The sequence below is a fragment of the Pseudomonas sp. SIMBA_068 genome (genome assembly GCF_046534705.1).
Classification (GTDB): domain Bacteria; phylum Pseudomonadota; class Gammaproteobacteria; order Pseudomonadales; family Pseudomonadaceae; genus Aquipseudomonas; species Aquipseudomonas putida.
On record NZ_JAWRYI010000001.1, the window covers coordinates 286,302 to 343,680 of the forward strand.

The 57,379-nt window shown below is 62.8% G+C and carries 46 protein-coding genes and 1 pseudogene (2 of these 47 only partly in view); 13 read left to right on the top strand and 34 right to left on the bottom strand.

Annotated elements, in window-relative coordinates; all coding sequences use genetic code 11:
* The 10 genes from SB756_RS01270 to gloB form a co-directional block, all read right to left on the bottom strand.
* Window positions 1–54, bottom strand: partial view of a hypothetical protein gene (locus tag SB756_RS01270; protein WP_410910017.1) — the 5' end (the start) only. Its footprint begins 906 nt before the window's first position; only the first 54 of its 960 coding nucleotides appear in the window; it begins with the start codon at window positions 52–54; its stop codon lies beyond the left edge, outside the window.
* 130 nt (window positions 55–184) lie between these two features.
* Window positions 185–1,075, bottom strand: a complete 891-nt coding sequence (locus SB756_RS01275) for a LysR family transcriptional regulator (protein ID WP_410910018.1) — start codon at window positions 1,073–1,075, stop codon at window positions 185–187.
* 169 nt (window positions 1,076–1,244) lie between these two features.
* Complete coding sequence (locus tag SB756_RS01280; RefSeq protein WP_410910019.1) at window positions 1,245–4,175, bottom strand: aminotransferase; 2,931 nt, start codon at window positions 4,173–4,175, stop codon at window positions 1,245–1,247.
* A 390-nt stretch (window positions 4,176–4,565) separates the two neighbouring features.
* A complete protein-coding gene (locus SB756_RS01285; RefSeq protein WP_410910020.1) occupies window positions 4,566–6,176 on the bottom strand; it encodes an ABC transporter ATP-binding protein in 1,611 nt (536 codons plus the stop codon).
* 1 nt (window position 6,177) lies between these two features.
* A complete protein-coding gene (locus SB756_RS01290; RefSeq protein ID WP_016488246.1) occupies window positions 6,178–7,197 on the bottom strand; it encodes an ABC transporter permease in 1,020 nt (339 codons plus the stop codon).
* A 1-nt stretch (window position 7,198) separates the two neighbouring features.
* Window positions 7,199–8,272 carry a microcin C ABC transporter permease YejB gene (locus SB756_RS01295; RefSeq protein WP_016498730.1) on the bottom strand — a complete coding sequence of 358 codons (1,074 nt, stop codon included), beginning with the start codon at window positions 8,270–8,272 and terminating at the stop codon, window positions 7,199–7,201.
* A gap of 1 nt (window position 8,273) precedes the next feature.
* A complete protein-coding gene (locus SB756_RS01300) occupies window positions 8,274–10,109 on the bottom strand; it encodes an extracellular solute-binding protein (RefSeq protein WP_410910021.1) in 1,836 nt (611 codons plus the stop codon).
* Window positions 10,106–11,935: an extracellular solute-binding protein gene (locus SB756_RS01305; protein ID WP_341796310.1), complete on the bottom strand. Its 1,830-nt coding sequence runs from the start codon at window positions 11,933–11,935 to the stop codon at window positions 10,106–10,108. Before SB756_RS01305 ends, SB756_RS01300 begins: the two co-directional genes overlap by 4 nt.
* 218 nt (window positions 11,936–12,153) lie before the next feature.
* The gene (locus SB756_RS01310; protein ID WP_063424467.1) at window positions 12,154–13,584 is read right to left on the bottom strand and encodes a lytic transglycosylase domain-containing protein; all 1,431 of its coding nucleotides are present in this window, start codon (window positions 13,582–13,584) and stop codon (window positions 12,154–12,156) included.
* A gap of 100 nt (window positions 13,585–13,684) precedes the next feature.
* Entirely contained in the window at window positions 13,685–14,464 is a 780-nt protein-coding gene (gloB, locus tag SB756_RS01315) for a hydroxyacylglutathione hydrolase (RefSeq protein ID WP_410910022.1), read from the bottom strand.
* Between the two features lie 85 nt (window positions 14,465–14,549).
* Here gloB and SB756_RS01320 point away from each other — a divergent pair, with 85 nt between their 5' ends.
* The 4 genes from SB756_RS01320 (at window position 14,550) to SB756_RS01335 (ending at window position 18,957) form a co-directional block, all read left to right on the top strand.
* Window positions 14,550–15,323: a class I SAM-dependent methyltransferase gene (locus SB756_RS01320; protein WP_016498735.1), complete on the top strand. Its 774-nt coding sequence runs from the start codon at window positions 14,550–14,552 to the stop codon at window positions 15,321–15,323.
* 15 nt (window positions 15,324–15,338) lie between these two features.
* On the top strand, window positions 15,339–15,785 hold the full coding sequence (gene rnhA / locus SB756_RS01325; protein ID WP_016498736.1) for a ribonuclease HI: 447 nt from the start codon (window positions 15,339–15,341) through the stop codon (window positions 15,783–15,785).
* Window positions 15,786–15,836: 51 nt separating this feature from the next.
* Entirely contained in the window at window positions 15,837–16,595 is a 759-nt protein-coding gene (gene dnaQ, locus SB756_RS01330) for a DNA polymerase III subunit epsilon (protein WP_341796308.1), read from the top strand.
* A gap of 112 nt (window positions 16,596–16,707) precedes the next feature.
* Window positions 16,708–18,957 carry an Orn/Lys/Arg decarboxylase N-terminal domain-containing protein gene (locus SB756_RS01335; RefSeq protein WP_341798912.1) on the top strand — a complete coding sequence of 750 codons (2,250 nt, stop codon included), beginning with the start codon at window positions 16,708–16,710 and terminating at the stop codon, window positions 18,955–18,957.
* On the opposite strand, the gene SB756_RS01340 is transcribed toward SB756_RS01335, so the two are convergent.
* Window positions 18,941–19,159 (bottom strand): hypothetical protein, encoded by a 219-nt coding sequence (locus SB756_RS01340; protein ID WP_016488235.1) that lies wholly within the window; start codon window positions 19,157–19,159, stop codon window positions 18,941–18,943. The genes SB756_RS01335 and SB756_RS01340 overlap by 17 nt on opposite strands.
* Before the next feature lie 157 nt (window positions 19,160–19,316).
* On the opposite strand from SB756_RS01340, the gene chrR reads away from it, so the two are divergent.
* Window positions 19,317–19,877 (top strand): class I chromate reductase ChrR, encoded by a 561-nt coding sequence (gene chrR, locus SB756_RS01345; protein ID WP_174370026.1) that lies wholly within the window; start codon window positions 19,317–19,319, stop codon window positions 19,875–19,877.
* 123 nt (window positions 19,878–20,000) lie between these two features.
* Here the strand turns inward: chrR and SB756_RS01350 are convergent, their stop codons facing one another.
* Entirely contained in the window at window positions 20,001–22,073 is a 2,073-nt protein-coding gene (locus SB756_RS01350) for a TonB-dependent receptor family protein (RefSeq protein WP_410910023.1), read from the bottom strand.
* Window positions 22,074–22,293: 220 nt separating this feature from the next.
* On the opposite strand from SB756_RS01350, the gene SB756_RS01355 reads away from it, so the two are divergent.
* Window positions 22,294–22,581: a hypothetical protein gene (locus tag SB756_RS01355; RefSeq protein ID WP_410910024.1), complete on the top strand. Its 288-nt coding sequence runs from the start codon at window positions 22,294–22,296 to the stop codon at window positions 22,579–22,581.
* Between the two features lie 81 nt (window positions 22,582–22,662).
* On the opposite strand, the gene nuoN is transcribed toward SB756_RS01355, so the two are convergent.
* The 17 genes and pseudogenes from nuoN to SB756_RS01440 all read right to left on the bottom strand — a co-directional run bounded on the left by nuoN (window position 22,663) and on the right by SB756_RS01440 (window position 42,714).
* Window positions 22,663–24,132: an NADH-quinone oxidoreductase subunit NuoN gene (nuoN, locus tag SB756_RS01360; RefSeq protein ID WP_019470482.1), complete on the bottom strand. Its 1,470-nt coding sequence runs from the start codon at window positions 24,130–24,132 to the stop codon at window positions 22,663–22,665.
* Between the two features lie 7 nt (window positions 24,133–24,139).
* Window positions 24,140–25,672, bottom strand: coding sequence for an NADH-quinone oxidoreductase subunit M (gene nuoM / locus SB756_RS01365; protein ID WP_258653377.1), 1,533 nt, complete (start codon window positions 25,670–25,672; stop codon window positions 24,140–24,142).
* Between the two features lie 40 nt (window positions 25,673–25,712).
* On the bottom strand, window positions 25,713–27,566 hold the full coding sequence (gene nuoL / locus SB756_RS01370; RefSeq protein ID WP_016498749.1) for an NADH-quinone oxidoreductase subunit L: 1,854 nt from the start codon (window positions 27,564–27,566) through the stop codon (window positions 25,713–25,715).
* Entirely contained in the window at window positions 27,563–27,871 is a 309-nt protein-coding gene (gene nuoK / locus SB756_RS01375) for an NADH-quinone oxidoreductase subunit NuoK (protein ID WP_003251446.1), read from the bottom strand. Before nuoK ends, nuoL begins: the two co-directional genes overlap by 4 nt.
* A gap of 3 nt (window positions 27,872–27,874) precedes the next feature.
* The gene (gene nuoJ, locus SB756_RS01380; protein WP_016488224.1) at window positions 27,875–28,375 is read right to left on the bottom strand and encodes an NADH-quinone oxidoreductase subunit J; all 501 of its coding nucleotides are present in this window, start codon (window positions 28,373–28,375) and stop codon (window positions 27,875–27,877) included.
* 10 nt (window positions 28,376–28,385) lie between these two features.
* Entirely contained in the window at window positions 28,386–28,934 is a 549-nt protein-coding gene (gene nuoI / locus SB756_RS01385) for an NADH-quinone oxidoreductase subunit NuoI (protein ID WP_003251442.1), read from the bottom strand.
* Between the two features lie 11 nt (window positions 28,935–28,945).
* The gene (gene nuoH / locus SB756_RS01390; RefSeq protein WP_012273297.1) at window positions 28,946–29,953 is read right to left on the bottom strand and encodes an NADH-quinone oxidoreductase subunit NuoH; all 1,008 of its coding nucleotides are present in this window, start codon (window positions 29,951–29,953) and stop codon (window positions 28,946–28,948) included.
* Window positions 29,950–32,664, bottom strand: a complete 2,715-nt coding sequence (gene nuoG, locus SB756_RS01395) for an NADH-quinone oxidoreductase subunit NuoG (RefSeq protein ID WP_049276690.1) — start codon at window positions 32,662–32,664, stop codon at window positions 29,950–29,952. Before nuoG ends, nuoH begins: the two co-directional genes overlap by 4 nt.
* Window positions 32,665–32,797: 133 nt before the next feature.
* Window positions 32,798–34,177: an NADH-quinone oxidoreductase subunit NuoF gene (gene nuoF, locus SB756_RS01400; RefSeq protein WP_410910025.1), complete on the bottom strand. Its 1,380-nt coding sequence runs from the start codon at window positions 34,175–34,177 to the stop codon at window positions 32,798–32,800.
* On the bottom strand, window positions 34,174–34,671 hold the full coding sequence (gene nuoE / locus SB756_RS01405; RefSeq protein ID WP_012273294.1) for an NADH-quinone oxidoreductase subunit NuoE: 498 nt from the start codon (window positions 34,669–34,671) through the stop codon (window positions 34,174–34,176). Before nuoE ends, nuoF begins: the two co-directional genes overlap by 4 nt.
* Window positions 34,672–34,673: 2 nt before the next feature.
* Window positions 34,674–36,455 (bottom strand): NADH-quinone oxidoreductase subunit C/D, encoded by a 1,782-nt coding sequence (nuoC, locus tag SB756_RS01410; protein ID WP_019470487.1) that lies wholly within the window; start codon window positions 36,453–36,455, stop codon window positions 34,674–34,676.
* A 79-nt stretch (window positions 36,456–36,534) separates the two neighbouring features.
* Window positions 36,535–37,212 carry a NuoB/complex I 20 kDa subunit family protein gene (locus SB756_RS01415; protein ID WP_012313769.1) on the bottom strand — a complete coding sequence of 226 codons (678 nt, stop codon included), beginning with the start codon at window positions 37,210–37,212 and terminating at the stop codon, window positions 36,535–36,537.
* Between the two features lie 10 nt (window positions 37,213–37,222).
* Window positions 37,223–37,636, bottom strand: coding sequence for an NADH-quinone oxidoreductase subunit A (locus tag SB756_RS01420; protein ID WP_003251427.1), 414 nt, complete (start codon window positions 37,634–37,636; stop codon window positions 37,223–37,225).
* Window positions 37,637–38,018: 382 nt separating this feature from the next.
* Window positions 38,019–38,276, bottom strand: a pseudogene (locus SB756_RS01425) (lysoplasmalogenase family protein); the annotation flags it as partial.
* 342 nt (window positions 38,277–38,618) lie between these two features.
* Window positions 38,619–39,890, bottom strand: a complete 1,272-nt coding sequence (locus SB756_RS01430; RefSeq protein ID WP_410910026.1) for a delta-60 repeat domain-containing protein — start codon at window positions 39,888–39,890, stop codon at window positions 38,619–38,621.
* A 240-nt stretch (window positions 39,891–40,130) separates the two neighbouring features.
* On the bottom strand, window positions 40,131–41,456 hold the full coding sequence (gene aceA, locus SB756_RS01435) for an isocitrate lyase (protein ID WP_012273289.1): 1,326 nt from the start codon (window positions 41,454–41,456) through the stop codon (window positions 40,131–40,133).
* A gap of 493 nt (window positions 41,457–41,949) precedes the next feature.
* On the bottom strand, window positions 41,950–42,714 hold the full coding sequence (locus SB756_RS01440) for a secretin N-terminal domain-containing protein (RefSeq protein WP_410910027.1): 765 nt from the start codon (window positions 42,712–42,714) through the stop codon (window positions 41,950–41,952).
* A 124-nt stretch (window positions 42,715–42,838) separates the two neighbouring features.
* Between SB756_RS01440 and SB756_RS01445 the strand changes: the two genes are divergently transcribed.
* The 3 genes from SB756_RS01445 (at window position 42,839) to SB756_RS01455 (ending at window position 47,303) form a co-directional block, all read left to right on the top strand.
* Window positions 42,839–44,014: a hypothetical protein gene (locus SB756_RS01445; RefSeq protein WP_341796300.1), complete on the top strand. Its 1,176-nt coding sequence runs from the start codon at window positions 42,839–42,841 to the stop codon at window positions 44,012–44,014.
* 53 nt (window positions 44,015–44,067) lie between these two features.
* On the top strand, window positions 44,068–45,777 hold the full coding sequence (locus SB756_RS01450) for a S8/S53 family peptidase (protein WP_341796299.1): 1,710 nt from the start codon (window positions 44,068–44,070) through the stop codon (window positions 45,775–45,777).
* A gap of 83 nt (window positions 45,778–45,860) precedes the next feature.
* Entirely contained in the window at window positions 45,861–47,303 is a 1,443-nt protein-coding gene (locus tag SB756_RS01455) for a SulP family inorganic anion transporter (RefSeq protein WP_341796298.1), read from the top strand.
* Between the two features lie 130 nt (window positions 47,304–47,433).
* Here the strand turns inward: SB756_RS01455 and fusA are convergent, their stop codons facing one another.
* On the bottom strand, window positions 47,434–49,545 hold the full coding sequence (fusA, locus tag SB756_RS01460) for an elongation factor G (RefSeq protein WP_341796296.1): 2,112 nt from the start codon (window positions 49,543–49,545) through the stop codon (window positions 47,434–47,436).
* Between the two features lie 73 nt (window positions 49,546–49,618).
* Entirely contained in the window at window positions 49,619–50,044 is a 426-nt protein-coding gene (locus tag SB756_RS01465; protein WP_341796295.1) for a hypothetical protein, read from the bottom strand.
* A gap of 140 nt (window positions 50,045–50,184) precedes the next feature.
* Here SB756_RS01465 and SB756_RS01470 point away from each other — a divergent pair, with 140 nt between their 5' ends.
* Window positions 50,185–50,487, top strand: a complete 303-nt coding sequence (locus SB756_RS01470) for a hypothetical protein (RefSeq protein ID WP_266032199.1) — start codon at window positions 50,185–50,187, stop codon at window positions 50,485–50,487.
* A 3-nt stretch (window positions 50,488–50,490) separates the two neighbouring features.
* On the opposite strand, the gene SB756_RS01475 is transcribed toward SB756_RS01470, so the two are convergent.
* Both SB756_RS01475 and gcvA read right to left on the bottom strand, forming a co-directional pair.
* Entirely contained in the window at window positions 50,491–51,741 is a 1,251-nt protein-coding gene (locus tag SB756_RS01475) for an aspartate aminotransferase family protein (protein WP_341796294.1), read from the bottom strand.
* 121 nt (window positions 51,742–51,862) lie between these two features.
* On the bottom strand, window positions 51,863–52,759 hold the full coding sequence (gene gcvA / locus SB756_RS01480) for a transcriptional regulator GcvA (protein ID WP_341796293.1): 897 nt from the start codon (window positions 52,757–52,759) through the stop codon (window positions 51,863–51,865).
* Between the two features lie 255 nt (window positions 52,760–53,014).
* On the opposite strand from gcvA, the gene SB756_RS01485 reads away from it, so the two are divergent.
* The 3 genes from SB756_RS01485 (at window position 53,015) to SB756_RS01495 (ending at window position 55,735) form a co-directional block, all read left to right on the top strand.
* Window positions 53,015–54,397 carry an amino acid permease gene (locus SB756_RS01485; RefSeq protein ID WP_016498761.1) on the top strand — a complete coding sequence of 461 codons (1,383 nt, stop codon included), beginning with the start codon at window positions 53,015–53,017 and terminating at the stop codon, window positions 54,395–54,397.
* A gap of 57 nt (window positions 54,398–54,454) precedes the next feature.
* Complete coding sequence (locus SB756_RS01490; protein ID WP_341796292.1) at window positions 54,455–54,952, top strand: PaaI family thioesterase; 498 nt, start codon at window positions 54,455–54,457, stop codon at window positions 54,950–54,952.
* An 87-nt stretch (window positions 54,953–55,039) separates the two neighbouring features.
* Window positions 55,040–55,735, top strand: coding sequence for a glutathione S-transferase N-terminal domain-containing protein (locus SB756_RS01495; RefSeq protein ID WP_341796291.1), 696 nt, complete (start codon window positions 55,040–55,042; stop codon window positions 55,733–55,735).
* Window positions 55,736–55,898: 163 nt separating this feature from the next.
* Here SB756_RS01495 and SB756_RS01500 read toward each other — a convergent pair whose 3' ends face one another.
* Window positions 55,899–57,379, bottom strand: the 3' portion of a protein-coding gene (locus tag SB756_RS01500) for an inorganic phosphate transporter (protein ID WP_341796290.1). It continues 136 nt past the right edge of the window; only the last 1,481 of its 1,617 coding nucleotides appear in the window; its start codon lies off the right edge, out of view; it ends in the stop codon at window positions 55,899–55,901.

Consider the following 57,379-nt stretch of genomic DNA (forward strand, 5'->3'; position numbering starts at 1 on the left):
GGTCGCGAAGCGATCGACCCACTGCAGGTAGCCCTGCGCGGACTGGCTCGACATGAGAAGTTCCTTTGTCTTCTTGATGGCGAGCAAAAATCTAACGAGGAATCAATTCTGTAGGGAGTTATCGGCTTCCTAACGTGCTGTAGGACTTTTCGTTTTCGGATGGGGCGGCTCAGGACCTTGGGGATTATGTTTCAAAGCATTGGCGCATGACGTCCAGGTAACGTCTGGCGCCCAGGCCCAACGGGCGCGACTTGATCCAGATGATGTCCACCCACAGGCGCAGGCGGCTGGCCATGTTGTCAAAGCGCACCTCGGCCAGTGCACCGGATGCAATCAGCGGTTCAACCAGCGGCTGCGGCAGGTAGGCCCAGCCCAGCCCGGACTGCACCAGGTCCAGCGTGGCCAGGTAGCTGTCGGTCAGCCAGATGCGCCGCGACAGCACCATGCGTGGGTCCGACCCGGTGGCCTTGCCCGAGGCCACGATGATCTGCCGTTGTTCGGCAAAGGCCTCTTCAGGCAATGGCGTGCCGCTGTTCTGCCCGGCCGGATGGCGCGGCGAAGCGACGGCCACCAGCAATTGGCTGCCGGCTTCGAGGAATGACTCGCGCTCGTCGATGCCGGGCCGTTCGAACACCAGTGCCAGTTGCACACTGCCGTCATGCAGCAGGCGAATGGCTTCGGTCTGGGTGGCGGAGCGCACCTCGATTTCCAGGCTGGGAAACTCCTGGGCGAGGATCTCCAGTGGCTGGCTCCAGCGGCCGGTCTGCAATTCGGGCGCCATGGCGATGGTCAGGCGTTTTTCCAGACCCTTGTGCAGTTGCAGGGCCTGGGCATCCAGCAGGTTGAGCTGGCAGATCACCTGCCTGGCCTGGGGCTCAAGCGCCAGGGCGGCGCTGGTGGGCAAGGCTTTGCGTGTGGCCCGGTCGAACAGCGGCAGGTCCAGCTCCGCTTCCAGTTGGGCGATTGCCATGCTTACGGCCGAAGGCACGCGGCCCAGCTTGCGCGCGGCAGCGGAGAACGAGCCGGCATCCAGCACCGCGAGGAAAATTGCCAGGGAGTCGCTGGAGAAGGCCATGGTCGGTGAACCTGATGTTGGGGCGCTGTGAGCGAATAGTAATGGATGGAATTGACAAGGGTAGGGCTTGAAGTATTCGGTGTTTGTGAGATCGAGCGCCGCGCGGGCGGCGCTCGATCTGACAGGCGACGAACATCCAAGGGCGAACGCTCCAGCCTCCCCCAGATCCCTACAGCCCTTCGCCCAGCACCCGGTCAATGCAGTCGACAAAGTAGTCCACGCTCGCCCGGGTGGTGCACATCGGTGGCTTGATCTTTAGGATGTTCAGGTAATCGCCGGTCGGCTGCATGAAGATGCCCAGGTCACGCAGGCGATTGCACAGCGTCATGGTTTCTTCGGTGGCCGGCTCCAGGGTTGTGCGGTCGCGCACCAGTTCCAGTCCCAGGTAGAAGCCCGAACCATGTGCCGCGCCCGCCAGCGGGTGCTTGTCGACCAGCGCTTGCAGGCGGGCCTTGAAGTAGCGCCCGGTGTCGCGGGCGTTGTCCCACAGGCCTTCTTCCTGCATTACGTCCAGCACCGCCATGCCGATGCGGCAGCTGACCGGGCTGCCACCGGCCGAGGAGAAGAAGTAACCCTCGGCCTCCAGCGCCTCGGCGATCTCGCGGCGGGTGATGACCACGCCTAGCGGCTGGCCGTTGCCCATGCCCTTGGCCATGGTGATGATGTCGGGCACCACACCCTGCTCCTCGAAACCCCAGAAGTATTCGCCCAGGCGGCCATAACCCACCTGCACTTCGTCGGCGATGCATACCCCGCCACGGGCGCGGACCTTGGCATAGGCATCGCTCAGGTAGCCGGCTGGCAACGAGATGCCGCCAGCATTACCGTACACCGGCTCGCAGATGATGCCCGCCAGCTGGCGGCCACGGGCATCCAGGTCAGCCAGTTTGGCGTCGACGTCCTGCAGGTAGTCGGCGGCGCTGTCAGCACCGCGGAAACGACCGCGGAAGGTGTTCGGTGCTTCGACCGGGTGTACCCAGTCCGGGCGGGTTTCCAGGGCTTGCGGGTTGTCGGCGATGGACGTGGAGATGGCGTCGGTAGCCACCGACCAGCCGTGGTAGGCCTCCAGCACGCTGAGCAGGTCACGCCCGCCGCTGTAGGCCCAGGCCAGGCGAATCGCCAGGTCGTTGGCTTCGGTGCCGCTGTTGACCATGAACACCCGGTCGAAACCTTCGGGTGCCAGCGCCAGCAGGCGCTCGGAGAACTCGGTGATGGCGGCGTAGTGGAAGCGCGAGTTGGTGTTCAGCAGCGACCACTGCCGCGCCGACTCGGCGACCATGCGCGGGTGGCCATGCCCTAGCACCGCGACGTTGTTGAGCATGTCCAGGTACGAACGGCCCTGCATGTCGATCAGGTAGTTGCGCCAGCCGCGTTCGATGTGTGGCGGCTGCGCGTAGTAGTGCTTCTGCGAACGGGCGAAGCTGGCGTCGCGGCGGGCCAGCAGGGCTTGCGGATCGGGTAGCGGCTCGGCTTCGCAATCGAAGCCCAGCAGCGCGGCTGGCGACGGGCACAGGGCCAGCCAGGCGGCAGCGTGTGACGGGGTGGCGAAGAATGGCGGCTGCATGCCGCTGTCCAGGCACAACTGCACGCTGAGGAAACCACAGCTGCTGCCCAGGGGCTGGCCTTTTTCCATGGCCTGGCCGTCTGCTGGTGCGTTTTCCAGGCCCTGCAGCCACAAAGCCCAGTGTGCGGTGCGCAGGCAGCCACGGCCGTCGCCATGGCGCTGCCAGGTGCCGGGTGCTGGCGCTTGCACGAGGGTACCGTTGGGCAGGTGCAGCTCAACGCCGAGGGCGCAGGTGGCGGGCTCTTCGGGGCGGTCGATGTGGGTTTGCGACAGGCGATATTGCCCGTGCAGGCTGCAGGCCGGAGCGCTTTGCGAAGTCAGCAGCCGCTGGTCGAAACCGGGTTGCTCCCAGTTCCCGGCCTCGCAGTGTGTGCTGAGTACCCCCAGGTCCAACCGTGTTACAGCCTGCCCGGCCAGTTCGGGGAGCAGGGGGGCGTAACTGTTGAAATCCGGCGCCTTGGGTTGCAGGCCGGCAGCATGCAGGATGGCCGCCTCCATCAGGGCGATGGGCACGGCGGTGGCAGTGTCGAAAATTTCCCATTCGTGGGCAATGTTGTCGCGGGTGTACTGGTTGCCCGGGTCGACGGCGAGCTGCTTTTCACTGCTCAGCACCAGTACGGCAGCGCGGTTCAGCACCAATGGCCACAGCGCGCGCAGTTCGGCCTCGGTCAACGGGTTGAGCGCCTGGTAGGCCCGCACGGCTGGCAGGATGCGCAGTGGGTCGCCCTCGGCGTGGTGCAACAGCGCAGCGCAGGTTACCGACAGGTCGGCGATGCGCCAGCTGCGCAGCAGGTCGCCGAAATCGATCACGCCTTGCAGTTGCCACTGGCGCTGGGCATCACGGGCCCACACGGTGTTGTCGTCGGTGATGTCCAGGTGCACGGCCTGACTCGGCAAGTGATCAACCAACGGCATCAGGCGCTCTCGGGCCTGGCGGGTGGCGTGTTCGATGCGGGCGCGCTGCCCGCTGTCCTGCAGTACCGGCAGCAGATGATCGATCAACGCCTGGGCATGCTGCGGGTCCCATTGCAGGGTGCGCGCAAGGCCTGGGTGGTCGAAATCGGCCAGGGCCTTGTCCAGCTTCGCACAGAGCCCGCCCAGCTCAGCCATCAGGTGTGGCTCCATGTGCTTGAGACGGGTCAGCGGCTGGCCTTCGATGTAATCGAGCAGCCGCAGGCGCAGTGGTTGTTCGTCGATGTCCAGTTCCAGCAACCCCATGCCGTTGTGGGCCAAGCGTACGGCGGGTACCGGCAAACCCTGCTCGCGCAGGAAGGCCAAGGCGGCGTGCTGCGCTTCAAGTTCCAGTTGGGCATAGCTGCCGTGGCAGGCCTTCAGCACATAGCCACCCTGGGGCGTGGTCACGCGAAAGTTCAGGTCTTGCTGGCTGCCCAGTACCGAAAGGTTGCCGGCAACGCCGTAGTGGGCCTGAAGCACGGCGTGGGCCTGGATTTCGCTCAGCGTTGGGCTGGGCCGGCCGGAGCGCTGTATCAGCGTGGCCAGGGCAGGGGAAGCGGGCGGGTGTTGTGGGCTGGACATGGCTCTACCGTTGGTACTTGGGGTTGACGGTGAAGAATTTATGCCCGAATCGATTGATGATGGAAGACGATTGTTGTCAGAAAAAATGATAACTAGGCTGAGTTATAGAAAATCAATGGGGGCCGCTTTGCGGCCCTATCGCGACAAAAGGCCGCTCCCACAAAGACCGCGCAGCAGTCTCAGTGCTTCCTGTGGGAGCGGGCGCGCCCGCGAAGGGGCCGGCCTTTGCAGCACGTTGATCAGCCTTAGGGCGAAGTTCTGGGCTCAGCGGGCATCTGTACCTTGATCAATGCCGACTCAAGCAAAACCCGCAGCGCCTCCAGCTCATGCATCGAGGTCATCATCAGGATCGAAGGCGGGGATTTTGGCCGAAGCAGCAGCCCCCCAAAGCTAACTAACGGCATTCACCTCTAAAAACGCCGCCTCCAGCAACTGCCGGGTATACGGATGCTGCGGCGCATGGAAGATCGCCTGCGCATCCCCTTGCTCCACCACTTGGCCATGCTTGATCACCATCAACTGGTGACTCAGCGCCTTGACCACCGCCAGGTCATGGCTGATGAACAGGTATGTCAGGTTGTACTTCTGCTGCAGGTTACGCAGCAATTCCACCACTTGCCGCTGGACAGTGCGGTCCAACGCGGACGTGGGTTCGTCCAGCAGAATCAGTGCGGGCTTCAGCACCAGCGCCCGGGCAATGGCGATGCGCTGGCGTTGCCCGCCGGAAAACTCATGGGGGTAGCGATGGCGCGTGCGCGGGTCCAGGCCTACTTCCTCCAGGGCCGCAATAATCGCCGCTTCCTGTTCCTGCGCGGTGCCAATGCCGTGAATGCGCAACCCTTCACCCACAATGTCCGCCACGCACATGCGCGGGCTCAGGCTGCCAAACGGGTCCTGGAACACCACCTGCATTTCCCGCCGCAGCGGCCGTACGGCCTTCTGGTTCAGCCCTTGCAGGTTCTGCCCATGGAAGCGGATGCCGCCCTGGCTGGAAATCAGCCGCAGGATCGCCAGGCCGAGCGTCGACTTGCCCGACCCGGATTCCCCGACAATCCCCAGCGTCTGCCCTTGCGGCAAGCTGAAGTTGACCCCGTCCACGGCCTTTACATGGTCAACCGTGCGCCGCAGCAGCCCCTTCTTGATCGGGAACCACACCTTGAGGTCATCCACTTCCAGTAGCGGCGCGCCCACCGGGTTGTGCGCCGGCAGCCCGCTGGGCTCGGCATTTATGAGCATTTGGGTGTAGTGGTGCTGTGGCGAGCTGAACAGCGTGGCGCAATCGGCTTGCTCTACAATTTGCCCGCGCTGCATCACGCACACGCGGTGGGCGATGCGACGCACCAGGTTCAGGTCATGGCTGATCAGCAGCAGCGCCATGCCCAAGCGCGCCTGCAGTTCCTTGAGCAGGTCGAGAATCTTCAGCTGCACGGTCACGTCCAGCGCCGTGGTCGGCTCATCTGCAATCAGCAGTTCCGGCTCGTTGGCCAGTGCCATGGCGATCATTACCCGTTGGCGCTGCCCGCCGGATAGCTCGTGGGGCAGGGCCTTCAAGCGCTTGTGCGGCTCGGGAATGCCGACCAGGTCCAGCAGCTCCAGGGTACGTGCGGTCGCTTCCTTGCCGGTCAGGCCCTTGTGCAGCAGAAGGATTTCGTTGATCTGCTTCTCGATGCAGTGCAGCGGGTTGAGCGAGGTCATCGGCTCCTGGAAGATCATCGCAATGCGGTTGCCGCGAATGCGCTGCAGGGTCTTCTCGTTCTGCTGCAGCAGGTCCTTGCCTTCGTAGCGGATGCTGCCGCTGGGGTGGCGGGCCAGGGGGTAGGGCAGCAGGCGCAGGATCGAGTGCGCGGTGACCGATTTGCCCGAGCCACTTTCGCCCACCAGCGCCAGCGTCTCGCCTTTGCGGATGTCAAAGCTGATGCCATCCACCACCCGGTTGACCTGGTCCCCGGTCACGAACTCCACGGCCAGGTCCCGCACTTCGATCAGGTTCTGTTCACTCATGTCACTTCCTCGGGTCGAAGGCATCGCGGGCGGATTCGCCGATGAACACCAGCAAGCTCAGCATCAGCGCCAGTACGGCAAAGGCGCTGATGCCCAGCCACGGCGCTTGCAGGTTGGACTTGCCCTGCGCCACCAGTTCGCCCAGCGATGGCGAACCGGCGGGCAGGCCGAAACCGAGAAAGTCCAGGGCGGTGAGGGTGCCGATGGCGCCGGTCAGAATGAATGGCATGAAGGTCATGGTCGAGATCATGGCGTTGGGCAAGATGTGCCGGTACATGATGGCGCCGTTGCGCATGCCCAACGCACGGGCGGCGCGCACGTATTCCAGGTTACGCCCACGCAGGAACTCGGCGCGCACCACATCCACCAGGCTCATCCACGAGAACAGCAGCATGATGCCCAGCAGCCACCAGAAGTTGGGCTGCACGAAGCTGGCCAGGATGATCAGCAGGTACAGCACCGGCAGGCCCGACCAGATTTCCAGAAAGCGCTGCCCGGCCAGGTCGACCCAGCCGCCATAGAAGCCTTGCAAGGCGCCGGCGATGACGCCGACGATGGAGCTGGCCACGGTCAGGGTAAGGGCGAAGAGTACCGAAATGCGGAAGCCGTAGATCACCCGCGCCAGCACGTCGCGGCCCTGGTCGTCGGTGCCCAGCCAGTTGTCTGTGGAGGGTGGCGCCGGGGCGGGCACGCGCAGGTCGTAGTTGATGCTCTGGTAGCTGAACGGGATTGGCGCCCACAGCACAAAGCTGTCTTTCTTGGCCAGCAGTTCGCGGATGTACGGGCTCTTGTAGTTGGCCTCCAGCGGGAATTCGCCGCCGAAGGTGGTTTCCGGGTAGCGCTTGAACGCCGGGAAGTACCATTCGCCGTCGTAACGCACGGCCACCGGCTTGTCATTGGCGATCAGCTCCGCGCCCAGGCTCAGGCCGAACAGGATCAGGAACAGCCACAGCGACCACCAGCCACGGCGGTTGGCCTTGAAGCGCTCGAAGCGCCGGCGGTTGAGGGGGGACAAGGCCATGTCAGTGCTCCCGGCTGGCGAAGTCGATGCGTGGATCGACCAGGGTGTAGGTCAGGTCGCCGATCAGTTTCACCACCAGCCCCAGCAGGGTGAAGATGAACAGGGTGCCGAAGACCACCGGGTAGTCGCGGTTGATGGCCGCTTCGAAACTCATCAGGCCCAGGCCGTCGAGGCTGAAGATGACCTCGATCAGCAAGGATCCTGTGAAGAAGATGCCGATGAACGCCGACGGGAAGCCGGCTATCACCAGCAGCATGGCGTTGCGGAACACGTGGCCGTACAGCACCCGTGGCCGGCTGAGGCCCTTGGCCTTGGCGGTGACCACATATTGCTTGTTGATCTCGTCGAGGAAGCTGTTCTTGGTCAGCAGGGTCATGGTGGCGAAGTTGCCGATGACCAGCGCGGTGATCGGCAGTACCAGGTGCCAGAAGTAGTCCAGCACCTTGCCGGTGGTGCTCAGCTCGTCGAAGTTGTTGGAGGTGAGGCCACGCAGCGGGAACCAGTCGAAGTAGCTGCCCCCGGCGAACAGCACGATCAACAGGATGGCGAACAGGAACGCCGGGATGGCGTAGCCGACGATGATCGCCGAGCTGGTCCACACGTCGAAGTGGCTGCCGTGGCGCACCGCCTTGGCGATCCCCAGCGGGATCGACACCAGGTACATGATCAGTGTGCTCCACAGCCCCAGCGAGATCGACACCGGCATCTTTTCGACAATTAGGTCGATCACCTTGGCATCGCGGAAGAAGCTGTCGCCGAAGTCCAGCTGGGCGTAGTTCTTGATCATGATCCACAGGCGTTCTGGCGGCGACTTGTCGAAGCCGTACATGCGCTCGATTTCGGCGATCAGCGCCGGGTCCAGGCCCTGGGCGCCGCGGTAGTTGGAACCGGCCACGGAAACCTCGGCGCCGCCACCGGCAATGCGGCTGGTGGCGCCCTCGAAGCCTTCGAGCTTGGCGATCATCTGCTCTACCGGGCCACCGGGGGCGGCCTGGACGATGATGAAGTTGATGACAAGGATACCGAACAGGGTCGGGATGATTAGCAGCAGGCGCCGCAGGATATAGGCCAGCATGTTAGTTGGCCTCGTCCGCAGGGGCGTCGCTCACCGCCGGGGTTACCCCGGGCTTGATCCACCAGGTGTCGATGCCGATGTCGTACTTGGGCGACACTTGCGGGTGGCCGATGTGGTTCCAGTAGGCTACGCGCCAGGTCTTGATATGCCAGTTGGGGATCACGTAGTAGCCCCATAGCAACACGCGGTCGAGGGCGCGGCAGTGGTCGATCAGGCTCTGGCGAGAGTCGGCGTTGATCAGCTCTTCCACCAACTGGTCGATGGCCGGGTCGCGCAGGCCGATGAAGTTGCGGCTGCCGGGGTTGTCGGCGGCGGCACTGGACCAGAATTCGCGCTGCTCGTTGCCCGGCGAGTTGGACTGTGGGTAGCCGCCGACGATCATGTCATAGTCCCGTGAACGCAGGCGGGTGATGTACTGGGAAACGTCGACCCGGCGGATGCTCAGGTCGATGCCCAGGTCGGCGAGGTTGCGCTTGAACGGCAGCAGAATGCGTTCGAACTCGGTCTGCGCCAGCAGGAACTCGATGCTTACCGGCTTGCCTTGGGCGTCGACCATCTTGTCGTCGACGATTTTCCAGCCGGCTTCCTGCAGCAGCTTGTAGGCCTGGCGCTGCTGCTCGCGGATCATGCCGCTGCCGTCGCTGACAGGGTTCTTGAAGGCCTCGGAGAATACCTGGTCAGGGACTTTGCCACGCAGCGGCTCGAGGATTTTCAGCTCGTTGGGGCTGGGCAGGCCGTGAGCGGCCATTTCCGAGTTGTCGAAGTAGCTGCCGGTGCGGGTGTAGGCACCGTTGAACAGCTGCTTGTTGGTCCACTCATAGTCCAGCAGCAGGCTCAGCGCCTGGCGCACACGCACGTCCTGGAACACCGGGCGGCGGATGTTGAAGATGAAACCCTGCATGCCGGTGGGGTTGCCGTTGGGCAGCTCTTCCTTGATCAGGCGGCCTTCCCGCACGGCGGGCACGTTGTAGGCGGTGGCCCAGTTCTTCGCGCTGACTTCCAGCGCATAGTCGAACGCCCCGGCCTTGAGCGCCTCCAGGGCAACGGTGGTGTCACGGTAGGAGTCGAAGGTCATGGCATCGAAGTTATAGAACCCGCGATTGATCGGCAGGTCCTTGGCCCAGTAGTCCTTGACCCGCTCGTAGCGCACCGAGCGCCCGGCCTTGACCTCGGCAACCTTGTACGGGCCGCTGCCCAAGGGGATTTCCAGGTTGCCGCGGTTGAAGTCGCGGTTTGCGTACCAGTGCTTGGGCAGTACGGGCAGCTGGCCGAGAATCAGTGGCAGCTCGCGGTTGCCCTTGTGCTTGAACCTGAACAGCACCTTCAGCGGGTCTTCGGCGACCACTTCGGCGACGTCGGCGTAATACTGTCGGTACAGCGGCGCACCGTCCTTGATCAGGGCATTGAAGGTGAACACCACGTCTTCGGCACGCATCGGGTGGCCGTCGTGGAAGCGGGCTTCGGGGCGCAGGTAGAAACGCACCCAGCTGTTGTCCGGGGCTTTCTCGATCTTGCCGGCCACCAGGCCGTATTCGGTGAACGGCTCGTCCTGGCTCTGGCGCATCAGGGTGTCGTAGATGCTGCCGATGTTCTCGGCCGAGACGCCCTTGTTGATGAACGGGTTGAGGCTGTCGAAGCCGCCGAAGCTGGACTGGCGGAAGGTACCGCCCTTGGGGGCGTCGGGGTTGACGTAGTCGAAGTGCTTGAAATCGGCAGGGTACTTGGGTGGCTCGTCGTACAGAGTGAGCGCGTGCTGCGGTGCGGCCAGGGTGGGAAGGCTCAGGCAGGCGAGCAACAGGCTGCATGCCAGCCGGCGCAGACGGTGCGTTGGCGTCATTGGGCTTTCTCCGAAGTCTTGATCCACCAGCTGTTCAGCCCAAGGGTATAGGGCGGTGTGGTGACGAAGGCGAACCGGTTGCGGTAGGCCAGGCGATGGTTGTCGAGGTACCAGTTGGGGATCATGTAGTACTGCCATGAGAGCACGCGGTCCAGGGCGCGGGCGGCGGCGACCTGGTCGTCGCGGGTGCGTGCGGCAAGCAGGGTGTCGAGCAAGTGGTCGACCACCGGGTCCTTGACCCCAGCATAGTTCTTGCTGCCCTTGGTGGCGGCCTGGCTGGAATGGAAGTACAGCCACTGTTCAAGGCCGGGGCTCAGGGTCTGGTTCAGGGTCATCAGAATCATGTCGAAATCGAACTGGTCCAGACGTTGTTTGTACTGGGCACGGTCCACGGTGCGCAAGCGTGCATCGATGCCGATGCTGGACAGATTTTCGACATAAGGTTGCAGGATGCGTTCAAGGTTGGGGTTTACCAACAGCAGTTCCATGCGCAGTTGCTGGCCCTTGCTGTCGACCAGGCGCTGGCCGTTCAGCTTCCAGCCAGCCTCGGCAAGCAGGCCCAAGGCCTGGCGCAGGGTCTGGCGGCTGATGCCGCGGCCATCGGTGTGGCTGACCTTGTAGGGTTCGCTGTACAGCTTGGCCGGTAACTGGTCACGGAACGGCGCCAGCAACAGCCACTCCTTGCCGGTGGGCAGGCCACTGGCAGCGAACTCGCTGTTGGGGTAGTAACTGGTCGAGCGGCGGTAGGCGCTGCTGAACAGGGCGCGGTTGGTCCACTCGAAGTCGAGCATCAGCCCCAACGCCTGGCGTACCCGCGGGTCGCTGAAGGTGGCCCGACGGCTGTTCATGAACAGGCCCTGGGTTTGCGTGGGGATCTGGTGCGGGATCTGCGCCTTGATCACTTCGCCACGGCGCACGGCCGGGAAGTTGTAGCCGTTGGCCCAGTTCTTCGCCTGGTGCTCGATATAGATGTCGAATTCGCCAGCCTTGAACGCTTCGAAGGCCACCGTGGCGTCGCGGTAGAACTCGTATTCCACGCGCTTGAAGTTGTACTTGCCACGGTTGACCGCCAGGTCCTTGCCCCAGTAGTTCTTGACCCGCTCGAACACCAGGCGGCGCCCGGGTTGTACCTGGGTGATGCGGTAGGGGCCGCTGCCCAAGGGGGGCTCGAAGGTGGTGGCCTTGAAGTCGCGTTTTTGCCAGTAGTGCTTGGGCAGCACCGGCATTTCGCCCAGGCGCAGGATCAGCAGCGGGTTGCCCGCGCGCTTGAACACGAAACGGATGCGCAGCGGGCCGAGGATGTCTACCCGTTGCACTTCCTGCAGGTTGGTGCGGTAGATCGGGTGGCCGTCCTTGAGCAGCGTGCGGTAGGAAAAGGCCACGTCTGCCGAGGTGATCGGCTGGCCGTCGTGCCAGCGGGCTTCCGGGCGCAGGTTGAACACCACCCAGCTGCGGTCCTCGCTGTATTCGACCGAACGGGCGATCAGGCCGTAGCTGGAGGTCGGCTCGTCACCCGACGGGTCGTACTGACCGGTGCCGACCATCAGCGGCTCGTTCAGCTCGCTGATGCCGTACTGCTGGAAATTGGGCGTGGTGACCGGGCTTGACCCCTTGAAGGTGTAGGGGTTGAGGGTATCGAAGGTGCCAAAAGCCATGGCGCGCAAGGTACCGCCCTTGGGCGCTTGCGGGTTGACCCAGTCGAAATGGGTGAATGTGGCTGGGTACTTGAGCGTGCCGAACTGCGCGTATCCGTGGCTTTCGCTCACCATCGCGGCTACGGGGAAGCTCAAGGCCAGGCTGATTGACAGCAGGAGGGGACGTATCAAGTCGGCATCCGATCCAGAGGCGTTGGGCTTTGATCGGGTACAGTAACAGCTTGGTGGGATTGGAAAAAGAGTGCGGCCAGAGGATTGCAAAGGGCCGCTGCGCGCCCCATCGCCGGCAAGCCAGCTCCCACCCCGACTGCATCGGCTTCAAGCCATGTGCAGTACTTGTGGGAGCCGGCTTGCCGGCGATGGGGCGCGCAGCGGCCCCGGGTTTTACATCAATGCGAGAGGTAGACGGTCAGGGTCTGGCCTGGCTTGAGGGCGTGGCCGCTGCGTGGGTTCCAGCGCTTGAGGTGCTGCATTTCCACGTTGAAGCGTTTGGCCACCAGGTACAGCGAGTCGCCCTTGCGCACCTTGTACTGGGTGGAGCGCTTGCCGGATGCCGCTACCCGGTTACCGGCGGCACTCGGTCCCTTGCCACCGCGCAGGGCCAGCACCTGGCCGGCCCGCAGGCTGTTGCCGGACAGGCGGTTCCAGCGCTTGATGTCACTGACCGAGACGCGATTGGCCTTGGCGATCGCGCCCAGGTTGTCGCCGCGTTTGACCCGGTAGCTGCGCGCCGCCACCGGTGCCTTGGCTTCGGCTACGGCGCGGGCGAACACGGCCTTGTTCGGTTGCAGGCTGACCAGTTGCTCGGGCTTGAGGTTGGACAGGCTGTCGCTCAGCAGCTGCGCCTTGGCCGTCGGCACCAGCAGTTGCTGCGGGCCGTCCACGGTCATGCGCTTCTTGAAGGCCGGGTTGAGCTGGATCAGCTCGTCTTCGTCGATGTTGGCAAAGGCCGCCACCCGCGACAGGTCCAGGCGATCATTGATGGCGACCGCTTCGAAGTAGGGCTCGTTGGCAATCGGGTTCAGGTTCACGCCATAGGCTTCAGGCGTAAGCACCACCTGCGAGAGGGCCAGCAGCTTGGGCACATAGTCGCGGGTTTCCTGAGGCAGCGGCAGGTTCCAGTAGTCGGTTGGCAGGCCGAGCCGTTCGTTGCGCTCCATGGCGCGGCTAACCGTGCCTTCGCCGGCGTTGTAGGCGGCCAGGGCCAGCAGCCAGTCACCGTTGAACATGTCGTGCAGGCGGGTCAGGTAGTCCAGTGCGGCGTTGGTCGACGCGGTGATATCGCGGCGGCCATCGTAGAAATTGGTCTGGCGCAGGTTGAAGTGGCGGCCTGTCGCTGGCATGAACTGCCACATGCCGGCAGCACTGGCGCGTGAATAGGCCATCGGGTTGTAGGCACTTTCGATGGCGGGCAGCAGGGCCAGCTCCAGCGGCATGTCGCGCTCTTCAAGACGCTCGACGATGTAGTGCAGGTAGAGGCTGCCGCGCTCGCCGGCACTTTCGATGAAGGTCGGGTTGCTGGCGAACCACAGGCGCTGCTGCTCGATGCGCGGATTGACGTCGATGCTGTCCTGCAGGGCAAAGCCCTGGCGCATGCGCTCCCAGACATCCTGCGGTGCCTGCTCGGCCGGCTTGACCAGCAGCGGTGCAGGTTTGTGCTTGATCCGCGCCTGGTAGTTGTGCGCGCGAACGCTTTCGGATTCGTCAAGCTGACGGGTGCTCTGGCAGCCCACCAGGGTGGCGGCCAGAGCCAGCGCACTGATTTGGGCCAGGCGCGTCAGGGCGACGGAATGAGAGGTTCTGCGGCTACGGGAAGACATCGGCTGAGACAGGTATCCGGGCGAAAAATTTCGGCGATTCTAGAAACCGCTCCGGGCCTGGTCAACCTTTGACCATCGATTGCGATATATCTTGAGGTTATCAGAAGGTGTCCTTCCAAGACCTCAAGGCAGCAAAAACAGTGACCTGCGAGTCGTTTGGATGTCCCTTCCATTCGTCTGCTTTTTGTTTAACTAATGTTTCAGAGGTACGCAGGAAGGGGTTGGTCAGGCGTTCCAGGCCAATCGTTGATGGCAAGGTGATGCGATTGTCGGCGCGTAAACGGGTAACGTCCTCGAACCGCTTTAGAACGTGCTGGTTGGTAGGTTCCACCGCCTTTGCAAAGCGCAGGTTGCTGAGGGTGTATTCGTGGGCGCAGTACACTTCGGTGTGGGCCGGCAGTGCCGCCAGGCGGGCCAGGGCCGGCTGCATCTGTTCGGGTGTACCCTCGAACATGCGCCCGCAGCCGGCGGCGAACAGGGTGTCGCCACTGAACAGCACTGGCGTTGCCGGTTGGTCGCTGAAGAACGCGATATGCCCCAAGGTGTGGCCAGGCACTGCCAGTACCTGGAACGTCATGCCCAGCACCGTCACCTGGTCGCCTTCGTCCAGCGCCAGGTCGCGGCAGGGAATACGTTCGTTGGCAGTGCCGCACACCCGTGCGTTCGTCAGTTGCTTGAGCCGTTCGACGCCGCCGACATGGTCGTTGTGGTGGTGGGTAATCAGGATGTCGCTGAGCACCCAGTCGGGGTTGGCCGACAGCCAGCGTTCCACCGGGCCGGCGTCACCCGGGTCGACCACCGCGCAGCGGCGTTTGGCAGTATCCTGTAACAACCAGATGTAGTTGTCGGAGAAAGCGGGGAGAGCATCGATCTGTATCATGGTGCGGATCCGATTCGCCAAGCGTGGCACATGAAGGCATCTTAGCCGCGATGGCGCGGTGGGAGAACCTTCGAGGGAGAGCGCAATGACCGACCAAGCCTTTGCCCAGGCCGACCCGGACTGGGTCAAGCTGATCAGCCTGGCCCGTGAGTGGTTCAATGGCCCGATCGGCCAACTGATGCTCAAGGAAGAGGAAAAACTGCTGGAAGAAGAGCTCGGCCGCTTCTTCGGGGGCTACCTTGTGCACTACGGCCCCTGCGCGGAGCCGCCGCCCAGTGCCCCGCAGGTGCAGCGCAACGTGCGCCTTGGGGCGCCGCTGCCGGGGGTGGAAATTGCCTGTGAAGAGCAGGCCTGGCCGCTGAGCGAGCATGCCGCCGATGTGGTGGTGCTGCAGCATGGCCTGGATTTCAGCCTGTCGCCCCATGGCTTGCTGCGCGAGGCCGCCAGCGCCGTGCGCCCGGGCGGGCACCTGCTGATCGTCGGGATCAACCCGTGGAGCAGTTGGGGCATGCGCCATTTCTTCAGCCATGGCGCCTTGCGCAAGGCGCGTTGCATCTCGCCTTCGCGGGTAGGCGACTGGCTCAACCTGCTGGGCTTCGCGCTGGAGAAACGCCGCTTCGGGTGCTATCGTCCGCCGCTTGCTTCACCGGCCTGGCAGCAGCGCCTGGCGGGTTGGGAGCGGATGGCCGGCGGCTGGCAGAGCTCCGGTGGCGGCGTGTACCTGCTGGTGGCGCGCAAGATGGTGGTGGGCCTGCGGCCGTTGCGCCCGGAACGCCGCGAGCCGATGGGCAAGTTGCTGCCGCTGCCGCTGGCCAAGGTGAACCGCACGGCGGTCAACCCTGAAACTGACAAGCACTGAATTCAAGAGTGGTACATGAGCGATAGCGTCGAAATGTTTACCGATGGTGCCTGCAAAGGCAATCCTGGCCCAGGTGGCTGGGGGGTCCTGATGATCTACAAGGGCGTCGAGAAGGAACTGTGGGGCGGCGAACGTGAAACCACCAACAACCGCATGGAGCTGATGGCGGCGATCCAGGGCCTGATGTCGCTGAAGCGCGAATGCGAAGTGGTGCTGACCACCGACTCGCAGTACGTGATGAAGGGCATCAACGAATGGATGGTCAACTGGAAGAAGCGCGGCTGGAAGACCGCTGCCAAAGAGCCGGTGAAGAATGCCGACCTGTGGCAGCAGCTCGATGAGCAGGTCAACCGCCACAAGGTGAGCTGGAAGTGGGTGCGCGGCCATATCGGCCACCCCGGCAACGAACGCGCCGACCAGCTGGCCAACCGTGGGGTCGATGAGGTGCGCGCCCAGCGTTGAGCTGGGGTACAATCGCGGCCTTTGTAACTGATGCAAGTTGGAGCGCCCCGCGTGGAGCAGCAGCAAGATAAACGGTTCGTCATTCTCGATACCGAAACCACGGGTATGCCGGTCAGCGAAGGCCACCGGATCATCGAGATCGGCTGTGTCGAGGTGCTCGGCCGGCGCCTGACCGGGCGGCACTTCCACGTCTACCTGCAGCCGGACCGCGAGAGTGACGAGGGCGCTATCAACGTCCACGGCATCACCGACACCTTCCTGGTCGGCAAGCCACGGTTTGGCGATGTAGCCGAGGAATTCTTCGAATTCATCCAGGGCGCCACGCTGGTCATCCATAACGCGGCGTTTGACGTTGGCTTCATCAACAACGAATTCGCCTTGCTGGGCCAGCAGCATCGCGCTGACATTTCGCAGCATTGCACCATTCTCGACACTCTGTTGCTGGCACGTTCGCGCCACCCAGGGCAGCGCAACAGCCTGGATGCGCTGTGCAAACGCTACGACATCGACAACTCTGGCCGTGAGCTGCACGGCGCATTGCTCGACTCGGAACTGCTGGCTGACGTCTACCTGGCGATGACCGGTGGCCAGACCAGCCTGTCGCTGGCGGGCCATGGCGCAGACGCCGAGAGTGATGGGCAGGGCGCTGGCGGCAGCGAGATCCGCCGGATTGTCGGGCGTACGCCGGGGCGGGTGATCATGGCCAATGCCGAGGAACTGGAGGCGCATGCCGAGCGCCTGGCCGCTATCGCCAAGTCGGCGGGTGGGCCCTCCATGTGGCAGGCCCTTACCGAGACAGCTGCTGGCTGATTTATAGCCTGTACCGGCCTCTTCGCGGGCGTGCCCGCGAAGAGGCAGGCGCTGAGAACACAGGTTCAACTACCCTGAAATGGACGTCATGTCCTTCGGAGGTAGCCACCTGATGTACAAGGACCTCAAGTTCCCGATCCTCATCGTCCACCGCGCCATCAAGGCGGACAGCGTTGCCGGCGAGCGTGTGCGGGGCATCGCCGAGGAGCTGCGCCAGGATGGCTTCGCCATTCTCGCCGCCGCCGACCATGCCGAAGCCCGCCTGGTTGCCGCCACCCACCACGGCCTGGCCTGCATGCTGGTCGCTGCCGAAGGCGTTGGCGAGAACACCCACCTGCTGCAGAACATGGCCGAGCTGATCCGCCTGGCCCGCCTGCGCGCACCCAACCTGCCGATCTTCGCCCTGGGCGAGCAGGTAACCCTGGAAAACGCCCCGGCCGAGGCCATGAGCGAGCTTAACCAGCTTCGAGGAATCCTCTACCTGTTCGAGGATACCGTGCCGTTTCTCGCCCGCCAGGTGGCGCGCGCCGCACACACCTACCTCGACGGCCTGCTGCCGCCGTTCTTCAAGGCCCTGGTGCAGCACACTGCGCAATCCAACTATTCCTGGCACACCCCGGGCCATGGCGGCGGCGTGGCCTACCATAAAAGCCCCGTGGGCCAGGCTTTTCACCAGTTCTTCGGGGAAAATACCCTGCGCTCGGACCTGTCTGTTTCCGTGCCGGAACTCGGCTCGCTGCTCGACCACACCGGGCCGCTGGCAGAAGCCGAAGCCAGGGCGGCGCGCAACTTCGGCGCTGACCACACCTTCTTCGTCATCAACGGTACTTCCACCGCCAACAAGATCGTCTGGCACGCCATGGTCGGCCGCGACGACCTGGTACTGGTGGACCGCAACTGCCACAAGTCGGTAGTGCACGCGATCATCATGACCGGCGCCATTCCGCTGTACCTGTGCCCGGAGCGCAACGAACTGGGCATCATCGGCCCGATCCCGCTCAGCGAATTCAGCCCCGAGGCAATCGCGGCGAAGATACTGGCCAACCCCCTTGCCCGCGATCGTGGGCAGCGCATCAAGCTGGCGGTAGTGACCAACTCCACCTATGACGGCCTGTGCTACCACGCCGGGATGATCAAGCAGAGCCTGGGTGCCAGTGTCGAGGTGCTGCATTTCGACGAGGCCTGGTTCGCCTATGCGGCGTTTCATGACTTCTTCACCGGGCGCTATGCCATGGGCACTGCCTGCACGGCAGACAGCCCTCTGGTGTTCAGTACCCACTCCACCCACAAACTGCTGGCCGCATTCAGCCAGGCCTCGATGATCCATGTGCAGGACGGGGCCAGGCGTCAGCTGGACCGTGACCGATTCAACGAAGCGTTCATGATGCATATCTCGACCTCGCCACAGTACAGCATTCTCGCCTCGCTGGACGTGGCCTCGACCATGATGGAAGGGCCGGCCGGGCATTCGCTGCTGCAAGAGATGTTCGACGAGGCGCTGAGTTTTCGTCGTGCCCTGGCCAACCTGCGCGAGCACATTGCTGCGGATGACTGGTGGTTCAGTATCTGGCAGCCACCGAGCACCGAAGGTACCCAGCGCCTGGCCGCGCAGGACTGGTTGCTGCAACCGGGGGCGGAGTGGCATGGCTTTGGCGAGGTTGTGGACGACTATGTGCTGCTCGACCCGCTCAAGGTGACCTTGGTGATGCCGGGCCTGAGCGCGGGGGGTGTGCTGGGCGAGCATGGCATCCCGGCGGCGGTGGTCAGCAAGTTTCTCTGGGAGCGGGGGCTGGTGGTGGAGAAAACCGGCCTGTACAGCTTCCTGGTGCTGTTCTCCATGGGCATTACCAAAGGCAAGTGGAGCACTTTGCTTACGGAGTTGCTGGAGTTCAAGCGCCACTATGATGGCAATACAGCCCTGAGCAATTGCCTGCCGAGTGTGGTGGCAGCCGATGCATCACGCTACCAGAGGATGGGGCTGCGCGACTTGTGTGAGCAATTGCATGACTGCTACCGCGCCAATGCCACGGCCAAGCAACTGAAGCGGCTGTTCACGCGCTTGCCGGAGGTGGCTGTGAGCCCGGCCCGGGCCTATGACCAGATGGTGCGTGGCGAGGTGGAGGCGGTGCCGATCGAGGCGCTGCTGGGGCGTGTGGCTGCGGTGATGCTGGTGCCGTATCCGCCTGGTATTCCATTGATCATGCCGGGCGAGCGGTTCACCGAGGCGACCCGCTCGATACTCGATTACCTGGCCTTTGCCCGGGCATTCAACCAGGGCTTCCCCGGTTTTGTCGCCGATGTGCATGGCCTGCAGAACGAGAGCGGCCGTTACACCGTGGACTGCATCACGGAATGCGAATGATCTCGACGCCGCTGCGCGCCAGTTCGAAACGGTTTTCACCGAGGTGGTTGACCTTGTCGCCGATGGCCAGGCGGTAGGTGGTGATGGGGGCGCCCAGCGTGCTGCCGTCAAGTTGCAGGGTGGATTCCTGGAACTCGTGCACGGGGTAGATACGGCCTTCGGCGTCACGGGCGTGGAATTGGCCGACCATTACTGCTGCCATTTGGGTGGAAACCTCTGAATTACGTAGAAAATGTCTGAAGGCATAGACCGTGGAACAGCCTCGGAAGTTTTCACCCTGCGGAAAAAAAACCAAAGCGCCGAGGAACGGTCATCTATAACTACAACGTCTCTTTACCCAGCAAAGGTTGGAAATTGCCATGAGCCAGGTGTATTCGGTAGCGGTTGTCGTGGGTAGCTTGCGCAAGGAGTCGTACAACCGCAAGGTCGCCCGCGCACTTTCGGAGCTGGCGCCGTCCAGCCTTGCCCTGAAGATCGTCGAAATTGGCGATTTGCCGTTGTACAACGAGGACGTCGAGGCCGAAGCGCCGCCGGAGGCGTGGAAGCGGTTTCGCGAGGAGATCCGTCGCAGTGATGCGGTGTTGTTCGTCACGCCAGAATACAACCGATCAGTGCCGGGCTGCCTGAAAAATGCCATCGATGTGGGCTCGCGGCCGTACGGGCAAAGTGCCTGGAGTGGCAAACCGACGGCGGTGGTGAGTGTATCGCCCGGGGCCATTGGCGGCTTTGGCGCCAACCATGCCGTGCGCCAGTCGCTGGTGTTTCTGGACATGCCGTGCATGCAGATGCCCGAAGCCTACATTGGCGGTGCCGCAAGCCTGTTCGAGGACTCGGGCAAGCTCAACGACAAGACCCGGCCGTTCTTGCAGGCGTTTGTCGACAAGTTTGCTTCGTGGGTGAAGTTGAACCGGGCGGTTTGACGCGGTCTTTGCAGGAGCAGCCTTGTGCTGCGAAGAGGCCGGCACAGACCATACTGATGCGTGATCTGTACCGGCCTCTTCGCAGCACAAGGCTGCTCCTACAGAAACAGTGCGCTGCATGTTCTAGCGGAAGCTGTAGGAAACGCCGGCATAAACGCCAAGCCCTTCGCCCGGCGTAGAGCGGGCGTTGTCCTTGCCGGCATCGTTGTAGGTGGGTGTCACCGTGGCCGCATAGCGCTTGTTGGTCAGGTTGCGCAGGTCCAGCCAGGTCTGCCAGTCGTGTTTGGGTGAATTCCAGCCCAGGCGCGCGCCGAGCAAGGCATATTCATCGGCGTGGTAGCTGTTGGCATAGTCCACCTGCACCTTCGACGCCATTTGCGTGTTGATCCCGGCATAGAAGCCACTCGGCCAGTCATAGCGCAGTTCGGCCTGGTAGTAGTGCATGGGGATGCCGGGCAGGCGGTTGTCGCCAAACTTGTCGTCATCACGGTAGTGGAAGTCGCTGAAGGTATAGGCCTGGCGCAAGCTCAGCTTGCCGGTGCCGGCGCTTTCCCACAGGGTGCTGTCGAGGCCGGCCTCCACGCCCTGGTGCACGGTAGCGCTGGCGTTGAACTCCGAGGTGAAGTTAGGCACCACCTCCACGGCCAGCAGTTCGTGGCGCACTTGCGAGTAGTACCAGGCAAGGTCCCAGCGGCCGAGCGCCGAGTCGCCACGCGCGCCCAGCTCCAGGGTAGTGGCAGTCTGGTTCTGCATCTCGATCGGCTGGATCTGTTTGCCGCCTGTGCTGGGCGCGCTCCAGATCAGCGACCACGGGTGTGGCGGTTCTACCGAGCGGCTGAGGTTGCCGTACACCTGCAAGTCCGGGCGGATGTCGTAGCGCAGCCCCAGGCGCGGTGCGTAGTCCCAGTCATGCATGCTCACCTTGCCACCTTCGGCCGGGTAGGTCACGGCACTTTCGCGGCGGGTGTAGATCATCGCAAGACCCGTGGTCAACCACAGGTCCGGGACCAGTTCCAGGTCGTTGCCGACATGCAGCACGGTGTCCGAGCCCTGGTAGGTGAAGTCACGGGTGCGCGCGCCGAATACATCGCCATCGCGGGTAAATTGTGAAGCGCCACTGTTGGGCAGGTGCTTGGTGGTGCGCCAGCCGATGGTGGTCTTGCTTTCGTGACCAAGCAGCGTGTCGCGGCGGAAATAGTTCAGCGTGCCGCTGACATCGGTATAGGCCACCTTCAGGCGCATCGGGCCTTCACGCAGGTCCATCGGGTAATCGTGATAGACCAGGCCGGCTTCCAGGCGCGCATCGTCGTCGAGGTAGAAGGTGGTCTTGTTGCCCACCCAGGTGCTGCCTGGTTGCGGGCGGCTGTCGTCGCGGGCCAGATAGGCCGGGTTGGCAGCGCGCGGGTGGTGCTTGATCTGGTCTTTGGTCAGGCGCCCGGCCAGTTCGTTTTCGGTCTCGCGGTAGCGCAGGTAGAAGCGGGTTTCCAGGTTCGGGTTGAAGCGGTAGCCGACATTGGCAGCAATGCCCTTGGCACTGCCGCTGCTGTGCGCCTGATACCCGTCATATTCCGAGTCGGTCAGGGCCATGTAGTAGTCGAGGTTGCCCAGCACTTGCCCCGAGCTGATGTGCCGGTGCTGGTAACCGCGGCTGCCGACCTCGTAGCGCACTTGCAGCGGCGCGGCGTCGTAGCCGGTGTGGGTGACATAGTTGATCGCGCCGCCCAGCGCCAGGGCACCCTGGTCGAAACCATTGGCGCCCCGCAGCACTTCGGCACGGCTCAGCCATAGCGGCTCGAACAACTCGTAGGGTGTACCGCCCGGGCCAGTCAGTGGCAGGCCGTCGAACATCGTGTACACCCCGGAGCCATGGGCCCCCGGCGCGCGGTTGATGCCCGAGCCGCGGATCGACAGTTTGATGCCATCGTTGCCCGCCGATTGGGCGAATACGCCGGGCTGGTAGGCCAGCACGTCCTGGTTGCTGGCCACTCGGCCTTGCCCCACGCTTTGCATGTCCACCAGGTTGCTGGCGCCTGGCACCTCCCGCAGGCGTTCGCTGGCAGCTGTCAGGTCGTTCTGCTCCTCATCGGTGATCAGCACCTGGCCCAATTCGACCGAGGATGCTGCCAGGGCGGGCTGGGCGGCAACAAAGGCAGCCAGCAGGCCAAGGCAGGACGATGGGGAATAAACGGAACGCATTGTACGACTCCAGGCGAAAGACGAATGGACAACGGCGTTGAGACGAGCGAAATGCCGCTTGGAGCACGAAGAAACTCAGCAAATCTTGCACTGCTTTCGTCAGACGCTTTTGTACGAAAGTTCTTTACAAGCCGCACCGGTGGAGAGAGGCGGCATGGGCTTCGTAAGGTGGTTGCAGACCGGCAGCGATGCCTCGCTCAATCACCCGTGGAGTACCAGCATGACTGACAACGCACTACACCCACAGCAACCCCCGGCGCGCGCCCCGGTTCGCCTGACGCCACGTGAACGGCAAGTGCTGTTGTGGTGTGCCGACAGCCATGACCCGTTCTGGCCACGGGTGGGCACCACTGAGGCATGCGGCTGGTCAGTACGCGCCGAATTCGAAATGACTCACGAACTGTCCCCCGGCGGGATGCCCAATCCGGAAGTGTACCTGCCTTCGGCCAATGGTGATTTGCGCAAGGCCGCCCTGCCTGGGGCAGGCCAGGCCAGCCCGGTTGAGTGAGGCGTCATTGGGGGCAGTGAAAAAACTGCGCAGATAAAAAAACACCCCGCATAGGCGGGGTGTTTTGTGTGGCCGGGGTGATCAGCCGATCAGTTGCAGGCCGGCTTGCTGGACCAGTTCCAGCAGCGGTTGCGGGTAGACGCCGAGTACGAAGGCAAGAATGGCGATGGCCAGCAGCATGACGCCACCGGTGCGCTGTTCCCACTTCAGTGGGGCGTCGTGGCGACGCAGATTAGGCTCGACCAGGTACAGGGTGACCATGACGCGCAGGTAGTAGTACACGCCGATGGCGCTACCGATCACCAGCGCACCGACCAGCCACCACAGGTGCGACTCGACGCCAGTGGCGATGATGTAGAACTTGCCGATGAAGCCAGCGGTCAGCGGGATACCCGCCAGCGACAGCATCATCACGGTCAGTACCGCGGTCAGGTACGGGCGGCGCCAGAACAGGCCGCGGTACTCGTACAGTGCATCGGCGTCACGGCCGCCGTAAGGCGAGGACATCAGGGTGATGACACCGAAGGCGCCCAGGCTGGTGATCACATAGGTGACCAGGTACACGCCCATGGCTTCCAGGGCCAGGCCTTTGCTGGCAACCAGGGCAATGACCAGGTAGCCGAAGTGGGCGATGGACGAGTAACCCAGCAGGCGCTTGAGGTTGCTCTGGGTCAGCGCCAGCAGGTTGCCAATCAGGATCGAGGCCACGGCAATCACCGCCAGCACGGTGCTCAGCGCGCCGCTGCTGGCAGCAGGGGAGAGCATGAACAGGCGCACGACAACGGCGAATACTGCCACTTTGCTGGCGGTTGCCAGGAACGCGGCGACCGGCGCCGGGGCGCCTTCGTATACGTCCGGGGTCCACAGGTGGAACGGTACCAGCGACAGCTTGAAGGCCAGGCCGACCAGCATCATGCCCAGGCCCAGCTGGGCCACCAGGCTTGGCATGCTGGTGGTTGCCAGGGCTTTGCCAATCTGGTCGAAGCTCAGGCTACCGGCATCTGCGTACAGCAGGGCCATGCCGAACAGCAGGAAAGCGGAGCCTGCGGCCGACAGCACCATGTACTTGATGCCGGCTTCCAGTGATCGCTTGTTGAAGAAGGCGTACGCCACCAGGCCGTAGACCGGTACCGACAGCAGCTCCAGGCCGATGAACAGGCCGGCCAGGTGGTTGGCGCTGACCAGCACCAGGCCACCGAGGGCCGACATCAGCAGCAGCAGGTACAGTTCTTCACGGTTGCCCGGGAAGCCCTTGGAGCCTTCGCCGAGGTAGGCGTGGGCCAATGTGACGCACGCCAGCGTCGCCACCAGGATGATCGCCATGTACAGGCAGGCGAACTTGTCGATGGTGATCAGCGGGGTAACCGCCAGCGGCGCGACCTTCAGCGCCGGCAGGATCGACAGCAGGGCCAGGTTCAGGCCCACGGTGGACAGCAGGAAGGTCTGCGAGTGATTGCGCTTCCAGGCGATCGCCAGCATCACCACCACCGTGGTGATGGTGGTGATCAGCATCGGCGCCAATGCGATGAAGTGTTGAGTGGTGAATTCCATAGCGCTCTTACCGGGCCGAAGCGAGTTGAGTGAAAGCGGAACCGAGCCACTGCTGCACACCACTCATGGTGGCGGCAGAGGTGTCGAGGAACGGCTGCGGGTACACGCCCAGCAGGATCAGCAGTACCGCCAGGCCCAGCACCATGATCAGTTCGCGACCGTCCATGCCGGCCAGTACGGTATCGGCCTTGGCCGGGCCGAAGTAGGCGCGGTGGATCATGATCAGCGAGTAGACCGAGCCGAAGACCAGGCCGGTGGTGGCGATCACGGTGATCCATGGTACGTGCGCGAAGCTGCCGATCAGGATCAGGAACTCGCCGACGAAGTTGCCGGTACCCGGCAGCCCCAGCGATGCTGCGGCGAAGAACAGGCTGATCGCCGGCAGGTAGGCGATGCGGTGCCACAGGCCGCCCATCTGACGCATGTCACGGGTGTGCAGGCGCTCGTACAGCTGGCCGGACAGGATGAACAGTGCCGCAGCCGACAGGCCGTGAGCCAGCATCTGTATCACCGCACCTTGCAGGGCCTGCTGGCTGCCGGAGTAGATACCGATCAGCACGAAGCCCATGTGCGAGACGCTGGAGAAGGCGATCAGGCGCTTGATGTCGGTTTGCGCAAAGGCCAGGAAGGCACCGTAGAAGATACCGATCAGGCCCAGGGTCATGGCGATCGGCGCGAACTCGGCCGACGCGTTCGGGAACAGCGGCAAGGCGAAGCGCAGCAGGCCGTAGGCCGCGGTCTTCAGCAAGATACCGGCCAGATCGACGGAGCCTGCGGTCGGTGCCTGGGCGTGCGCATCAGGCAGCCAGGAGTGGAACGGTACCACCGGCAGCTTCACCGCAAAGGCAATGAAGAAGCCCAGCATCAGCACGTATTCGACACCGGCTGGCAGCTCGGCCTTGAGCAGGTCGCTGTAGTTGAAGGTGAGCACGCCGGTGGTGTTGTAGTTGACCAGCACCAGGCCAAGGATCGCCACCAGCATGATCAGGCCGCTGGCCTGGGTGAAGATGAAGAACTTGGTCGCCGCGTAGATCCGGGTCTTCTTGCCGTCTGCCGAGCTGTGACCCCAGAGCGCGATGAGGAAGTACATCGGCACCAGCATCATTTCCCAGAAGAAGAAGAACAGGAACAGGTCCAGGGCCAGGAACACACCGACGACGCCGCCGAGGATCCACATCAGGTTGAGGTGGAAGAAGCCGACGTGGCGCTGGATCTCTTTCCAGGAGCACAGTACCGACAGCACACCGAGCAGGCCGGTGAGCAGGATCATCAGCAGCGACAGGCCGTCGAGGGCCAGGTGGATGCTGATGCCGAAGCGCTGGATCCACTGGAGTTTGTATTCCAGGGCCCAGGCAGGCTCGGCGCCTGGAGCGGGGGCGAGGGTGTAGTCGCCGTTAGCCCACAGCCACAGGCCGATGCCGAGCAGCAGGGACATGGTCAGCAGCGCGATCCAGCGCGGCAAGGTGGCGCCGAAGCGCTCACCCAGCCAGCACAGGAAGCCGCCGATGAAGGGGATCAGGATCAGCCAAGGCAAAATCATGACGGGTTGGTTTCCTTTGGCAAAGTCGCAAGATTCATTGTCATACCGCAGCCACTAGCACGGCACCGAGCACCAGCACGGCACCCACGGCGATAGAGGCGGTGTACCAGCGCAGTTGGCCAGTCTCGGTCTTGCTCATGGCGACATGACCGCCACGCGCCATCCGCGGAATCAGGCCGATGCTGCGGTCTACCGGGTCCTTGCGCAGGATGTGGCAGATCAGCAGGTACGGTTTGACGAAAAGCTTGTCGTAGATCCAGTCGAAGCCCCACGCGGCGAACCACCAGGCCGACAGGGCGCGACCGATGCCGCTGTTGGCGACGGCGCTGACGAAGCTGCGCTTGCCCAGGAACAGCAGGGCCGACAGCAGGATACCGGCGATGGCGATGGCACCCGAGGTGATCTCCAGCGCGTGCTTGGCTTCGCCACCGGCGTGGCCGGCACTTTCAGGCAGCACGCCTGCCAGCGGTGGGGTGATCCAGGCACCCACGAAGGTCGACAAGACGATCAGCACGCCCAGCGGCAGCCAGTGGCTGATGCCGTGGCCCGCGTGAGCTTCGGTCTTGGCTTCGCCGTGGAAGGCGATGAAGATCAGGCGGAAGGTGTACAGCGAGGTCATGAACGCACCGACCAGGCCGGCGTACAGCAGGCCGGTGTTGCCGCTGGCGAAGGCTTCCCAGAGGATTTCGTCCTTGGAGTAGAAACCCACGGTCACGATCGGCAGGGCGGCCAGGGCAGCACCACCGACCACGAAGCTGGCGTAGGCCAGTGGCAGTTTCTTCCACAGGCCGCCCATCTTGAAGATGTTCTGCTCGTGGTGGCAGGCAACGATCACTGCACCGGAGGCAAGGAACAGCAGGGCCTTGAAGAAGGCGTGGGTCATCAGGTGGAAGATCGCCGCATCCCAGGCGCCAACGCCCAGGGCCAGGAACATGTAGCCGATCTGGCTCATGGTCGAGTAGGCGAGGATACGCTTGATGTCGGTCTGTACCAGCGCGGCGAAGCCGGCCAGTACCAGCGTCACGCCACCGACCACACCTACAAGGTGCAGGATGTCCGGCGCCAGCAGGAACAGGCCGTTGGTACGGGCGATCAGGTACACGCCCGCGGTCACCATGGTTGCCGCGTGGATCAGTGCCGAAACCGGGGTCGGGCCAGCCATCGCGTCGGCCAGCCAGGTCTGCAGTGGCAGCTGGGCCGATTTACCGACCGCACCGCCCAGCAGCATCAGCGTTGCCAGCACCATCCAGGTGTCGCCAGCCTGGAATTTCTGCGGTGCCAGCACCAGCAGTTCCTGCACGTTCAGGGTACCTAGCTGGGCAAACAGGATGAACAGGCCGATGGCCAGGAACACGTCGCCGATGCGGGTGACGATGAACGCCTTGAGTGCCGCGTTACCGTTGTTGCGGTTGCTGTAGTAGAAACCGATCAGCAGGTACGAGCACAGGCCTACACCTTCCCAGCCGAAGTAGATGAACAGCAGGTTATCGCCGAGGATCAGGAACAACATGCTGGCGATGAACAGGTTGGTGTACGAGAAGAAGCGCGAGTAGCCGGCTTCGCCACGCATGTACCAGGACGCGAACAGGTGGATCAGGAAGCCGACACCGGTAACCACGCCGAGCATGGTGACCGACAGGCCGTCCAGGTACAGGGTGAAGTTCGGCGCAAAGCCGTCCACCGACATCCACTGCCACAGCAGTTGGCTGTACGCGCCGCCTTCAGGTGGGGCGACATTGAACTGCCAGATGACATAGGCGGCGGTAGCCGCCGACAGGCCCACCGAGCCGACGCCGATCAGGGCGGACAGGTTCTCCGAGAACCGCCCGCGCGAGAACGACAGCAGCAGGAAGCCGACGAGGGGGAAGACGAAAGTCAGGAAGAGAAGGTTCATCCGCGCATCTCACTGGCAGCATCGATGTCGAGAGTGTGGAAGCGGCGATACAGCTGCAGCAGGATGGCCAGGCCAATACTGGCCTCGGCGGCTGCCAGGCTGATCACCAGAATGAACATCACCTGGCCGTCGGGCTGGACCCAACGGGCCCCGGCGACGACGAACGCCAGGGCAGAGGCGTTCATCATGACTTCCAGGCTCATGAGCACGAAGAGGATGTTGCGGCGGACCATCAGGCCAACCAGACCTAAGCAGAACAGGATACCGGCGACCGCCAGGCCATGCTCGAGAGGGATAGCACCCATGATTTACTCCTTCGCCTCGTTGCGGCCCAGGTGGAAGGCGGTGACGGCTGCAGCCAGCAGCAGCATCGAGGCCAGTTCGACCACCAGCAGGTACGGCCCGAACAGGCTGATGCCCACTTCTTTCGGGCCCACGGTGGTGCCGCTGATGCCAGCGCCGCTCGGGGCGACGAACAGCACGTACAGCAGTTCCAGCAGCAGCAGGGTGCCGAGGATCACCGGCCCTGCCCAGATGCCGGGCTTGAGCCAGCCGCGCTCCTGGGCGACCGAAGCCGGGCCCAGGTTGAGCATCATCACCACGAACACGAACAGCACCATGATGGCGCCGGCGTAGGCGATCACTTCCAGGGCGCCGGCGAACGGCGCACCCAGGGAGAAGAAGATCATGGCCACGGAAATCAGCGAAATGATCAGGTAAAGCAAGGCGTGCACGGGGTTTGTGCCGGTCACCACCCGAAGGGTGGAGACCACGGCAATCCCGGATGCGAAGTAGAAAGCGAATTCCATCTTTCTGTCCTTATGGGAGCAAGCTCTTCACGTTGATCGGTTCGGCTTCGTTCTGCGCAGAGCCTTTCGGCTTGCCAGCGATTGCCATACCCGCAACACGGTAGAAGTTGTAGTCAGGGTTCTTGCCGGGGCCGGAGATCAGCAGATCTTCTTTCTCGTACACCAGGTCCTGACGCTTGAACTCGGCCATTTCGAAATCCGGAGTCAGCTGGATCGCGGTGGTCGGGCACGCTTCTTCACACAGGCCGCAGAAAATGCAACGCGAGAAGTTGATGCGGAAGAATTCCGGGTACCAGCGACCATCCTCGGTCTCGGCCTTCTGCAGCGAGATGCAGCCAACCGGGCAGGCCACCGCGCAGAGGTTGCACGCTACGCAGCGCTCCTCGCCATCGGGGTCGCGGGTGAGGACGATGCGGCCGCGGTAGCGCGGCGGCAGGTACACGGGTTCTTCGGGGTACTGCAGGGTGTCGCGCTTGCGGAACCCGTGGGAGAACACCATTGCCAGGCTGCGCAGCTGAGTGCCGGTGCCCTTAACGATGTCGCCGATATACTTGAACATGGGTCAAATCCTCACTGGGCCGCGACGGCTGGCGTGTTGTAGAGCACGATCGCAGCGGTCACCAGCAAATTGATCAGGGTCAGCGGCAGGCAGAACTTCCAGCTGAAGTCCATCACCTGGTCATAGCGCGGGCGCGGGATCGAGGCGCGCAGCAGGATGAACAGCATGATGAAGAACGCGGTCTTCAGGGCGAACCACAGGAACGGCACTTGCGGCAGGATGCCGAACGGGCCGTGCCAGCCACCGAAGAACAGGGTTACCAGCAGCGCCGAGATGAGGATGATGCCGATGTACTCACCGACGAAGAACATGCCCCATTTCATGCCGGCATACTCGATGTGGTAGCCGTCGGCCAGCTCCTGTTCTGCTTCCGGCTGGTCGAACGGGTGACGGTGAGTCACGGCGACGCCAGCGATGAAGAAGGTGCAGAAGCCGAAGAACTGCGGAATGATGAACCACAGGTTCTGCGCCTGGTACTCGACGATGTCGCGCATGTTGAACGAGCCTACCTGCACCACCACGCCCATCAGCGCCAGGCCCAGGAACACTTCGTACGATACGGTCTGTGCCGAAGCACGCAAGCTGCCCAGCAGGGCGTACTTGTTGTTCGACGACCAGCCGGCGAACAGCACCGCGTAGACCGACAGGCCGGCCATGGCGAAGAAGAACAGCAGGCCGATGTTCAGGTCGGCAACGCCCCAGCCCGGTGTGATCGGGATGATCGAGAAGCCGATCAGCAGGGCGCTCATGGCCACGACCGGCGCCAGGGTGAAGATCATCTTGTCGACGAAGGGCGGGTTCCAGTCTTCCTTGAAGAACATCTTCAGCATGTCGGCAGCGATCTGGAACATGCCGAACGGGCCAACGCGGTTCGGGCCGTAGCGGTCCTGCCACCAGCCCAGCAAGCGGCGCTCGACGAAGCTGAGCAGGGCGCCGCAGACCACCACGGCCAGCAGCACCACGATAGCCTTGACGACCTGGATGATCACGTCGATCACTTCGGGGGTGAACCAGCTCATTGTGCTGCCTCCTGCAGACCTTCGACGGATGCACCGAAGATGGCAGGCGGGATGCCGGCCAGGCCTTTCGGCAACGCGACCAGGCCAGCGCCCAGTTCTTCATTGATGCGCAGCGGCAGGCGCAGGGCCACACCGGCAACGTTCAGGCTCAGCAGAGCACCGTCGTTGACACCCAGGCGGTCGGCTTCGGACTTGGCCAGGGCCACGTAGGCAGCCGGGATGCGCTGTTGCACCGGGGCGGCGCGCGACGAGCTTTCCTCGCTGCCGAACAGGTGGAAGAACGGCACGGCAGTCCAGGTGCCACGGGCCGGGTTGAAGGCACCCGGAATGGCGCTGAACCAGCTCAGGCGGTCGCCTTGCGGCTCGATCAGGCGCACGCCCGGGTCACCGGCACGCAGGTGGCCACCGACCTCGTCCTGGAACTTGTTCCAGGCTTGCGGCGAGTTCCAGCCCGGCGACCAGGCGAACGGCACCTGCTGGCGCGGTTCGGCGGAGCCCGAGTAGCCTTCCATCGAGAAGGCGAACGCGGTGTCCTTGTCTTGCGGGGTGCGCGGTTCGTGCACGCTGATGTTGGCGCGCATGGCAGTACGGCCGGAATAACGCAGCGGCTCGCGGGCCAGCTTCATGCCCTTGATGCGGAACGCGGCGCTTGGCGCGGCGTTGACGATGCCGGCCAGTTGCGGGGCGGCTTCGGCACAGGCGCTGGTAACGTGGTCCAGCTGGGTCCAGTCGACCGGCTTGTTCAGCAGGGTGGCACGCAGGGCGTGCATCCAGCGCCAGCCCTCGTGAATCTGGATGCTGCTGTCCAGGTATTGCGGGTCGAACACCTGGAAGAAGCGCTGGGCGCGGCCTTCCTGGCTGACCAGGGTACCGTCGCCTTCGGCGAACGAGGCCGCTGGCAGTACCAGGTGGGCACGGTCGACAGTGGCGGTTTTGGAGTGGTCGGCAACGATCACCACCTTGGCTGCAGCCAGGGCAGCGTCGACCTTGGCGGCCGGTACGCGGGCGTACAGGTCGTTTTCCAGTACAACGATGGCGTCGGCTTTGCCGCTGATGACCGCGTCCAGCGCGGCATCGATGGACTCTCCACCGAGCATGGCCAGGCCGATGCTGTTGGCCTCAGGCACCACCAGGCTCAGCGAGCCGTTCTTCTCGCGCAGCTTGAGGGCCTTGGCGATGTTGGCGGCGGCTTCGATCAGCGCCGGGTCAGCCAGGGAAGTACCGGCAACGACCAGTGGGCGCTTGGCAGCGACCAAAGCGTCGGCGATGCGCTGGGCCAGGGCCTTGGCTTCGTCGTCCAGGCCGGCAACGGCAGGTGCGCTCGGGTCGATGGCATGGGCCACGGCGAAACCGATGCGGGCCAGGTCGGCCGGGGCGGCGTGCACGCATTCTTCGGCGACGTCGTCCAGCTTGGTTTCAGCCAGGGAGGCGATGAACAGCGGGTACAGCGCGTGCTGGCCGATGTTCTTCACCGCGGCGTCGAGCCACGGCTGCACTTTCATCGCTTCGGCCATGGCCTCGGCCTTGCCTTTGGTGGCCTGGCGTACAGCCAGGGCGACGCGGGCAGCGGTCTGGGTCAGGTCTTCACCGAGCACGAACACGGCGTCGTGGTCTTCGATGTCGCGCAGCGTTGGCACCGGCAGCGGGCTGTTGTTCAGCACGTTCAGGGCCAGGCGCACGCGGGCCAGTTCGCCTGCTTCCATGCCGGAGTAGAAGTACTCGGCGCCGACCAGCTCACGCAGGCCGTAGTTGCTTTCGAGGCTGGCGCGTGGCGAGCCGATACCGACGATGGTGCGGCCGCGCAGCAGGTCGGCGGCCTTGTCCAGGGCGGCGTCCAGGCCCAGCTTGGTGCCGTCGGCCAGGTGTGGCTGGCGTGGGCGATCCTTGCGGTTGACGTAGCCGTAACCGAAGCGGCCACGGTCGCACAGGAAGTACTGGTTGACCGAGCCGTTGAAGCGGTTTTCGATCCGGCGCAGTTCGCCATAGCGCTCGCCGGGGCTGATGTTGCAGCCGCTGGAGCAGCCGTGGCAGATGCTTGGGGCGAACTGCATGTCCCACTTGCGGTTGTAACGCTCGGAGTGGGTCTTGTCGGTGAATACGCCGGTCGGGCAGACCTCGGTCAGGTTGCCGGAGAATTCGCTCTCCAGCACGCCGTCTTCGACGCGGCCGAAGTACACGTTGTCGTGAGCGCCGTAGACGCCCAGGTCCGTACCGCCGGCGTAGTCCTTGTAGTAGCGCACGCAGCGGTAGCAGGCGATGCAGCGGTTCATCTCATGGGCGATGAACGGGCCGAGGTCCTGGTTCTGGTGGGTACGCTTGGTGAAACGGTAGCGGCGCTCGTTGTGGCCGGTCATTACCGTCATGTCTTGCAGGTGGCAGTGACCGCCTTCCTCGCACACCGGGCAGTCGTGCGGGTGGTTGGTCATCAGCCATTCGACGACGCTGGCGCGAAACGCCTTGGACTCGTCATCTTCGATGGAAATCCAGGTGCCGTCGGAAGCAGGGGTCATGCAGGACATGACGATACGACCACGGGTGTCGTTCTCGTCGGTGTACTGCTTGACCGCGCACTGCCGGCAGGCGCCAACGCTACCAAGCGCCGGGTGCCAGCAGAAATAAGGGATGTCGAGGCCTAGCGACAGACACGCCTGTAACAGGTTGTCTGCACCGTTGACTTCGAGCGCTTTGCCGTCTACGTGGATAGTGGCCATTGTTCAAAGTTCTTCGTTGGCCCGCGTGAGCGGGCGTGGCTAATGGAAATCGGTGGGCTTGCGACACGCCGCGAATGAATCGGGCCTGCCGGCAAGCTGGCGAGTGGCACGGACCACCCGCCTAATCATCTTGTTATGCGCCGACCACGATCGGCCCGGCCTGGATTGGCTTGGCCAGGTTTGGGCGCAGGGTGTCACCAGCGGATGCTGGGGCGACACCGGCCTCGAACTCGGACCGGAAGTATTTGATGGCACTGCCCAGCGGCTCGACGGCACCCGGTGCGTGAGCACAGAAGGTACGGCCTGGGCCGAGGAAGTTGACCAGCCCCAGAAGCGTCTCGATGTCTTCGGCACGGCCTTGGCCGTTTTCCAGTGCGCGCAGCATCTTCACGCTCCACGGCAGGCCGTCACGGCATGGCGTGCACCAGCCGCACGACTCGCGGGCGAAGAACTCTTCCATGTTGCGCAGCAGCGAGACCATGTTGACGCTGTCGTCTACCGCCATGGCCAGGCCAGTACCCATACGGGTGCCGACCTTGGCGATGCCGCCGGCGTACATTTGCGCGTCGAGGTGCTCGGGCAGCAGGAAGCCGGTACCGGCGCCGCCTGGCTGCCAGCACTTGAGCTTGAAGCCGTCGCGCATGCCACCGGCGTAGTCTTCGAACAGCTCGCGGGCGGTGACGCCGAACGGCAGCTCCCACAGGCCCGGGTTCTTCACCTTGCCAGAGAAGCCCATCAGCTTGGTGCCGTGGTCTTCGCTGCCTTCGCGGGCCAGCGACTTGTACCAGTCGTTGCCGTTGGCGACGATGGCCGGCACGTTGCACAGGGTTTCGACGTTGTTCACGCAAGTCGGCTTGCCCCATACGCCCACGGCGGCAGGGAAGGGCGGCTTGGAGCGCGGGTTGGCGCGACGGCCTTCCAGCGAGTTGATCAGTGCGGTTTCTTCACCGCAGATGTAGCGGCCGGCACCGGTGTGCACGAACAGCTCGAAATCGAAACCGGAGCCCAGGATGTTCTTGCCCAGCAGGCCGGCGGCCTTGGCTTCATCGATGGCGCGGTTGAGGTTTTTTGCAGCAGTGGTGTATTCGCCGCGCAGGAAGATGTAGCCACGGTAGGCCTTCAGGGCGCGGGCGCTGATCAGCATGCCCTCGACCAGCAGATGGGGCTGTTGCTCCATCAGCATGCGGTCCTTCCAGGTGTTCGGCTCCATTTCGTCCGCGTTGCACAGCAGGTAGCGGATGTTCATGGATTCGTCTTTGGGCATCAGGCCCCACTTCACGCCAGTGGGGAAGCCTGCGCCGCCACGGCCCTTGAGGCCGGAGTCCTTGACGGTCTGCATGATGTCGTCCTGCGACATCTCGCCCAACGCCTTGCGGGCAGCGGCGTAACCGTTCTTGGCCTGATACTCGGCAAGCCACACAGGCTCGCCGTCGTCACGCAGGCGCCAGGTCAGCGGGTGGGTTTCGGCCGAACGCGCAATGCGGTTGGCCGGGCCGAAGGAAGTAATGGTCATACGTAACCCTCCAGCAGTTTGGTGACGCCAGCGGGCTGCACGTCGCCAAAGGTGTCGTCGTCGATCATCAGCGCCGGGGCCTTGTCGCAGTTGCCAAGGCAGCACACCGGCAGCAGGGTGAAGCGGCCGTCGGCGGTGGTCTGGCCGAGGCCGATACCCAGCTCGCTCTGGATCTGGCTGACGACCGATTCATGGCCGCCGATGTAGCAGACCATGCTGTCGCACACGCGGATGATGTGGCGGCCGACCGGCTGGCGGAAGATCTGGCTGTAGAAGGTGGCTACACCCTCGACGTCGCTGGCCGGGATGCCCAGCACCTCGCCGATGGCGTGGATGGCGCCGTCCGGCACCCAGCCACGTTCCTTCTGGACGATCTTCAAGGCTTCGATGGACGCCGCGCGCGGGTCCTCGTAGTGATGCATCTCGTGCTCGATGGCCGAGCGCTCTGTTTCGCTCAGGGCGAAACGGTCTGTCTGGATAAGCGTGCTGTTCATGCTTAGCGGTCCACGTCAGCCATAACGAAGTCGATACTGCCCAGGTACGCAATGAGGTCGGCAACCATGCTGCCTTTGATCACCGAAGGGATCTGCTGCAGGTGCGGGTAGCTCGGGGTACGGATCCGGGTGCGGTAGCTCATGGTGCCGCCATCGCTCGTCAGGTAGTAACTGTTGATGCCCTTGGTCGCCTCGATCATCTGGAACGACTCGTTGGCCGGCATGACCGGGCCCCACGAGACTTGCAGGAAGTGCGTGATGAGGGTCTCGATGTGCTGCAGGGTGCGCTCTTTCGGTGGCGGCGTGGTCAGCGGGTGATCCGCCTTGTACGGGCCTTCCGGCATGTTGCGCAGGCACTGGTCGATGATGCGGATACTCTGGCGCATCTCCTCGACACGGACCATGCAGCGATCATAGGCATCGCCGTTGTGGGCCAGCGGTACTTCGAATTCGAAGTTCTCGTAGCCGGAGTAGGGGCGGGCTTTGCGAAGGTCGAAATCGCAACCGGTGGAGCGCAGGCCGGCTCCGGTGGTGCCCCATTCCAGGGCTTCCTTGGTGTTGTACGCGGCAACGCCAATGGTACGGCCCTTGAGGATGCTGTTCTGCAGGGCAGCCTTGGTGTACTCGTCCAGGCGCTTTGGCAGCCAGTCGACGAAGTCCTTGACCAGTTTCTCCCAGCCGCGCGGCAGGTCGTGGGCGACGCCACCGATGCGGTACCAGGCCGGGTGCAGGCGGAAACCGGTGATCGCTTCGATCACGGTGTAGGCGCGCTGGCGGTCGGTGAAGGTGAAGAACACCGGGGTCATGGCGCCCACGTCCTGGATGTAGGTACCCAGGAACAGCAGGTGGCTGGTGATGCGGAAGAACTCGGCCAGCATCACGCGAATCACGTCGACCTTCTGCGGCACCTTGATGCCTGCCAGCTTTTCCACCGCCAGTACGTACGGCAGGTTGTTCATCACCCCACCGAGGTAGTCGATACGGTCGGTGTAGGGGATGAAGCTGTGCCAGGACTGGCGCTCGGCCATTTTCTCGGCGCCACGGTGGTGGTAGCCGATGTCCGGTACGCAGTCGACGATCTCTTCACCGTCCAGCTGCAGGACGATACGGAACGCACCGTGCGCCGAAGGGTGGTTGGGGCCGAGGTTGAGGAACATGTAGTCCTCGTTGGCGCCCTGACGCTTCATGCCCCAGGCTTCAGGGTTGAAGCGCGCCGACTCTTCTTCAAGCTGTTGCTTGGCCAGGGTCAGGCTGTAGGGGTCGAACTCGGTGGCACGGGCCGGGTAGTCCTTGCGCAGCGGGTGGCCTTCCCAGGTGGGCGGCATCATGATGCGGCTGAGGTGCGGGTGCCCGGCAAAGTCGATGCCGAACATGTCCCACACTTCGCGCTCGTACCAGTTGGCGTTTGGCCAGATACCGGTCACGGTCGGCAGGTTCAGGTCGCCTTCGCTCAGCGACACCTTGATCATCACGTCGCTGTTACGCTCGATCGACAGCAGGTGGTAGAACACGCTGAAGTCGGCGGCCGGCAGGCCACGGCGCTGGGTGCGCAGGCGTTCGTCGACGCCGTGCAGGTCGTACAGCATGCTGTAAGGCTTGGCGACACCGCGCAGGAAGCTGAGCACCTCTTTGAGCTGGGCGCGCTTGACCCACAGCACGGGCATGCCGGTGCGGGTTTCCTGGGCGACGAATGCCTCGGCGCCAAAACGGTTGTTCAGTTCGACGACCACATCCTGGTCGTCAGCCTTGTAGGGCGGAATATAAATAGCGTTGTCCGCTGTCATGGTCTCGGTCGCTTTGGGTCAACGTTAAGAATGAAGCCAGGCCGCCGGCTCCAGGGGGAGCGGGCGGCAGGTCGCTGGATCAGACTTCGTCGGGGCTGCGCAGGTTGGTTACTGCAATGCGCTGCTCACGACGCAGGTCTTTCTGGGCTGGCATCTCGGCACGGTAAATACCTTGATCACCAACAACCCAGGAAAGCGGGCGTCGTTCTTGGCCGATCGACTCCTGCAGCAGCATCAAGCCTTGCAGGAAAGCCTCAGGGCGTGGCGGGCAGCCAGGCACATAGACGTCCACGGGGAGGAACTTGTCGACCCCCTGAACGACCGAGTAGATGTCGTACATGCCACCGGAGTTGGCGCACGAACCCATGGAGATGACCCATTTCGGCTCGAGCATCTGCTCGTAGAGGCGCTGGATGATCGGCGCCATCTTGATGAAGCAGGTACCGGCGATGACCATGAAGTCGGCCTGACGCGGCGACGCCCGGATGACTTCGGCGCCGAAGCGGGCGATGTCGTGGGGTGCCGTGAAGGCCGTGGTCATTTCCACGTAGCAGCAGGACAGGCCGAAGTTGTACGGCCAGAGGGAGTTCTTGCGACCCCAGTTGACCGCGCCACGCAGCACATCTTCGAGTTTCCCCATGTAGATGTTCTTGTGGACCTGGTCCTCTAGCAGCTGATCGGTGACGGTTTCCCGTTCACCTACCGGGTACTGCTCGTTAGGCGCATCCGGATCGATTCTGGTGAGATTGTATTGCATTGCCAAAGCCTCATTGTTTCAGCTTCGCTTGCCGCTTGCGGCGACCTTCGGGAGCCCAATCAAGAGCACCGACGCGCCATAGGTAGACAAGACCTGCCAACAGAATTGCTATGAAAACGAGCGCTTCGACGAACCCGGTCCAGCCGCTTTCGCGGACGGACACAGACCATGCAAAGAGAAAGAGGGCTTCGATATCGAAGATCACGAACAGCATCGCGACCAGATAGAATTTGGCGGACAGGCGCAGGCGGGCGCTGCCGACGGGCAGCATGCCGGATTCGAAGGGTTCGTTCTTGGCGCGGCCCCAGGCCTTGCTACCGAGCAGGCTGGACAGGCCGAGCATGAAGGCGCACAGGCCGACGACACCCAGGAGGAAGATGGCAAAGCCCCAGTTGTGGGCGATGAGTCCTGCCGAATCGGACATGCTAGAGATCCTTATACAGAGACCCAGCTCTGCAGTCTGAAATAAGTAAAGCGGCGACGTGGTGTCGCAGGTGCAGTGACCAAATGTCGCAGCTGAATCAATCGCGCTGATTTTATGGGTAAAGCCGGTGCAAGTAAAATTTCTGTCGCAAATTTATTCGTAGGATTAAGAACAAAAGGCACTCGTAAATGGCTGAAAGCCTTGAAATTCGGGCATTGCGTGCGGTTTTGTTAATTATGTTTCTTGCGACTGGTAACGAATTCCAAGTTGCGTAATGATAATTAATATCATTTGACCTGATGCTATGTAATTTGGCTGTTCTGCGCCTTGTAAAGTTCCTCCGGCGATTCCCCCCTACTTGCAAATGCGAAAGACTCCTGTTCTAGCAGCTTCCGACACTGCGCGCACCGCTCTGGGTCAATACTTTATCGGTTGAGCGGTGACGGGCTGATGAAGCAATCGCCCACTGGCCGAGCCAGTAGGTGAGGATGATCAGGTACGGCGCGGCGGCGAACGGGCTGACGAAGCGGTCGATGCCGATCAGGCTGTCTGAGCTCACGAGCCGGCCGGCACCGAACACCGCCAAACCGCTGCAGGCCAAGGCGCGCCAGAGCGTGGTGTTGATGGCCGGGGCGTATATATAGAGAGCGGCGGCAGCCAGGGCGAGAATCATCAGGCCGCTTGGCAGAGGTCCTTGCTGCTGCGCTGCCTCAAGCATAGACCTGATCCTGGGTTTTGCTGGTCATGCCTTTGGATTGTAGGGGGGCATAGGTTTGGTGACAGGTATGCGGCGCCTGCGGGAGAGCGCCGCTCGCGCGACACCGCAAACCTTACGACAGGCACCATGTCGCCCTGGGCAATGGGTAGCCCCCCCAAAAAAAACAAAGGCCCAGTGCTTTCAAAAGCACCGGGCCTTTGTTCAACAGCAACCCACTAGCAGTGGAACTGTTCTTCCTTGTCGCCGATCGGCCCCGCTTTTGTTTCAGGCGCCGAGGCGTACCACGTAGAGGCCGTTTTTGGTATCTGTCGCAAGCTTGAGATTGCAGGCGACAAGCGGTTGACCATTGCGTTGGCAGCGGATCCATGAGGCCATCCCGCGCTCTCCGACGAAGGCCCAGCCACTGGCGCCATAATCATGGTCAGGTTTGCCGTCGCTGTTGAAGCGCAGAGTGACAAAATGGCCCTCTGATTCTGCATTTTCATAAAGCACGGTCAGGTAAATTTTCTCGGCGTTGCCGGATCTGGCGTCAAAGGACAGATCTGACGCGGAGGCCATTACCGATGGGGGCTTTTCGACAATGACGGGTCTCCCTTCATTGAAACCGTTGTTCAGCGTGCCGTCGCTGTTAAACGACATGAGCGCGGTACCCTCATCGTAAGTGTTGATGTCGGTGCGGCACGCCAGCACGAAGTGATGATTGGAGGTTGACTGCTTGAGCAGCGCAGGAAGCAGCGTGTGGCCTGGCGTATGCAGGTGCAGATAACCACCGTCGGCAAATGTCCTGTCGATCTTGGCGTGCTCATCGAGGCGGGTCACGATGACGTGGTTCTTGAAGTCTTCAGTAGGTAAGGGCGCGTACGCCGCATAAATACCATGTTCATTCAGTGCCAGTGCCCCCAGCAGTACTGGGTCGTTGCCGTGCGCAGCGCGCCAGTAGCCTGTGCCATTGAAGTCGGTAGCCAGGTCCCCCTTCAGCGTGATTGCAACAACGTGGTCGCGCGAGCGGAAGTAGAGCACTCCGTTCCGTATGCCCGCGCCGTCGTTGTCGTGGGAAGACGAACTGCTGTACTTGCTGGGCGATGCCAAATCGGTCGGCCAGGCCTTGGTTGTGGAGCTGACCGAAGGATAAATCCGATAGGGCTTCCCGTCCTCGCCAAAACTGGTGTCGGGCTTTCCATTGGCGTGCAAGCGAACGACGATGGGGTGATATGAATTCGGGGCGTCGTTGTAGTCGCCTACCACAAATATTCGCCCAGCTTCATCCGTAATGATCTCAGACAGCAAGACCCGCAGGGCACCTTCATATTCGATCGTTGTGACACCTTGCGAACCGAATTCGGGGTCAAGCGTACCGCCAGGCTCAAGGCATAGCAGCTTGAGGGCTGTCGCGTTTCGGGGCGCCGAGGAAATAAGTGTTTTTTGAGTTGATTCGATTATCGCGATCGGGCCGAGATGGTCGTACTTTGGGTGCGAAAAACGGCCTTGCGACGCATACGCTGGGTCCAGCTCGCCAGCGTTGAGGATGGTTGGCATGATGCGACTCCTGTTTGGGGGAGTCGCTAGCCTCTCAGAAGGTGTGGGGCTGAAAAACTGGCAATAATACTAGGTTCTGCATGAGAGGAACCCATTAGCCCTGGCTGTTTTCCGTGGTCTTTGCGGAGAAAGCATGGCCCTGATCATGGATTTCGCTATGGCTTGTATCGACAGGCATTGGCAAAACAAAAGCCCGGAGCTTTCTCAAGCCCCGGGCTTTTGTTCAATCGCAACCCACTATCAGTGGAACTGCTCTTCCTCGGTCGAACCGGTCAGGGCAGTGACCGACGATGCGCCACCCTGGATCACGGTGGTCATGTCGTCGAAGTAACCAGTACCCACTTCCTGCTGGTGCGCCACGAAGGTGTAGCCTTTGCTAGCGTCAGCGAATTCCTGCTCTTGCAGCTTCACGTAGGCGGTCATGTCGTTGCGGGCGTAATCATGCGCCAGGTTGAACATGCCGTGCCACATGTTGTGGATGCCCGCCAGGGTGATGAACTGGTGCTTGTAGCCCATGGCCGACAGCTCGCGCTGGAACTTGGCGATGGTGGCGTCGTCCAGGTTCTTCTTCCAGTTGAAGGAAGGCGAGCAGTTGTACGACAGGATCTGGTCCGGATACTCCTTCTTGATCGCTTCGGCGAAGCGACGGGCTTCGTCCAGGTCCGGCTTGGCGGTTTCGCACCAGATCAGGTCGGCATATGGCGCGTAGGCCAGGCCGCGGGAGATGGCCTGGTCGAGGCCGGCGCGGACCTTGTAGAAGCCTTCACGGGTACGCTCGCCAATCACGAACGGCTGATCGTACGGGTCGCAGTCGCTGGTCAGCAGGTCGGCGGCGTTGGCGTCGGTACGGGCCAGGATGATGGTCGGTACGCCCGACACGTCAGCTGCCAGGCGCGCGGCCACAAGCTTCTGTACGGCTTCCTGGGTTGGTACCAGCACCTTGCCGCCCATGTGGCCGCATTTTTTAACCGACGCCAGCTGGTCTTCGAAGTGCACGCCAGCGGCGCCTGCTTCGATCATGTTCTTCATCAGCTCGTAGGCGTTCAATACGCCACCGAAACCGGCTTCGGCGTCTGCCACGATCGGCGCGAAGTAGTCGATGTAGCCTTCGTCGCCCGGGTTCTTGCCGGCTTTCCACTGGATCTGGTCGGCGCGGCGGAACGAGTTGTTGATGCGCTTGACCACGGTCGGTACCGAGTCAACCGGGTACAGCGACTGGTCAGGGTACATGGACTCGGCCGAGTTGTTGTCGGCGGCAACCTGCCAGCCGGACAGGTAGATGGCCTGGATGCCAGCCTTTACCTGCTGTACTGCCTGGCCGCCGGTCAGGGCGCCCATGCAGTTGACGAAATCTTTTTCTGGGCGGAAGGACGGGTGGGCACCTTGGGTGACCAGCTTCCACAGTTTTTCTGCACCTTGGCGGGCCAGGGTGTGCTCTGGCTGAAGGGAGCCACGCAGGCGAACGACATCAGCGGCGGTGTAGGTACGGGTCACGCCTTTCCAGCGCGGGTTCTCGGCCCAGTCTTTCTCGAGGGCTGCAATTTGCTGTTCGCGTGTCAGTGCCATGGAAATAAACCTCGTCGCATCGATCTTGGGTTAATTGTGCTGATGCTCGGGTGCAGATCAGGGCGCTTGGCGGCTGTCCTGTTCGCAGGAGTGCGGCGGCGAACGCGAAGGCTCGAAGGGGGAAGGGTGGGCAGGCCAGGCGAAGGTGTGCTCCGGCAGGTCGGCTCGTGGTTGCCTTGCTGCGGTGCTACGCGATTGCCAGTACTGCGGTGATGCGCTTCCGTCCCTCGGGACAACTTCTTCGTTGCAGTCGCAATCCCGTCGAACCGCCTTGTGGGCCGTATAGACACGAGGCGCCTCCAGGGGTGGGAGGAGCACGCCTCGAAGGCCCTTGCCAGGGCCCCTGATTAGCGGGAGCGAGGCCATCATGCCCTTGGGAAAAAGACCCTGTCAAATGTTTTGTAGTGGTTTTTTTCGCTTACTACATCTTTGGTCTAATGCGACTTGGCGGTCAGTTTCTAGGCCTTTGGTCGAGGCCTTGAGTTGCCTGGGTTCACTCGAGAAGGTCGACTTTTACCCGCAAAGTCATGTTTTCACCGCGCTGGGTGCTGTAACTGCGGCTTGACGCGCTGCGGTCGGCTTGGCTCTGCTGGTTGTAGCCGGCCAGGGTGATCCATTCGCCGAGCTTGCCGGTGATTGTCGTGTCGGTACTTTGCACTTTCACTACATCTGCACGTTCCTGACTGATGCGGTCATTATTGGTGCTTATTTGCAGACGAACCGTGTCACCACTCAAGCTTGGCGTGACGTAGAAACCCTGGGTCACATTGCGGTATTCGGTGTTGCTCTGGATGCGCCCGTAGCCGTCGGTGCTGGTGCTGGTGATCGGGATGCTCTGGCCCACCTGAATGAGCGCAGGCTGGCCTTCGCTGGCCTGCACCTGCTGCATGCCGCCGTCGCGGTTGCTGGTGCCGTAGTGGATGACGCGTGCGTTGCCGCGGTTGTCCTGGAAGTTGCTGTCGTTGTTGTCGACACTGATCAGCAGGCGCTTGGGAGCGGTGTCCAGTTGTTGCAGCAAGGCGCGCAGGTCGCCGATGCGCTCGGGGCTGGCGTTGACGATCAGCTTGTTCTCGAAAGCGCTGACCGTGCCGTCGTTGCCGATGAATGCCTGCGCGGCAGGCAGTAGTTCGGCGCTGGCGCGGTGCTGCAGCGGCACCACTTCGGTGGCGGCCTGGGCGGCGAGGCTGGCAAGCAGCAGCAGGAAAGTGAAAAGGGGGCGTAGCGGCATGTCCATGATCTCCGCAGGTGGAATCAACATGATGGCAAATTTGCTGGCTTCCTGCCGGATCTGGATCACGCCCGCGCTGTTCAGAAGGTCGTATTATCCTGATTTATCTTGTAGGCTATAAATTATAGTAGGCAAGATAATTGAGGATAATGACATGGCTCCTGTTCGCCCGCTCCTGCGCCGTGATCAACTGGCCAACGCTTTGGCCCAAGACCTGGCAGGCGAGTCGCTGATCGATTACAGCGCTGGCATGTTCCTGGCCGCGCCCCGGCGCACGGGCAAGAGCACCTTCCTCAACAATGACCTGATACCGGAATGCGTACGGCGCGGCTGGCGACCGGTTTACGTGGACCTGTGGTCGGACCGCGACGCGGCCCCGGCGCAGCTCATCAGTGGCGCCATCGGCACTGCGCTGGCCAGTTTCGAAGGTGCGCTGGCCAGGACCGCGAAAAAGGCTGGTATTGAAAAAATAAACCTGCTGCGCACCCTGAGCTGGGATTTCACCCGCCCGCAACTGCCTGCGGGTACTACCTTGGCGCAGGCACTTTCCGTGTTGCATCAAGTGTCAGGGCAGATGGTAGTGCTGATCATCGACGAGGCTCAGCACGCCCTTAACAGCGAAGATGGCCTCAATGCGATGTTCGCGCTGAAAGCTGCACGTGACCACCTCAACCGTGGCGACCGTCCGGATGGCTTGCGCCTGGTGTTCACCGGCTCCAGCCGCGACAAGCTGGCCAACCTGGTACTTAAGAGCAAGCAGCCGTTCTTTGGTGCCACCATCACGCCCTTCCCATTACTGGGGCGTGAATATGTCGAATTCATCACGGGCTTGTGGAACCGGCGCCTGGCCGATAGCAATCAGTTCAAGGTAGAGGACCTGGCGTACGCTTTCGAGCTGGTGGGCCGTCGCCCGGAAATGCTCAACAAGCTGTTGGCCGAAGTCAGCGTCGGCCTCGGTGAAGCGGCCAACTTGGGCGATCTGCTGCGCACTGGGGCACTCAACCATCAGGCTGGTGTCTGGAGTGACTACGAAAGTGCCTGGAACGAGCTTTCGCCGTTGCAGCAGGCGGTGCTTGAGGTAATGGCCGAGCGCACGCTAGGCCGACATCCGTTCTCGCCGTTCACAGAGCAGACCTTGATCGACATCAGACGCAAGCTGGAGCAGGCCCAGGCAGAAGTCAACGCCAATACGCCTAACGTACAGAAGGCCCTCGATGCCCTGCGCGACAAGGAGCTGGTGTGGAAGGCCAATCGTGGCGAGTACGCGCTGGAGGATGCTTCCATGGCTGAATGGCTTGCCCGCGACAAGGCAGTTGCTGGCCGCAGCTGAACCTTTGAGTTGTCCCGCCAGTCGCACTCAGAGGGAGTGCATGGGGTGATCGCATGAGGGGTGGCCTGTTCTTGCTGTTGTGGCTTTGTAGCCTTGGTGCAGAGGCAGCAGCTGATGTGCTGCGCATCAAGCAACTGCAGCGTTGCGGCGACCTGCTGGGCGAAGGCGGGCAGCAATGGTGCCTGCGTGCCGAGGGGCTCGGTGCAGATGTGCCCAAGGTATGGCTGGGCGGTGTGCGACTGCCAACAGCCGATATCGAACGCAAAGGTGACCGGCTTATCCTGAACCTGGCGAAACAAGCCCAGCGCAGCGCGCCCTTGTGGCTGGAATACGGTGGCCGCACCAGCAACCCGATATGGCTGACCCGCCAGCGCAGTCATGTTGTTGCCGCAGGGCCTGATGAAGTGGCGAAGAACATGGATGGGCTGACTACCTATGTCGACCTGGTCAGCCTGTTGATCGAAGAAAAACACGACGGCTTTGGCGAGGCCCGGCGCATTGCCGGTAAATACGGCGCCCAGGTTGTCGGTGCCATACCACCGCTGAATGTCTACCAGCTGCGCTTGCCGGTGGACGACCTGGTGCAGCGTGACGCGATGATCCTGCGCATGGGCAGTGAGGTCAGCGTGGATGCCGTGATTGTCGAGGAGTCCGCCCCGGAGCGTGGGGAAGAGGGCAGTGGGCGCGACAGCCGCGCCATTGACCAGGCAGACGAATGGGCCGCCAACCGCTTCATGGACGCGCTGTATTTCTACCAGCGACGGATTGGCGCTTCGCGCTTGCCGGTGCAGCCCGTGCGGGTCGGGGTCATCGAGCGCGAAGTGGACTTTGACGCCCCGGGGTTCAGCCAATACCGAGGCGGCTGCGAACAGGGTCAGACGTGCCTGTTCGCTCGCGACGGTGATCGCCCGACAAGCCACGGCAGCCATGTCGCAGGCATTCTCGCCGCGCAGGGTGAGGGTTTTTTACCGGGGCTGGGCAAGCACAGCCCTGGCTTCGAGGTGATTGTAGAGCGCAACTCGGATGCAGGTATCACCGCCAACATCGCTGCATCGGTGAACCTGGTCGAGGATGGCGTGCGGGTGCTGAACTGGAGCTGGGGCATCCACAGGGTCGGCGCACGCGATGTCAACGGTGATGAGGTCGATTCGCTGGTGCGTTCCGGGCTGGCGATGAGTGGCTACGAGGAGTTGCTTGAGGAGTTCTTCCTCTGGCTGCGCAAAGAGCACCCGGACGTGGTGGTGGTGAATTCGGCGGGCAACGGTGCGTCGTGGTCAGGTACCGATGAATACCGCCTGCCGTCGTCGTTCATTACCGAACAACTGCTGGTGGTGGGCGGGCACCAGCGCAGCGACAAGGCGACGGCGGTCGAAGCCCCCGACCATGTGCGCAAGCGCCACAGTTCCAACATCGACATGCGCGTGGATGTCAGTGCTGCTGCCTGCATACGCCCGGCGGCGGCCGCGGCTGCGCATTGCGGCACCTCGTACGCGACACCCCTGGTGACTGCCACCGTGGCAGCGATGCTGTCGATCAACCCGGCCCTCACCCCGGAACAGGTCCGCATGCTGTTGCGGCGCAGTGCCCTGACCCTGGGCACCGAGCAGGATTTCGAGGCGATGGATGCCGAAGACCTGACGGCGCCGATCCTGCCTTCGGAGCGTGGTGGGCGCCTGAACCACCCCGACCTGGGGCGTTCGGCGCGCCTGGACATGCAGCGCGCGCTGGACCTGGCAGTGCAGAGCCGGGAGCGGGTGCGCTGAACGGTGGCCGCTGTCAGACAAATTCCGTAACATCGCGCCCCTCGTTTTTGTAACGTCCGCCCGGACTGCCTCACAGGAAGCCCATGAAGCCCGCCCGATTACGCGCCGACCTGCTCGCCGGCCTGACCACCTCGTTCGCCCTTGTGCCCGAGTGCATCGCCTTTGCCCTTGTGGCTCACCTCAATCCGCTGATGGGTCTGTATGGCGCTTTCATCATCTGCACCCTTACGGCGCTGTTTGGCGGTCGACCGGGGATGATTTCCGGCGCTGCCGGCTCGATGGCGGTGGTGATCGTTGCGCTGGTGGTGCAGCACGGCGCGCAGTATCTGCTGGCCACGGTGCTGCTGGGTGGCGTGGTGATGATCCTGTTCGGCCTGCTACGGCTGGGCAAGCTGGTACGGCTGGTGCCGTACCCGGTCATGCTCGGCTTCGTCAATGGCTTGGCCATCGTCATCGCCATGGCGCAGCTTGAGCACTTCAAGGCGGGTGAGCACTGGCTCAGCGGCGCGCCGCTGTACCTTATGATCGGCCTGGTGGCACTGACCATGGCCGTGGTCTACGTGCTGCCGAAACTTACACGTGCGGTACCGCCAGCGCTGGTGGCGATCCTGGGCGTTGGCCTGCTGGTGTACCTGCTCGGCCTGCCCACCCGCACTTTGGGCGACATGGCGCATATCGCCGGTGGCCTGCCGGGGCTGGCACTGCCGGATGTGCCCTGGAACCTGGAAACCCTGCAGATCATCGCCCCCTACGCGGTGCTGATGGCCATGGTTGGCCTGCTGGAAACCTTGCTCACCCTCAACCTGACCGATGAAGTGACCGAGAGCCGTGGCTTCCCGGACCGCGAGTGCGTGGCACTGGGCGCGGCGAACATGGTCTCGGGCCTGTGCGGTGGCATGGGCGGTTGCGCAATGATCGGCCAGACGGTGATCAACCTCAGCTCCAATGGTCGCGGCCGGCTGTCCGGGGTAGTGGCCGGGGTGATGATCTTGCTGTTCGTGTTGTTCCTGTCGCCGCTGATCGAGCGTATTCCGCTGGCGGCGCTGGTCGGGGTGATGTTCGTGGTAGCCCAGCAGACCTTTGCCTGGGCGTCGCTGCGGGTGCTGCACAAGGTGCCGGTGAACGATGTGCTGGCAATCATTGCAGTGACCGTTGTGACAGTGTTTACCGACCTGGCCATGGCGGTGCTGTTCGGCATCATCATCGCGGCGCTCAACTTTGCCTGGCAGCATGCGCGGGAGCTGTACGCCGACAGCCATGAGGACGCCGACGGCGGCAAGCGCTATCAGGTGCATGGCACGCTGTTCTTTGCCTCGACCGCGTCATTCCTCAACCAGTTCGACCCGGCCCAGGACCCGACCCAGGTCACGCTGGATTGCCAGCATTTGAGCTTTGTCGACTATTCGGCGGTTGCGGCGCTCAAGACCCTGCGTGAGCGGTATGCCAAGGCGGGCAAGCATTTGCGCGTGGTGCATTTGTCAGAGCGGTGCAAGAAGCTATTGAAGCGGGCAGGTGAGCAGCACTGAGCCTGGTTGTCACCCGTGCCGGCCTCTTCGCGGGCATGCCCGCTCCCACAGGATCGCCGCAGGCCCGGGCATTGTGCGATCCCCTGTGGGAGCGGGCGTGCCCGCGAAGAGGCCGGCACAGGCGAATGAATCATTCCCCGCGGTTCTTCTTGACGATGCCATCGGCGATGCTCGCCGGTGCCTCGGCATAGCGGGTGAACTCCATCGAGAAGCTGGCCCGGCCCTGGGTCATCGAACGCATCGAGGTGGCGTAGCCGAACATCTCGCCCAACGGCACCTCGGCACGGATTACCTTGCCGGCCGGTGTTTCGTCACCGTCCTGAATCATCCCGCGGCGCCGGCTGAGGTCGCCCAGAATGTCGCCCTGGTATTCCTCCGGCGTCACCACCTCCACTTTCATCACCGGTTCCAGCAACACCGCGCCGCCTTTCTGCGACAGCTGCTTGGTGGCCATTGAAGCCGCGATCTTGTAGGCCATTTCGTTGGAGTCGACATCGTGGTACGAACCGTCAAATACGGCGGCCTTGAGGCTGATCAGCGGGTAGCCGGCAAGCACGCCGTTCTTCATCTGCTCTTCGATACCCTTCTGGATCGCCGGGATGTACTCGCGCGGTACCACCCCGCCGACAATCTCGTTGATGAACTCCAGGCCCTCCTTGCCTTCGTCGCCAGGGGCGAAACGGATCCAGCAATGGCCATACTGGCCACGGCCGCCCGACTGGCGCACAAAGCGCCCCTCGATTTCGCAGGTGTTGCGGATTTTTTCCCGGTAGGCCACCTGCGGCTTGCCGATGTTGGCTTCGACGTTGAACTCGCGGCGCATGCGGTCGACGATGATGTCCAGGTGCAACTCGCCCATGCCCGAGATGATGGTCTGGCCGGTTTCTTCGTCGGTACGCACGCGGAATGACGGGTCTTCCTGGGCCAGCTTGCCCAGGGCGATGCCCATTTTTTCCTGGTCGGCCTTGGTCTTGGGCTCCACGGCCACGGAAATCACCGGGTCAGGGAAGTCCATGCGTTCGAGGATGATCGGTTTGTCCATGTCGCACAGGGTGTCGCCGGTGGTCACGTCCTTCATGCCGATCAGCGCGGCGATGTCGCCGGCGCACACGTCCTTGATTTCGGCACGCTGGTTGGCATGCATCTGCACCATGCGGCCGATGCGTTCCTTCTTGCCTTTGACCGAGTTGAGTACCGCGTTGCCTGAGCTGAGCACGCCGGAATAAACGCGAGCAAAGGTGAGTGTGCCGACGAACGGGTCGGTGGCAATCTTGAAAGCCAGGGCCGAGAACGGCTCCTTGTCGTCGGCGTGCCGTTCCAGGTGCTTTTCTTCATCGTCCGGGTCGGTGCCGCGGATGGCGGGAATTTCCGACGGGGCGGGCAGGTAGTCGATTACCGCATCGAGCATCAGCGGTACGCCCTTGTTCTTGAAAGAGGACCCGAGGATGGTCGGCACGATTTCGTTGGCGATGGTGCGTTTGCGCAACCCGGCCTTGATCTCTTCGATGCTCAGTTCTTCGCCTTCAAGAAACTTGTTGAGCAGTTCGTCATTAGCCTCGGCGGCTGCTTCTATCATGTGCGCGCGCCATTCGTCGGCAAGCGTCTGCAGTTCGGCGGGTATATCTTCTTCACGGTAGCTGGTGCCGTGGTCAGCGTCGTTCCAGTAGATGGCTTTCATCTTCACCAGGTCGATCTGGCCGATGAAGTTCTCCTCGCTGCCGATGGCCAGCTGGATCGGTACCGGGTGGTGCCCCAGGCGTTTGTCGATCTGCTTGACCACACGCAGGAAGTCGGCACCCTGGCGGTCCATCTTGTTGATGTAGGCCAGGCGTGGCACATGGTATTTGTTGGCCTGGCGCCAAACCGTCTCGGACTGTGGCTCTACCCCGTCAGCACCGCTGAACACCACCACCGCGCCATCGAGCACGCGCAACGAGCGCTCCACCTCGATGGTGAAGTCGACGTGGCCGGGGGTGTCGATGATGTTGAAGCGGTACTTGTGCTCAAACTGCTTGGTCGAGCCTTGCCAGAACGCCGTGGTCGCCGCCGAGGTGATGGTGATGCCGCGTTCCTGCTCCTGGGCCATCCAGTCCATGGTCGCCGCGCCATCGTGCACCTCGCCCATCTTGTGGTTGACCCCGGTGTAGAACAGGATCCGCTCGGTAGTGGTGGTCTTGCCGGCGTCCACGTGGGCGACGATGCCAATATTGCGGTACAGCTCGATGGGCGTTGTGCGGGCCATGGCGGACTACCTGCGAATGGGCGGATTCCACCACGTTAGCAGACCGGTGGAATCCTGCCCTGCCGCCGGGCCGTCAGTCGGCCTGGGCTTGCAGCATCCACTGGCCATCCACTTCACGGGCCAGGCCGCTGGCCGTCAGTAGCGCCAGCAGACGCGAGTGCAGGGCGGCTTCGGTGAAGGTCTTGAGGGTGGCCAGGTCCAGTGTGCCGACCAGGTTGAGGTCGGCCTTGGTGTACGACAGCCATGCCTTTTTCAGTACCTGGGCAACATCGCTGCCGGAGGTGCTGGCGAAGCGGCGGTGCCATTGGCGGCTGTCGAAGGTAAAGGTGTGGGCGTGGCTGTAGGTGCTTTCGTCGCCACCTTCGGTGCAGCGATGGCAACGGCACGGGCCTTCGCCGAAGGCGTTGCGCAGGTAGCTGTTGAAGTCCACGACGGGCTTGAGGGACAGGCGTTTGTCGACATCGAACAGGTCGGCGATCAGGGGTTCTTCGGCGCTCACTCGGGATCCTCGTGTGGTGTGGCGTGCATCGGCGGGCACCCTAACAGATCGGGGCATTCAGATCACCTGTAGAGACAACGGAGACCGCCTGCCGTACTCTACGCGCCCTTACGCCTACACACCCACTGAGGTAACCCCGCTTGAGCACCAAGTACCCGTACACCGCCACCGTGACCATCAGCGCCGAAGACCGTGGCGGAGATACCGAAGCTTCGGAAAACCCCAGCATGCGCGTGGGCCTGGAAGCGGTGACCGAAACCTTGAAGAAGGTGCATTTCGTCGGTACGCTCGCGGCACCTGAAAAGCCGGCCACGCACATCTGCGTGACCCTGGAGAACGGCCTGACCTACTACGGCCCGATCGTCAACGGCCACGCCGAACTCGAAGGCGGCTGGATCGCCTTCGAATCCGACATGCTAACCCCCGAAGAACTGGGCCTGTAAGCCTCAGTTCAGCTCCACCAGGCACTGCTCGAGGATATCCAGCCCTTCCTCGAGCACCTCGGCTTCGATGGTCAACGGGGCCAGCAGGCGGATGATGTGCCGCGCCTTGCCGCTGGGCATCAGCAGCAAGCCCTTGGCCCGCGCCGACTCCATTACCTTGGCCAGTTGCGCCGGCGCCGGGCTGCCGTCGGCATTGACGAATTCGATGCCGCGCATGGCGCCCACGCCCGTCAGGCGGCCGATGTACGGGCTCAGGCCCGACGCCTTCCAGCGCTGGTGGCGGCTGACGATGGCCTGCTCCTGGCGCTCACCCCAGGTGGCGATGTTCTCGTCGGTCATCTGCGCCAGGCTGGCCAGCGCCGCCGCACAGGCAATCGGGTTACCCGAATAGGTGCCACCGAGGCCGCCCTTGGGCAGTGCTGCCATCAGTTCCTTGCGCCCGACCACCGCACCCAGCGGCATGCCGCCGGCGATGCTTTTGGCCAGCAGCAGCAGGTCGGGCTCGAGCCCTAAGCGCGGGAAGGCGAAGCGCTGGCCGGTGCGGCCGAAGCCGGACTGGATCTCGTCGATGATGATCAGGATGCCGTGTTGGTCGCAGAAGCGGCGCAAGGCTTGGGCGAAGGCGGGGTCGAGGGCGAGGAAGCCGCCTTCGCCCTGCACCGGCTCGAAGATGAATGCTGCCACGTCTTCCACGGCCAGTTCGACGCTGAACAGGCGTTCCATGGCCTTGAGTGCCTGCTCGCAGGTAACCCCGGTATCCACGCCAGGGTAGGGCAGGTGGTACACCGGCCCAGGCAACTCGCCCACCCGTTGCTTGTAAGGGGCCACCTTGCCGTTGAGGTTCAGGGTGGCCAGGGTGCGGCCATGGAAACCGCCGTCGAAGGCAATGATGGCGCGCTTGCCTGTAGCACCGCGGGCAACCTTCAGGGCGTTTTCTGCCGCTTCCGCACCGCTGTTGGTGAGCATGCCGGCCAACGGGTAGCTGACCGGTACGAACTGGCTCAGCTGTTCCATCAGCGCCAGGTACGGGCCATGGGGCGCGGCGTTGAAGGCATAGTGGGTCAGGCGGGTGGCCTGGGCCTGGATTGCTTCGACCACGGCGGGGTTGCAGTGGCCCAGGTTGAGCACGCCGATACCGCCGACAAAGTCGATGTAACGTTTGCCGTCGGTGTCCCAGACTTCGGCATTGCGGCCATGAGAAAGTGTGATCGGGTGAACGATGGCGATGGATTGGCTGATACTTTCCTGGTTCATGGGCACGCGGGACCTTTGTTCAAGTTTCTTATTATCCAAGCGTGTTGAGGGGTTATTCCGCAAACGAATTATTCGATTGCGGTCATTCCCTGAATTCGTGAACTGGCCGGCACAGGTCAAATCAGTCGCCCTCAGCCACCCGCTCGCGAATCCACTGCACAAAGGCCCTGATCTTGGGCACTTCGGCGGCATGCTCGGCATGGGCAATGAAGTGCCGGCCATTGCTTGCCACCGGGTGGTCCAGGGCCACCACCAGCTTGCCCTCGCTCAGCTCCTCGGCCACCAGGTAGCGCGGAATCAGGGCGATACCGCAGCCGGCAATCGCTGCGCGAATGCACAGGTAGAACGTGTCGAAACGCGGCCCGTGGTAGCTGTTCTGGCTGTGCAGCCCCAACCCCAGGAACCATTCATGCCAGGCCTCCGGCCGCGACACGCACTGCAACAGGCGGTGCTCGGTCAGCGCCTGGGCGCTTTCAAAGGGGTGGTTGGCCAGCAACTGCGGGCTGCACACCGGCACCACTTCTTCGCTGAACAGCTCGATGCAGGTTGCCCCAGGCCAAGTGCCCTGGCCGAAGAAAAAGGCCACGTCGGCCTTGGCCTGCACCAGGTCGAATGGCTCCAGTTCGTTGCGCACATCCAGGTGGATACGTGGGTAGCGGTCGCCGAAACCCTTGAGTTTGGGCACTAGCCAGCGCGCACCAAAGGTGGGCTGGGTGGCGATGCGCAGCACCTCTGTTTCGTCGCCGTAGCTGAGGATGTAGCGGCTGGAAATATCGATCTGGGTGAGGATCTTGTTCACTTCGGTGAGGTACAGCGCGCCGGCCGGGGTCAGGTGCAGGCGCCGGCGAATGCGCTGGAACAGCGAGTGCGAGAGCATGTCTTCGAGCTGCGCGACCTGCTTGCTGACGGCGCTCTGGGTCAGGTGCAGTTCCTGGGCCGCGCGGGTGAAGCTGAGGTGGCGGGCGGCCGCTTCGAAGCACTGAAGGGCGGTGGTCGAAGGCATCAGGCGTTTGGACATGACAGGCAAATACCGAGCAAAAAAGGAAGGAGTTCATTCCAAAGCGGAATCATGTGGTTCGAAAAGGTCGTTTGTTGACCCCGGCCTATAGATTAATACTGACCTGGATCAACGATTACAACCGGTCATGTGAAGAGGAGGTCTGTACCCGCTTCCGGCATCTGCAAAACAACAAAAACGACTATCAGAAATTTACAAGAATTCTGCTCCGACCTTCAGCCGCCTCAAAGCGGCCGACCCATTCGAGGGTTCTTCATGGCTTCGCAAGACAACAAGAAACAGCGTTCACTGCAGCACGGCCTGACCTCCCGTCAGGTTTCCATGATCTCCATTGCCGGCATCATCGGCGCCGGCCTGTTCATCGGCTCGTCGAACGCCATCGCCACGGCCGGCCCGGCCATCCTCATTTCCTACGCCATGACCGGCCTGCTGGTATTGCTGGTGATGCGCATGCTGGGCGAAATGGCCATCGCCAACCCTAACAGCGGCTCGTTCTCCACCTATGCCTCCGAGGCCATCGGCCCTTGGGCAGGCTTTACCATCGGCTGGTTGTACTGGTGGTTCTGGGTGCTGATCATTCCGGTCGAGGCGATTGCCGGCGCCGACATCCTGCATGCTTACTTCCCAGGCGTACCGTCCTGGTTGTTCGCCTTCCTCATCATGCTGGTGCTGTCGGGTACCAACCTGATCAGCGTGAAGAACTTCGGCGCCTTCGAGTACTGGTTCGCGCTGGTCAAGGTGGTGGCGATCATTGCCTTCATCGTGGTCTGCAGCCTGGCGGTATTCGGCTTCTGGCCGCTGGCCGAGGTGTCCGGGGTCAGCCGGCTGTGGGAAAACGGCGGCTTCATGCCCAACGGGTTCGGCACTGTGCTCGGTGGCGTGCTGATCACCATCTTCTCGTTCTTCGGCGCCGAAATCGTCACCATTGCCGCTGACGAAACCGCCAACCCGAAAGACAAGATCCGCCGTGCCACCAACCTGGTGGTGTACCGCATTGCCATCTTCTACCTGGCGTCGATCTTCTTGGTGGTGTCGCTGGTAGCCTGGAACGACCCCGCGCTGAAAGCGGTCGGTTCGTTCCAGCGCGTGCTGGAAGTGCTGAACGTGCCGGGCGCCAAGCTGCTGGTCGACCTGGTGGTACTGGTGGCGGTGACCAGCTGCATGAACTCGGGCTTGTACACCGCGTCACGCATGCTCTATTCGCTGGGCGCCCGCGGCCAGGCACTGAGCATGACCAAGCGTATCTCCGGTTCGGGCGTGCCGACCGTGGCGGTCATCTTCTCGACACTGGCCGGGTTTGCCGGGTGCCTGGTCAACTATGTGTTCCCGGGTAAGGTCTTCGGCTTCTTGCTGTCCACCACCGGCGCCATCGCCTTGCTGGTGTACCTGGTGATTGCCGTGTCGCAGCTGCGCATGCGTGCCCGCGCCGACCGTGAAGGGCGCCCGCTGGAGCTGAAGATGTGGCTGTTCCCATGGCTGACCTGGTTGGTGATCGGCACCATCGTCATGGTGCTGGGCTACATGCTGTTCAGCGATGCCTACCGCTATGAAACGCTGATGACCGCTGGGGTGACTGCGTTCATCCTGCTGGTTTCGCTGACCCAGCGGCATGCCAAGGTGGTTGCCCAGACGGCCTGATGTATCTGCTTTAATGGGGGCGTTGCGCGCCCCCATTCCAACAAGCACAGGAAGCGTATGACTGACCACCCACTTTCCCTTCAGGCCCTCGCGGCGCCGGAAGGCACCTGCTACGGCTGCGGTTGTTCCCACCCCAGTGGCCTGCACCTGCAAAGTCACTGGGACAGCGATGGCATCCACCTGGTATGCCGCCATGCACCCGACAGCACCTTTATCGGCTGGCCTGGCCTGGTCTACGGTGGCCTGCTGGCGATGCTCGTCGATTGCCATTCCAACTGGACGGCCATGGCCTACCACTACCGCAACGAAGGCCGCGAGCCGGGTAGCCTGCCGCGTATCGACTGCGTTACCGGCACACTCAACCTGACCTACCTGAAACCCACGCCGATGGGCGTCGAGCTTTTGCTCAAGGCCCGAGTGGAAGGGGAAGTGGGGCGCAAGTGCCGAGTGCTTTGCGAAGTCTGGGCCGAGGATGTGCTGACCGTGACCGCCGACTCGGTGTTCGTCCGTGTCGATACCGAAAAGCTCAAGCTCAAGGCCCACGGCCAGGCTTGAGTGACCCGGGCTGATGAGTGGTCGGTGATGGTCAGCGGCCGGGGATGTCTCTAGAGTGACAGGTCCATTCCCCAGGCAAGGTTGATCATGACCGATCTCAGTGCTTTCCCTGTTACCCGCAAGTGGCCCGCCAAACACCCCGAACGCCTGCAGCTGTATTCGCTGCCGACGCCCAACGGCGTCAAGGTGTCGATCATGCTCGAAGAAATCGGCCTGGCCTACGAGGCGCACAAGGTCAGCTTCGACAACGATGACCAGCTGAGCCCTGAATTCATCTCGCTCAGCGCCAACAACAAGATACCGGCCATCCTGGACCCCGACGGCCCGGGCGGGCAGCCGTTGCCGCTGTTTGAGTCAGGGGCGATCTTGCAGTACCTGGCGGAGAAAAGTGGGCAACTGCTCAGCCAGGAGCCTGCTCAGCGTTACCAGACCCTGCAGTGGCTGATGTTCCAGATGGGCGGCATAGGGCCGATGTTCGGCCAGGTCGGGTTCTTCCATTTCTTTGCTGGCAAGGACTATGAAGACAAGCGCCCGCGTGACCGCTATGTCAACGAATCCAAGCGGCTGCTGGGTGTGCTGGATCGGCACTTGAAAGGTCGGGAGTGGATGGCTGACCAATACAGCATCGCCGACATTGCTATCTTCCCTTGGGTGCGGAACCTGGTGGAACGCTACAACGCCCGGGAGTTGGTGGGCTTTGACCAGTTCAAGGAAGTGCAGCGGGTGCTGGCGACGTTCCTCGAACGGCCGGCGGTGCAGCGCGGCCTGAAAATCCCGAGCTGATAACGCCGAACCAGTCACGTACACCGGTCCCTGTAGGAGCGGCCTTGTGCCGCGAAAGGGCCGCAAAGCGGCCCCGGCATTTTGTGCATTTTGCTGAAATCCCGGGGCCGCTTTGCGGCCCTTTCGCGGCACAAGGCCGCTCCTACAGAGGGCGTAGTACAGGTTAGAGAATGTGGCTCAGCAACCAGTACAGGCTGCCAGCCAACAGCATCGCCGCCGGCAGGGTCAGCACCCAGGCCATCAGCAAGTTGAACAGCGTGCGCTTCTGAATCCCCGACCCATTCGCCACCATGGTCCCCGCCACCCCCGAGCTCAGCACGTGGGTGGTCGAAACCGGCAACCCGAACATGTCAGCTGCGCCAATGGTGCACATGGCAACGACCTCCGCCGAGGCGCCTTGGGCATAGCTCAGGTGGGTCTTGCCGATCTTCTCCCCCACGGTCACCACGATGCGCCGCCAGCCAACCATGGTCCCCAGCCCCAGCGCGATGGCCACGGCCACCTTGACCCATAGGGGAATGTAGCGGGTGGCGTCGTCCAGTTGGGTCTTGAATAGTTGGACATGGCTGCGGGTGTCGGCGTCGAATGCCACCAAACGGTTTTTCTCGATCAGGCGAATGGCTTCGCTGGTCAGGTACATGTCATTGCGTACGTTGGCCATGGCTTCGGCGGGTATGCGCTTGAGCGAGCCGTAGCCTTTGACCTCTTCACCGATCATCCCGGTCAGCGCGGCCAGCGCCGGTACCAGTTGCGGGCTGGCCTTGGGTTCGCCAATGAATGCGGTCAGCGTCTGGCGTGGGTCGGCCGGAGGCGCTTGCGGATTGCTGCGCACCAGTGCCTGGCGGGTTACTTCGGCAACTGCGGAAAACTGCAGGGCCTGCTCATTGGGCATGGTCTTGTTCAACGCATACGCCATTGGCAGGGTGCCGACCAGAATCAACATGATCAGGCCCATGCCTTTCTGGCCGTCGTTGGAACCATGAGCGAAGGACACCCCGGTGCACGTCAGGATCAGTACGCCACGAATCCACCATGGCGGCGGTGTCTGGCCTTGCGGCGCCTGGTATAGCGCTTGACGCTTCACCAGGGCTCGAAGGGCGAGCAACAACAAGGCGCCGCAGGCAAAGCCGATCAGGGGGGAGAACAGCAAGGCGTAGCCCACCTTGCTGGCCTGGGCCCAGTCCACGCCGCTGGTGCCGTCACGCCCATGCATCAGGGCATTGGCCACACCCACACCGATGATCGAGCCGATCAGGGTGTGCGAGGATGACGCCGGCAGCCCCAGCCACCAGGTACCGAGGTTCCAGATGATCGCCGCCAGCAGCAGGGCAAAAACCATTGCAAAGCCGGCCGAGGAGCCCACCTGTAGAATCAGTTCCACCGGCAGCAGGGCGATGATGCCGAATGCCACCGCGCCACTGGAGAGCAGCACGCCGAGGAAGTTGCACAGCCCGGACCACACCACTGCGACCGGTGCCGGCAGCGCGTTGGTGTAGATCACGGTGGCCACCGCGTTTGCGGTGTCGTGGAAGCCATTGACGAATTCGAAGCCCAGGGCAATCAGCAGTGCCATGCCCAACAGCAGAAACGGCGTGACTGTGGTGATCACCGTGCCGCTGGCGTTTACATCCTGCTTCAGGCTCC

What these genes read in the sequence shown, in the direction of transcription:
- SB756_RS01275 (WP_410910018.1), bottom strand. Translation starts at nt 1,075, where the DNA reads ATGGCCTTCTCCAGCGACTCCCTGGCAATTTTCCTCGCGGTGCTGGAT.
- SB756_RS01280 (WP_410910019.1), bottom strand. Translation starts at nt 4,175, where the DNA reads ATGTCCAGCCCACAACACCCGCCCGCTTCCCCTGCCCTGGCCACGCTG.
- SB756_RS01285 (WP_410910020.1), bottom strand. Translation starts at nt 6,176, where the DNA reads ATGAGTGAACAGAACCTGATCGAAGTGCGGGACCTGGCCGTGGAGTTC.
- SB756_RS01290 (WP_016488246.1), bottom strand. Translation starts at nt 7,197, where the DNA reads ATGGCCTTGTCCCCCCTCAACCGCCGGCGCTTCGAGCGCTTCAAGGCC.
- SB756_RS01295 (WP_016498730.1), bottom strand. Translation starts at nt 8,272, where the DNA reads ATGCTGGCCTATATCCTGCGGCGCCTGCTGCTAATCATCCCGACCCTG.
- SB756_RS01300 (WP_410910021.1), bottom strand. Translation starts at nt 10,109, where the DNA reads ATGACGCCAACGCACCGTCTGCGCCGGCTGGCATGCAGCCTGTTGCTC.
- SB756_RS01310 (WP_063424467.1), bottom strand. Translation starts at nt 13,584, where the DNA reads ATGTCTTCCCGTAGCCGCAGAACCTCTCATTCCGTCGCCCTGACGCGC.
- gloB (WP_410910022.1), bottom strand. Translation starts at nt 14,464, where the DNA reads ATGATACAGATCGATGCTCTCCCCGCTTTCTCCGACAACTACATCTGG.
- SB756_RS01320 (WP_016498735.1), top strand. Translation starts at nt 14,550, where the DNA reads ATGACCGACCAAGCCTTTGCCCAGGCCGACCCGGACTGGGTCAAGCTG.
- rnhA (WP_016498736.1), top strand. Translation starts at nt 15,339, where the DNA reads ATGAGCGATAGCGTCGAAATGTTTACCGATGGTGCCTGCAAAGGCAAT.
- SB756_RS01335 (WP_341798912.1), top strand. Translation starts at nt 16,708, where the DNA reads ATGTACAAGGACCTCAAGTTCCCGATCCTCATCGTCCACCGCGCCATC.
- SB756_RS01340 (WP_016488235.1), bottom strand. Translation starts at nt 19,159, where the DNA reads ATGGCAGCAGTAATGGTCGGCCAATTCCACGCCCGTGACGCCGAAGGC.
- chrR (WP_174370026.1), top strand. Translation starts at nt 19,317, where the DNA reads ATGAGCCAGGTGTATTCGGTAGCGGTTGTCGTGGGTAGCTTGCGCAAG.
- SB756_RS01350 (WP_410910023.1), bottom strand. Translation starts at nt 22,073, where the DNA reads ATGCGTTCCGTTTATTCCCCATCGTCCTGCCTTGGCCTGCTGGCTGCC.
- SB756_RS01355 (WP_410910024.1), top strand. Translation starts at nt 22,294, where the DNA reads ATGACTGACAACGCACTACACCCACAGCAACCCCCGGCGCGCGCCCCG.
- nuoN (WP_019470482.1), bottom strand. Translation starts at nt 24,132, where the DNA reads ATGGAATTCACCACTCAACACTTCATCGCATTGGCGCCGATGCTGATC.
- nuoM (WP_258653377.1), bottom strand. Translation starts at nt 25,672, where the DNA reads ATGATTTTGCCTTGGCTGATCCTGATCCCCTTCATCGGCGGCTTCCTG.
- nuoL (WP_016498749.1), bottom strand. Translation starts at nt 27,566, where the DNA reads ATGAACCTTCTCTTCCTGACTTTCGTCTTCCCCCTCGTCGGCTTCCTG.
- nuoK (WP_003251446.1), bottom strand. Translation starts at nt 27,871, where the DNA reads ATGGGTGCTATCCCTCTCGAGCATGGCCTGGCGGTCGCCGGTATCCTG.
- nuoJ (WP_016488224.1), bottom strand. Translation starts at nt 28,375, where the DNA reads ATGGAATTCGCTTTCTACTTCGCATCCGGGATTGCCGTGGTCTCCACC.
- nuoI (WP_003251442.1), bottom strand. Translation starts at nt 28,934, where the DNA reads ATGTTCAAGTATATCGGCGACATCGTTAAGGGCACCGGCACTCAGCTG.
- nuoH (WP_012273297.1), bottom strand. Translation starts at nt 29,953, where the DNA reads ATGAGCTGGTTCACCCCCGAAGTGATCGACGTGATCATCCAGGTCGTC.
- nuoG (WP_049276690.1), bottom strand. Translation starts at nt 32,664, where the DNA reads ATGGCCACTATCCACGTAGACGGCAAAGCGCTCGAAGTCAACGGTGCA.
- nuoF (WP_410910025.1), bottom strand. Translation starts at nt 34,177, where the DNA reads ATGACCATTACTTCCTTCGGCCCGGCCAACCGCATTGCGCGTTCGGCC.
- nuoE (WP_012273294.1), bottom strand. Translation starts at nt 34,671, where the DNA reads ATGAACAGCACGCTTATCCAGACAGACCGTTTCGCCCTGAGCGAAACA.
- nuoC (WP_019470487.1), bottom strand. Translation starts at nt 36,455, where the DNA reads ATGACAGCGGACAACGCTATTTATATTCCGCCCTACAAGGCTGACGAC.
- SB756_RS01415 (WP_012313769.1), bottom strand. Translation starts at nt 37,212, where the DNA reads ATGCAATACAATCTCACCAGAATCGATCCGGATGCGCCTAACGAGCAG.
- SB756_RS01420 (WP_003251427.1), bottom strand. Translation starts at nt 37,636, where the DNA reads ATGTCCGATTCGGCAGGACTCATCGCCCACAACTGGGGCTTTGCCATC.
- SB756_RS01430 (WP_410910026.1), bottom strand. Translation starts at nt 39,890, where the DNA reads ATGCCAACCATCCTCAACGCTGGCGAGCTGGACCCAGCGTATGCGTCG.
- aceA (WP_012273289.1), bottom strand. Translation starts at nt 41,456, where the DNA reads ATGGCACTGACACGCGAACAGCAAATTGCAGCCCTCGAGAAAGACTGG.
- SB756_RS01440 (WP_410910027.1), bottom strand. Translation starts at nt 42,714, where the DNA reads ATGTTGATTCCACCTGCGGAGATCATGGACATGCCGCTACGCCCCCTT.
- SB756_RS01445 (WP_341796300.1), top strand. Translation starts at nt 42,839, where the DNA reads ATGGCTCCTGTTCGCCCGCTCCTGCGCCGTGATCAACTGGCCAACGCT.
- SB756_RS01450 (WP_341796299.1), top strand. Translation starts at nt 44,068, where the DNA reads ATGAGGGGTGGCCTGTTCTTGCTGTTGTGGCTTTGTAGCCTTGGTGCA.
- SB756_RS01455 (WP_341796298.1), top strand. Translation starts at nt 45,861, where the DNA reads ATGAAGCCCGCCCGATTACGCGCCGACCTGCTCGCCGGCCTGACCACC.
- fusA (WP_341796296.1), bottom strand. Translation starts at nt 49,545, where the DNA reads ATGGCCCGCACAACGCCCATCGAGCTGTACCGCAATATTGGCATCGTC.
- SB756_RS01475 (WP_341796294.1), bottom strand. Translation starts at nt 51,741, where the DNA reads ATGAACCAGGAAAGTATCAGCCAATCCATCGCCATCGTTCACCCGATC.
- gcvA (WP_341796293.1), bottom strand. Translation starts at nt 52,759, where the DNA reads ATGTCCAAACGCCTGATGCCTTCGACCACCGCCCTTCAGTGCTTCGAA.
- SB756_RS01485 (WP_016498761.1), top strand. Translation starts at nt 53,015, where the DNA reads ATGGCTTCGCAAGACAACAAGAAACAGCGTTCACTGCAGCACGGCCTG.
- SB756_RS01490 (WP_341796292.1), top strand. Translation starts at nt 54,455, where the DNA reads ATGACTGACCACCCACTTTCCCTTCAGGCCCTCGCGGCGCCGGAAGGC.
- SB756_RS01495 (WP_341796291.1), top strand. Translation starts at nt 55,040, where the DNA reads ATGACCGATCTCAGTGCTTTCCCTGTTACCCGCAAGTGGCCCGCCAAA.